General features: G+C 74.3%; 56 protein-coding genes and 2 pseudogenes. 25 read left to right on the forward strand and 33 right to left on the reverse strand.

Annotated features, from left to right (window positions below; genetic code table 11):
- Positions 1-317: 317 nt before the first annotated feature.
- Positions 318-1,706 carry a protoporphyrinogen oxidase gene (gene hemG / locus ACK586_RS13210; RefSeq protein ID WP_409330948.1) on the reverse strand — a complete coding sequence of 463 codons (1,389 nt, stop codon included), beginning with the start codon at positions 1,704-1,706 and terminating at the stop codon, positions 318-320.
- On the reverse strand, positions 1,703-2,773 hold the full coding sequence (gene hemE, locus ACK586_RS13215) for a uroporphyrinogen decarboxylase (RefSeq protein WP_409330949.1): 1,071 nt from the start codon (positions 2,771-2,773) through the stop codon (positions 1,703-1,705). The genes hemG and hemE overlap by 4 nt, the downstream gene beginning before the upstream one ends.
- 83 nt (positions 2,774-2,856) lie before the next feature.
- On the opposite strand from hemE, the gene ACK586_RS13220 reads away from it, so the two are divergent.
- Positions 2,857-3,495 (forward strand): DUF3000 domain-containing protein, encoded by a 639-nt coding sequence (locus tag ACK586_RS13220; RefSeq protein ID WP_409330950.1) that lies wholly within the window; start codon positions 2,857-2,859, stop codon positions 3,493-3,495.
- Positions 3,496-3,577: 82 nt separating this feature from the next.
- Positions 3,578-4,801, forward strand: coding sequence for an HRDC domain-containing protein (locus ACK586_RS13225; protein ID WP_409330951.1), 1,224 nt, complete (start codon positions 3,578-3,580; stop codon positions 4,799-4,801).
- Positions 4,802-4,879: 78 nt separating this feature from the next.
- Here the strand turns inward: ACK586_RS13225 and araA are convergent, their stop codons facing one another.
- From araA to chvE, 7 genes are all read right to left on the reverse strand, one after another.
- On the reverse strand, positions 4,880-6,427 hold the full coding sequence (araA, locus tag ACK586_RS13230) for an L-arabinose isomerase (protein ID WP_409330952.1): 1,548 nt from the start codon (positions 6,425-6,427) through the stop codon (positions 4,880-4,882).
- Between the two features lie 8 nt (positions 6,428-6,435).
- Positions 6,436-7,116 (reverse strand): L-ribulose-5-phosphate 4-epimerase, encoded by a 681-nt coding sequence (locus tag ACK586_RS13235; RefSeq protein ID WP_409330953.1) that lies wholly within the window; start codon positions 7,114-7,116, stop codon positions 6,436-6,438.
- 55 nt (positions 7,117-7,171) lie between these two features.
- Positions 7,172-8,770, reverse strand: a complete 1,599-nt coding sequence (locus tag ACK586_RS13240) for a xylulokinase (RefSeq protein WP_409330954.1) — start codon at positions 8,768-8,770, stop codon at positions 7,172-7,174.
- A 158-nt stretch (positions 8,771-8,928) separates the two neighbouring features.
- On the reverse strand, positions 8,929-9,975 hold the full coding sequence (locus tag ACK586_RS13245) for a LacI family DNA-binding transcriptional regulator (RefSeq protein ID WP_409330955.1): 1,047 nt from the start codon (positions 9,973-9,975) through the stop codon (positions 8,929-8,931).
- A gap of 98 nt (positions 9,976-10,073) precedes the next feature.
- Positions 10,074-11,339, reverse strand: coding sequence for a multiple monosaccharide ABC transporter permease (mmsB, locus tag ACK586_RS13250; protein WP_409330956.1), 1,266 nt, complete (start codon positions 11,337-11,339; stop codon positions 10,074-10,076).
- On the reverse strand, positions 11,336-12,874 hold the full coding sequence (gene mmsA / locus ACK586_RS13255; RefSeq protein ID WP_409330957.1) for a multiple monosaccharide ABC transporter ATP-binding protein: 1,539 nt from the start codon (positions 12,872-12,874) through the stop codon (positions 11,336-11,338). Before mmsA ends, mmsB begins: the two co-directional genes overlap by 4 nt.
- Before the next feature lie 164 nt (positions 12,875-13,038).
- Positions 13,039-14,187: a multiple monosaccharide ABC transporter substrate-binding protein gene (chvE, locus tag ACK586_RS13260; RefSeq protein WP_409330958.1), complete on the reverse strand. Its 1,149-nt coding sequence runs from the start codon at positions 14,185-14,187 to the stop codon at positions 13,039-13,041.
- A 305-nt stretch (positions 14,188-14,492) separates the two neighbouring features.
- Here chvE and ACK586_RS13265 point away from each other — a divergent pair, with 305 nt between their 5' ends.
- Positions 14,493-15,716 carry a thiolase family protein gene (locus ACK586_RS13265; protein WP_409330959.1) on the forward strand — a complete coding sequence of 408 codons (1,224 nt, stop codon included), beginning with the start codon at positions 14,493-14,495 and terminating at the stop codon, positions 15,714-15,716.
- The gene (locus ACK586_RS13270) at positions 15,713-17,800 is read left to right on the forward strand and encodes a 3-hydroxyacyl-CoA dehydrogenase NAD-binding domain-containing protein (RefSeq protein ID WP_409330960.1); all 2,088 of its coding nucleotides are present in this window, start codon (positions 15,713-15,715) and stop codon (positions 17,798-17,800) included. The genes ACK586_RS13265 and ACK586_RS13270 overlap by 4 nt, the downstream gene beginning before the upstream one ends.
- A 192-nt stretch (positions 17,801-17,992) precedes the next feature.
- On the opposite strand, the gene dxs is transcribed toward ACK586_RS13270, so the two are convergent.
- The 5 genes from dxs to ACK586_RS13295 form a co-directional block, all read right to left on the reverse strand.
- Positions 17,993-19,912: a 1-deoxy-D-xylulose-5-phosphate synthase gene (gene dxs, locus ACK586_RS13275; RefSeq protein ID WP_409330961.1), complete on the reverse strand. Its 1,920-nt coding sequence runs from the start codon at positions 19,910-19,912 to the stop codon at positions 17,993-17,995.
- 143 nt (positions 19,913-20,055) lie between these two features.
- Positions 20,056-20,433 (reverse strand): hypothetical protein, encoded by a 378-nt coding sequence (locus ACK586_RS13280; protein ID WP_409330962.1) that lies wholly within the window; start codon positions 20,431-20,433, stop codon positions 20,056-20,058.
- A 55-nt stretch (positions 20,434-20,488) separates the two neighbouring features.
- Entirely contained in the window at positions 20,489-20,716 is a 228-nt protein-coding gene (locus ACK586_RS13285; RefSeq protein WP_409330963.1) for a DUF4177 domain-containing protein, read from the reverse strand.
- Between the two features lie 47 nt (positions 20,717-20,763).
- Positions 20,764-22,044, reverse strand: a complete 1,281-nt coding sequence (locus tag ACK586_RS13290; RefSeq protein WP_409330964.1) for a class I SAM-dependent RNA methyltransferase — start codon at positions 22,042-22,044, stop codon at positions 20,764-20,766.
- Positions 22,045-22,117: 73 nt separating this feature from the next.
- A complete protein-coding gene (locus ACK586_RS13295) occupies positions 22,118-24,157 on the reverse strand; it encodes an APC family permease (protein WP_409330965.1) in 2,040 nt (679 codons plus the stop codon).
- Positions 24,158-24,320: 163 nt separating this feature from the next.
- Between ACK586_RS13295 and ACK586_RS13300 the strand changes: the two genes are divergently transcribed.
- Both ACK586_RS13300 and ACK586_RS13305 read left to right on the forward strand, forming a co-directional pair.
- The gene (locus ACK586_RS13300; protein ID WP_409330966.1) at positions 24,321-24,989 is read left to right on the forward strand and encodes a potassium channel family protein; all 669 of its coding nucleotides are present in this window, start codon (positions 24,321-24,323) and stop codon (positions 24,987-24,989) included.
- Positions 24,989-25,657 carry a potassium channel family protein gene (locus tag ACK586_RS13305; RefSeq protein WP_409330967.1) on the forward strand — a complete coding sequence of 223 codons (669 nt, stop codon included), beginning with the start codon at positions 24,989-24,991 and terminating at the stop codon, positions 25,655-25,657. Before ACK586_RS13300 ends, ACK586_RS13305 begins: the two co-directional genes overlap by 1 nt.
- A 4-nt stretch (positions 25,658-25,661) precedes the next feature.
- On the opposite strand, the gene ACK586_RS13310 is transcribed toward ACK586_RS13305, so the two are convergent.
- Genes ACK586_RS13310 through ACK586_RS13340 form a run of 7 tightly spaced genes read right to left on the reverse strand, consistent with a single transcriptional unit; the run spans position 25,662 to position 30,215 of the window.
- Positions 25,662-26,531, reverse strand: coding sequence for a DUF3159 domain-containing protein (locus tag ACK586_RS13310; protein WP_409330968.1), 870 nt, complete (start codon positions 26,529-26,531; stop codon positions 25,662-25,664).
- Positions 26,528-26,905, reverse strand: a complete 378-nt coding sequence (locus ACK586_RS13315) for an OB-fold nucleic acid binding domain-containing protein (RefSeq protein WP_409330969.1) — start codon at positions 26,903-26,905, stop codon at positions 26,528-26,530. The genes ACK586_RS13310 and ACK586_RS13315 overlap by 4 nt, the downstream gene beginning before the upstream one ends.
- Positions 26,902-27,687, reverse strand: coding sequence for an alpha/beta hydrolase family protein (locus ACK586_RS13320; RefSeq protein ID WP_409330970.1), 786 nt, complete (start codon positions 27,685-27,687; stop codon positions 26,902-26,904). Before ACK586_RS13320 ends, ACK586_RS13315 begins: the two co-directional genes overlap by 4 nt.
- Positions 27,684-28,436, reverse strand: a complete 753-nt coding sequence (locus ACK586_RS13325; RefSeq protein WP_409330971.1) for a DUF3710 domain-containing protein — start codon at positions 28,434-28,436, stop codon at positions 27,684-27,686. Before ACK586_RS13325 ends, ACK586_RS13320 begins: the two co-directional genes overlap by 4 nt.
- A gap of 1 nt (position 28,437) precedes the next feature.
- Positions 28,438-28,932 (reverse strand): dUTP diphosphatase, encoded by a 495-nt coding sequence (gene dut, locus ACK586_RS13330; protein WP_409330972.1) that lies wholly within the window; start codon positions 28,930-28,932, stop codon positions 28,438-28,440.
- Positions 28,933-28,980: 48 nt separating this feature from the next.
- Positions 28,981-29,898 (reverse strand): hypothetical protein, encoded by a 918-nt coding sequence (locus ACK586_RS13335; RefSeq protein WP_409330973.1) that lies wholly within the window; start codon positions 29,896-29,898, stop codon positions 28,981-28,983.
- Between the two features lie 14 nt (positions 29,899-29,912).
- Positions 29,913-30,215: a DUF4193 domain-containing protein gene (locus tag ACK586_RS13340; RefSeq protein ID WP_409330974.1), complete on the reverse strand. Its 303-nt coding sequence runs from the start codon at positions 30,213-30,215 to the stop codon at positions 29,913-29,915.
- Between the two features lie 311 nt (positions 30,216-30,526).
- Between ACK586_RS13340 and ACK586_RS13345 the strand changes: the two genes are divergently transcribed.
- Together ACK586_RS13345 and ACK586_RS13350 are read left to right on the forward strand one after the other, a co-directional pair.
- Positions 30,527-31,573, forward strand: a complete 1,047-nt coding sequence (locus ACK586_RS13345) for a phosphotransferase family protein (protein ID WP_409330975.1) — start codon at positions 30,527-30,529, stop codon at positions 31,571-31,573.
- Positions 31,574-31,617: 44 nt separating this feature from the next.
- Positions 31,618-32,172 carry a LytR C-terminal domain-containing protein gene (locus ACK586_RS13350; protein WP_409330976.1) on the forward strand — a complete coding sequence of 185 codons (555 nt, stop codon included), beginning with the start codon at positions 31,618-31,620 and terminating at the stop codon, positions 32,170-32,172.
- On the opposite strand, the gene ACK586_RS13355 is transcribed toward ACK586_RS13350, so the two are convergent.
- Positions 32,169-32,987 carry an inositol monophosphatase family protein gene (locus tag ACK586_RS13355; protein WP_409330977.1) on the reverse strand — a complete coding sequence of 273 codons (819 nt, stop codon included), beginning with the start codon at positions 32,985-32,987 and terminating at the stop codon, positions 32,169-32,171. The genes ACK586_RS13350 and ACK586_RS13355 overlap by 4 nt on opposite strands.
- Before the next feature lie 35 nt (positions 32,988-33,022).
- Between ACK586_RS13355 and ppgK the strand changes: the two genes are divergently transcribed.
- From ppgK to ACK586_RS13380, 5 genes are all read left to right on the forward strand, one after another.
- On the forward strand, positions 33,023-33,766 hold the full coding sequence (gene ppgK / locus ACK586_RS13360) for a polyphosphate--glucose phosphotransferase (protein ID WP_409330978.1): 744 nt from the start codon (positions 33,023-33,025) through the stop codon (positions 33,764-33,766).
- A gap of 283 nt (positions 33,767-34,049) precedes the next feature.
- Complete coding sequence (locus tag ACK586_RS13365; RefSeq protein WP_409330979.1) at positions 34,050-35,372, forward strand: RNA polymerase sigma factor; 1,323 nt, start codon at positions 34,050-34,052, stop codon at positions 35,370-35,372.
- A 483-nt stretch (positions 35,373-35,855) separates the two neighbouring features.
- Entirely contained in the window at positions 35,856-36,062 is a 207-nt protein-coding gene (locus ACK586_RS13370; protein WP_409330980.1) for a DUF7455 domain-containing protein, read from the forward strand.
- 160 nt (positions 36,063-36,222) lie between these two features.
- On the forward strand, positions 36,223-38,757 hold the full coding sequence (locus ACK586_RS13375; protein ID WP_409330981.1) for a VanW family protein: 2,535 nt from the start codon (positions 36,223-36,225) through the stop codon (positions 38,755-38,757).
- A gap of 75 nt (positions 38,758-38,832) precedes the next feature.
- Positions 38,833-39,891 (forward strand): YihY/virulence factor BrkB family protein, encoded by a 1,059-nt coding sequence (locus tag ACK586_RS13380; protein ID WP_409330982.1) that lies wholly within the window; start codon positions 38,833-38,835, stop codon positions 39,889-39,891.
- 189 nt (positions 39,892-40,080) lie between these two features.
- Here ACK586_RS13380 and ACK586_RS13385 read toward each other — a convergent pair whose 3' ends face one another.
- Positions 40,081-40,308 (reverse strand): DUF3039 domain-containing protein, encoded by a 228-nt coding sequence (locus ACK586_RS13385; protein WP_409330983.1) that lies wholly within the window; start codon positions 40,306-40,308, stop codon positions 40,081-40,083.
- Between the two features lie 76 nt (positions 40,309-40,384).
- Here ACK586_RS13385 and ACK586_RS13390 point away from each other — a divergent pair, with 76 nt between their 5' ends.
- The 6 genes from ACK586_RS13390 to ACK586_RS13415 all read left to right on the forward strand — a co-directional run bounded on the left by ACK586_RS13390 (position 40,385) and on the right by ACK586_RS13415 (position 46,329).
- The gene (locus ACK586_RS13390) at positions 40,385-41,314 is read left to right on the forward strand and encodes a pseudouridine-5'-phosphate glycosidase (RefSeq protein WP_409330984.1); all 930 of its coding nucleotides are present in this window, start codon (positions 40,385-40,387) and stop codon (positions 41,312-41,314) included.
- A gap of 2 nt (positions 41,315-41,316) precedes the next feature.
- On the forward strand, positions 41,317-42,192 hold the full coding sequence (locus tag ACK586_RS13395) for a carbohydrate kinase family protein (protein WP_409330985.1): 876 nt from the start codon (positions 41,317-41,319) through the stop codon (positions 42,190-42,192).
- Between the two features lie 161 nt (positions 42,193-42,353).
- Complete coding sequence (locus ACK586_RS13400) at positions 42,354-43,382, forward strand: iron-siderophore ABC transporter substrate-binding protein (RefSeq protein WP_409330986.1); 1,029 nt, start codon at positions 42,354-42,356, stop codon at positions 43,380-43,382.
- Positions 43,383-43,392: 10 nt separating this feature from the next.
- Positions 43,393-44,436 (forward strand): FecCD family ABC transporter permease, encoded by a 1,044-nt coding sequence (locus tag ACK586_RS13405; protein ID WP_409330987.1) that lies wholly within the window; start codon positions 43,393-43,395, stop codon positions 44,434-44,436.
- Entirely contained in the window at positions 44,433-45,485 is a 1,053-nt protein-coding gene (locus tag ACK586_RS13410) for a FecCD family ABC transporter permease (protein WP_409330988.1), read from the forward strand. Before ACK586_RS13405 ends, ACK586_RS13410 begins: the two co-directional genes overlap by 4 nt.
- A 16-nt stretch (positions 45,486-45,501) precedes the next feature.
- A complete protein-coding gene (locus tag ACK586_RS13415; RefSeq protein ID WP_409330989.1) occupies positions 45,502-46,329 on the forward strand; it encodes an ABC transporter ATP-binding protein in 828 nt (275 codons plus the stop codon).
- A gap of 11 nt (positions 46,330-46,340) precedes the next feature.
- On the opposite strand, the gene ACK586_RS13420 is transcribed toward ACK586_RS13415, so the two are convergent.
- From ACK586_RS13420 to ACK586_RS13440, 5 genes are all read right to left on the reverse strand, one after another.
- Entirely contained in the window at positions 46,341-46,700 is a 360-nt protein-coding gene (locus tag ACK586_RS13420) for a DUF3099 domain-containing protein (RefSeq protein ID WP_409330990.1), read from the reverse strand.
- Between the two features lie 147 nt (positions 46,701-46,847).
- On the reverse strand, positions 46,848-47,432 hold the full coding sequence (locus tag ACK586_RS13425; protein ID WP_409330991.1) for an HhH-GPD-type base excision DNA repair protein: 585 nt from the start codon (positions 47,430-47,432) through the stop codon (positions 46,848-46,850).
- A gap of 166 nt (positions 47,433-47,598) precedes the next feature.
- Complete coding sequence (locus ACK586_RS13430) at positions 47,599-47,838, reverse strand: hypothetical protein (RefSeq protein ID WP_409330992.1); 240 nt, start codon at positions 47,836-47,838, stop codon at positions 47,599-47,601.
- A gap of 217 nt (positions 47,839-48,055) precedes the next feature.
- Entirely contained in the window at positions 48,056-48,487 is a 432-nt protein-coding gene (locus ACK586_RS13435) for a LapA family protein (RefSeq protein ID WP_409330993.1), read from the reverse strand.
- Positions 48,488-48,677: 190 nt separating this feature from the next.
- Complete coding sequence (locus tag ACK586_RS13440) at positions 48,678-49,322, reverse strand: DUF5994 family protein (RefSeq protein ID WP_409330994.1); 645 nt, start codon at positions 49,320-49,322, stop codon at positions 48,678-48,680.
- A 601-nt stretch (positions 49,323-49,923) separates the two neighbouring features.
- On the opposite strand from ACK586_RS13440, the gene ACK586_RS13445 reads away from it, so the two are divergent.
- The 3 genes from ACK586_RS13445 to ACK586_RS13455 are packed head-to-tail and all read left to right on the forward strand — an operon-like array spanning position 49,924 to position 51,600.
- On the forward strand, positions 49,924-50,268 hold the full coding sequence (locus tag ACK586_RS13445) for an STAS domain-containing protein (protein ID WP_409330995.1): 345 nt from the start codon (positions 49,924-49,926) through the stop codon (positions 50,266-50,268).
- The gene (locus ACK586_RS13450) at positions 50,265-51,341 is read left to right on the forward strand and encodes a fatty acid desaturase family protein (protein ID WP_409330996.1); all 1,077 of its coding nucleotides are present in this window, start codon (positions 50,265-50,267) and stop codon (positions 51,339-51,341) included. The genes ACK586_RS13445 and ACK586_RS13450 overlap by 4 nt, the downstream gene beginning before the upstream one ends.
- Before the next feature lie 4 nt (positions 51,342-51,345).
- Positions 51,346-51,600: a hypothetical protein gene (locus ACK586_RS13455; protein ID WP_409331007.1), complete on the forward strand. Its 255-nt coding sequence runs from the start codon at positions 51,346-51,348 to the stop codon at positions 51,598-51,600.
- Between the two features lie 153 nt (positions 51,601-51,753).
- Here the strand turns inward: ACK586_RS13455 and ACK586_RS13460 are convergent, their stop codons facing one another.
- The 5 genes and pseudogenes from ACK586_RS13460 to ACK586_RS13480 all read right to left on the reverse strand — a co-directional run.
- Positions 51,754-51,882: a hypothetical protein gene (locus tag ACK586_RS13460; RefSeq protein WP_409331008.1), complete on the reverse strand. Its 129-nt coding sequence runs from the start codon at positions 51,880-51,882 to the stop codon at positions 51,754-51,756.
- Positions 51,879-52,049 carry a hypothetical protein gene (locus ACK586_RS13465; protein WP_409331009.1) on the reverse strand — a complete coding sequence of 57 codons (171 nt, stop codon included), beginning with the start codon at positions 52,047-52,049 and terminating at the stop codon, positions 51,879-51,881. The genes ACK586_RS13460 and ACK586_RS13465 overlap by 4 nt, the downstream gene beginning before the upstream one ends.
- Before the next feature lie 14 nt (positions 52,050-52,063).
- Positions 52,064-52,465: pseudogene (locus ACK586_RS13470) on the reverse strand (GAF domain-containing protein); the annotation flags it as partial.
- A gap of 6 nt (positions 52,466-52,471) precedes the next feature.
- Positions 52,472-52,966, reverse strand: coding sequence for an ATP-binding protein (locus ACK586_RS13475; protein ID WP_409331006.1), 495 nt, complete (start codon positions 52,964-52,966; stop codon positions 52,472-52,474).
- 1,066 nt (positions 52,967-54,032) lie between these two features.
- Positions 54,033-54,182, reverse strand: a pseudogene (locus ACK586_RS13480) (ANTAR domain-containing protein); the annotation flags it as partial.
- A gap of 266 nt (positions 54,183-54,448) precedes the next feature.
- Here ACK586_RS13480 and ACK586_RS13485 point away from each other — a divergent pair.
- From ACK586_RS13485 to ACK586_RS13495, 3 genes are read left to right on the forward strand one after another with little or no spacing between them, the layout of a single operon-like run.
- The gene (locus tag ACK586_RS13485) at positions 54,449-55,429 is read left to right on the forward strand and encodes an ATP-binding protein (RefSeq protein ID WP_409330997.1); all 981 of its coding nucleotides are present in this window, start codon (positions 54,449-54,451) and stop codon (positions 55,427-55,429) included.
- A 47-nt stretch (positions 55,430-55,476) separates the two neighbouring features.
- On the forward strand, positions 55,477-56,181 hold the full coding sequence (locus tag ACK586_RS13490; protein ID WP_409330998.1) for a GAF and ANTAR domain-containing protein: 705 nt from the start codon (positions 55,477-55,479) through the stop codon (positions 56,179-56,181).
- 57 nt (positions 56,182-56,238) lie between these two features.
- Positions 56,239-56,973, forward strand: coding sequence for a GAF and ANTAR domain-containing protein (locus ACK586_RS13495; protein WP_409330999.1), 735 nt, complete (start codon positions 56,239-56,241; stop codon positions 56,971-56,973).
- The last annotated feature ends 4 nt before the right edge of the window (positions 56,974-56,977 follow it).

A 56,977-nucleotide genomic window follows, 5' to 3' on the forward strand; every position in this document is an offset into this window, starting at 1 on the left:
TGCAGACATCGTCGGACATCCGCCGACCGTCGTCCGCGTCTCCGCCTCACTCCGGTAGACACGCCGCAGCGATCCGCGGCCGTGCAGCTGTAGTACTAGATCGGGCGATGGCGTTGGCCGCCCCAAGTCGGCCGCTCAGAGGCACCCTCCCCCTGCCGGTGCGCAGGTGTGCGGGTGGACGAGCAAGTGCATCACGATGCCGGTCAGAGCCGGACGATGGGGCTGACCCAGCTCTTCGGGGGCCGCGCCGCGGGCGTCTGGCAACCGCGGCGCCGTGCTTGCCGGCGAGAAGCATCAGCAGGCAGGTAGAGGTCCCGCTAGGACAGCAGGTGCTCCACGGCGGCCTCGGCGTCGCGGATGCAGGCAGGGACGCCGACCCCCTCGTAGGCCGCGCCGGCCACCGTCAGCCCCGGCACGGCGGCCACCGCCGACCGGACGGCGGCGACCCGCTCCCGGTGCCCGACGAGGTACTGCGGCAGCCCGCCGCCCCAGCGGACGACCCGCGTGGCGACGGGCTCCGGCCGCGACAGCTGCAACAGGTCGGCGACGTCGGCGACCACCGCGGCGGCCAGGTCGTCGTCGCTGCGCTGCAGGTCCTCCTCCGCGCGGAACCGGCCCACCGACGAGCGCACGAGCAGGTGCCCGCCGGCCCCCGGCGCGAGGTGCGGCCACTTCGCCGAGGAGACGGTGACGCCCTTGACCAGCCGGCCGGTCACCGGCGGCACCAGCAGACCGGAGCCCGCGGCGACCTCCTGCGCGGGGAAGGCCATCGCCACCACGGCCATCGAGGCGTACGGGATGCCCTCGAGCGGCGCGACCGCGCCCGGCGCGACGCCGGCCAGCAGCCGGGCCGCCTTGGGCGCGGGCGCGGTGACCACGACGGCGTCGGCATGGAGCCGCTCCGGCGCCGCGGCCGGGCCGATCGCCAGCTCGAAGCCGCCGGCGGTGCGGGTGAGGCCGTGCGCGGGCGTGTGCAGCCGTACCCGCGCCCCGGAGGCGGCGACCAGCGCCCCGGGCAGCGAGCCGATGCCCTCGTCGAGGGTCACGAACAGCGGCGCGTCGGCGTCGAAGCGGCTGCGGGCACCGGCGTCGCGCGCGGCCGCGGCGGCGGCGAGCACCGAGCCGGCCGCCGGCAGGTGCGCGGCGAGCTGCGGCATGGTCGCGGCCAGGGACAGCTCGTCGGCGCGGCCCGCGTACACCCCGCCGAGCAGCGGCTCGACCAGCCGGTCGACGACCTCGTCGCCCAGCCGCTCGCGCAGCAGGGCGCCCACGGCGACGTCCCCCTCCAGGCGCAGCGGCGGCAGCTCCGCCTCCGCGGCCACCCGTGCGACGCCGTCCGCCGAGAGGACCCCGCCGAGACCCTCGGCCGAGGCGGGGACGCCGAGCACCGTCCCCGCCGGCAGCGGGAAGCGCCCCTCGGGCAGCACGACCGACGCCTGCGTGGTGGCCGGGCGCACCAGCCGGTCGGCCAGGCCGAGGCGCTCGACCAGCCGCACCGCCTCCGGCACCCGGGCGAGCATCGCCTCCGGGCCGGTGTCGTACCAGCGCCCGGCCAGCTCGACCCGGTCCAGCTTGCCCCCGATCCGGCCACCGGCCTCCAGCACGACGACCTCGTCGTCCGGCCGCCGCCGGTGCCACTCGAACGCGGCGGCCAGCCCGGTGATGCCGGCGCCGACGACGACGAGGCGGCGCGGGCCGGCGCTCACCGCGCCGACAGCTCGTGCACCAGCTCCACGACCCGGGTGAGGACGTCGGGGTCGGTGTCGGGCAGCACGCCGTGCCCGAGGTTGAACACGTGACCGCGGGCGGACCGGCCCTGCTCGACCACCCGGCGCACCTCCCGCTCGACCGTGTCGCGGTCGGCGAGCAGCACCGCCGGGTCGAGGTTGCCCTGCACCGAGCGGGTCGGCCCGATCCGGCGCACGGCCTCGTCCAGCGGCACCCGCCAGTCGACGCCGACCACGTCGGCGCCGGCGTCGCCGATCAGCGCGAGCAGCTCACCGGTGCCGACGCCGAAGTGGATCCGCGGCACGTCGCGGACACCCTGCTCGCGGTCGCCCAGGCCGTCGAACACCGCCCGCGAGTGCGGCAGCACCCGCTCGGCGTAGTCGGCCGCCGAGAGCACGCCGGCCCAGGAGTCGAACAGCTGCACCGCCGACGCGCCGGCGTCGATCTGGGTGCGCAGGAAGGTCGCGGCCGAGATCGCCAGCTTGTCCAGCAGCCGGCCCCACGCCTCGGGCTCGGCGTACATGAAGGCCTTGGTCCGGGCGTGCTCCTTGGAGGGACCGCCCTCGATGAGGTACGTGGCCAGGGTGAACGGCGCCCCGGCGAAGCCGATCAGCGGCGTCGGGCCGAGCTCGCCCACCAGCCGGTTGACGGCGGTGGCCAGGAACTCCAGCCGGTCGGGCTCCAGGTCCGGCAGCGCGTCGACGTCGGCCACCGAGCGCACCGGGTCGGCCACGACCGGGCCCACCCCCGGCTTGATCTCGATGTCGACGCCGGCGACGACCAGCGGCAGCACGATGTCGGAGAAGAGGATCGCGGCGTCCACGCCGTGCCGCCGGACCGGCTGCAGGGTGATCTCGGTGACCAGATCGGGGTCCTGGCAGGCCTCGAGCATCTTGGTGCCGGCCCGCAGCGACCGGTACTCCGGCAGCGACCGGCCGGCCTGGCGCATGAACCAGACCGGCGTCCGGCGGACCGGCAGCCCGCGGGCCGCGCGCACCAGGTCGGAGTCGGCAGGACTGGCGGCGGTACCGGCGGGGAGCGTCACGACCAGCGATCCTCCCAGACGGCGCCCGGCGCGTCGGACGCGCAGGGCAGACGTCGGGCGCCGCACGGACCTACCCTGCGAGCGTGGAGCCACGCAGCCTGGCCGCACGTCCCGGGGACGGTGCGGGGACCGGGGACGAGCCGCCGGCGCACTTCCGCGCCGCGCTCGACGCCCTGGCGGGTCTGCGGGGCCGGCCGGAGATCGTCGTCGAGCGGATCCCCGCCCCGCAGCGGCTCGCGCCCTGGGCGCACGCGCTCGGCGCCCGCATCGACGACCCGGAGGCCGCCGACCCCGACGATCCCGAGGAGATCGCCAGCGGCCGGTTCATCGTGCTGCACGACCCCGCCGGCCACGAGGCGTGGGACGGCACCACCCGCTGCGTCGGCTTCCTGTCCGCGGAGACCGACGAGCACCTGGTCGACGACGCCATGTTCTCCGAGGTGGCGTGGAGCTGGCTGACCGACGCCCTGGCCGACGCGGGCGCCACCTTCCACGCCCTCGGCGGCACGGTGACCCGCACGGCGTCGACGCGCTTCGGCGACCTCGCCGGGCCCGAGCACACCGTGGACGTCGAGATCCGCGCGTCCTGGACCGCGGAGGACACCGCCCTCGACCGGCACCTCGCCGCCTGGCTGGAGGTCCTCGGCAACGCCGCCGGCCTGCCGCCGCCGGGAGTGCACCTGCTGGGTCCCAGCGGACCGGCCGGGAGCGGGACTCTCTAACATCGGGAGGCCGGACAGACGACGACGAGGGCGAGAAGGTGACCCAGTCCTGAGCACCGAGCCCCTCGAGACCGGGCCCGCGATGGCCGCCGAGGCAGAGGAGACCGGTCCTCCCTCCGCCCCGCTGCTGGCTCCCCGCGACGGGCTCCCCCCGGTCGTCGACACCTCGACCGCGCTGGTGGAGTACGCCGAGGCGCTGCGCGCCGGCAGCGGTCCGGTGGCCGTCGACGCCGAGCGCGCGTCCGGCTACCGCTACGGGCAACGCGCCTACCTGGTGCAGCTGCGCCGGGCCGGGGCCGGCACCGGGTTGATCGACCCGGTCCCGCTGCCCGACCTCTCGGTCGTCCAGGAGGCCGTCGCCGACGCCGAGTGGGTGCTGCACGCCGCCAACCAGGACCTCCCCTGCCTGGCCGAGATCGGCCTGGTGCCGCGGCGGATCTTCGACACCGAGCTCGCCGCCCGGCTCGCCGGGCTGCCGCGGGTGGGGCTGGCCGCCGTCGTCGAGTCGCTGCTGGGCTACTCGCTGGTCAAGGGGCACTCGGCCGCCGACTGGAGCACCCGCCCGCTGCCGGAGGAGTGGCTGGTCTACGCGGCCCTGGACGTCGAGGTGCTCGTCGAGCTGCGCGACGCCCTGGCCGCGATCCTGGCGGAGCAGGGCAAGACCGAGTGGGCGCGGCAGGAGTTCGAGGCGGTGCTGGCCGCCGGGCCGCCGGCGCCGAAGGCGGATCCCTGGCGGCGGACCTCGGGCGTGCACGGCCTGCGCAGCCGCCGCCAGCTGGGGATGCTGCGCTCGCTGTGGCAGGCCCGCGACGACCTGGCCCGCCGGCGCGACATCGCCCCCGGCCGGGTGCTGCCCGACTCCGCGATGGTCTCCGCCGTGCAGGCCGACCCGCCGAACGAGGGCGCCCTGCTGGAGCTGCCGGTGTTCCGCGGCCGGGCCAACCGCAAGCTGGTGGGCACCTGGTTCGGCGCCCTGGCCCGCGGCCGGGCGCTGCCCGAGGAGGAGCTCCCGCCGCACAGCCGCCCCGGGGAGGGGCCGCCGCCGGTCAACCGGTGGGCCGACCGCGACCCGGCCGCGGCGACCCGGCTGCAGGTCGCCCGCGCCGGGCTGGCCGAGCTCTCGGCCAAGCACGACGTCCCGAGCGAGAACCTGCTCTCCCCCGATCTGGTGCGCCGGCTCGCGTGGAGCCCTCCCGAGCCGCGCGACACCACCGCCGTCGCCGAGGCGCTGCGCGCCGGCGGGGCCCGCGAGTGGCAGATCGAGCTGACCGGCGACCTGCTGACCGACGCCGTCAACCGCGCCTGACCGGCCGAGCCCGGCGGTCAGCCGGGCCCGGCGGTCCGAGCCCCGGCGGTCGGCCGGGCCCGGCCGCCGGGCGCACCGTCAGAGCCGCTGCGCCAGCCGGTGGTAGGCCGCACTCCAGCGCAGCTCCTGGGCCAGGCTGCGGCGGGTGGTCCCGGCGTCGATGAGCACCAGCTCGGTGGCGAAGACCTCGGCGAGGTCGGTGAGCTCGTCGGCACCGAGCTGGGTGGTCAGCACGGTGTGGTGCGGTCCCCCGGCGGTGAGCCACCCCTCGGTGGCGGTGGCGAAGTCCGGCCGCGGCTCCCAGACCGCCCGGGCGACGGGCAGGTTCGGCAGCGGCGCCGACGGGGCGACCACGTCGATCTCGTTGGCCACCCAGCGGAACCGGTCACCGAGATCGCACCAGCCGACGACGACGCCCGCGCCCGGGGCCGCGTCGAACACCAGCCGCGCGGGGTCCTCGCGGCCGCCGATCGACAGCGGGTGCACCTCCACCCGCGGCCGCCCGTCGGCGATGGTCGGGCAGACCTCGAGCATGTGCGCGCCCAGGATCCGCGGGGTGCCGGTGAGGTCGTAGGTGTAGTCCTCCATGAACGACGTCCCGCCGGGCAGGCCCCGCCCGGCCACCTTGAGCGTGTGCAGGAGGACGGCGGTCTTCCAGTCGCCCTCGCCGCCGAACCCGTACCCGTCGGCCATCAGCCGCTGCACGGCCAGACCGGGGAGCTGGCGCAGCCCGCCGAGGTCCTCGAAGTTCGTGGTGAACGCGCCGAACCCACCCTCGGTGAGGAACCGCCGCAGCGCCGCCTCGACGCGGGCCTGGTAGCGGACGGCCTCGTGCTTCGGGCCGCCCGGCCGGGCCTCGGGCTCGAACTCGTAGAGGTCGCCGTACTCGGCGACGAGCGCGTCGACCGCCTGCTCCTCCACGGCCTCGACGACCGCGACGAGGTCGTTGACCCCCCAGGTGTTGACCGAGACGCCGAAGCGGATCTGCGCCTCGACCTTGTCGCCCTCGGTGACGGCGACCTCGCGCATGTTGTCGCCGAACCGGGCCAGCTTCAGGTCCCGCACCGCGGCGGCGGCGGCAGCCGCACGGGCCCACGAGCCGATCCGGGCCCGCACCCGCGGGTCCTCCACGTGGCCGGCCACCGTGGTCCGCGGCATCCGCAGCCGGGTGAGCACGAAGCCGTACTCCCGGTCGCCGTGCGCGGCCTGGTTGAGGTTCATGAAGTCCATGTCGATCGTCGCCCACGGCAGGGCGGCGTCGGCCTGGGTGTGCAGGTGCAGCAGCGGCTTGCGCAGCGCGTCGAGGCCGGCGATCCACATCTTCGCGGGGCTGAACGTGTGCATCCACGTGATGACGCCCAGGCACGCCGGGTCCTCGTTGGCCTGGCCCATCACGCGGCGGATCGCGGCCGGGTCGGTCAGCACCGGCTTCCACACCACGCGGACCGGCACCTCGCCGGCCTGCTCGAGGGCATCGGCGACCCGGCGGGACTGCTCGGCGACCTGCTGCAGCGTCTCCTCGCCGTAGAGGCCCTGGCTGCCGGTGAGGAACCAGACCTCCGAGCCGGCGAACGGGTCCCCGTCGCCGGGAGTGGTGCCGGGGGCGGCGCTGACGTCGGTGCTCACGGTCGTCCTCACTGTCCGTAGACGTTCTGGTAGCGGGTCCAGCAGGCGTCGACGTCCGCCGTCCGCATCGGGATCGGCTCGCCGAGCTGGCGAGCCAGGTGCACGGTGCGCGCGACGTCCTCGGTCATCACCGCGGCCTTGACCGCGGCCCGGGCCGAGGACCCGATCGTGAACACCCCGTGGTTCTGCATGAGGACCGCCGGCGACCGCGAGCCCGACAGCGTCGCCACCACGGCGCGGCCGATGGAGTCGTCTCCGATCAGCGCGAACTGCCCGACCGGGATCGGCCCGCCGAACTCGTCGGCCATCGCCGTGAGCACGCAGGGGATCTCCTCGCCCCGCGCGGCCCACGCCGTGGCGTACGGGCTGTGCGTGTGCACCTGCCCGTTCACCTCGGGCTTGTGCCGGTAGACGTAGGCGTGCGCGTCGGTGTCGCTACTGGGCTTCATGAGCCCGTCGACCGGGTTCCCGTCCAGGTCGCAGACGGTGATGCCCTGCCAGGTCAGCTCGTCGTAGGAGACGCCGCTGCCCTTGATCACGAACAGGTCCTCGCCGGGCACCCGCTCGGACACGTTCCCCGACGTCCAGGTCACCAGCTCGCTGCGCACCAGCTCCCGGTGCAGCACGGCGACGTGCTCGCGCTGGGCGCGGTGGGTCCCCCGCTCGGTGCGGGTGGGGGTGGCGGTCATCTCCGGCTGCTCCTCGGTCGGGTCGTGCGGCGTGAGAGGTGGTCGACGGGGTGGGTCACAGGCTCGTCACGGCGGCCCGCTCCACCGCGAGCCCGGCCACGTACCGCTGCACGAAGGCGTCGAACCCGGCCACGTCGTCGGGATCCGGCTCGGCCGTGCGCAGCTCGGCGCCGGCGAACACCTCGGCGCCGAGGTACTCGGCGAGGCCCTGCCCCGGCGCGCGGCGGAGGGCGAAGGCGGCCAGGACGGCGATCCCCCAGGCGCCGCCCTCGGCGGCGACGTCCCCGACGGACACGGGCGTGTCGATCGCGGCGGCCAGGAAGCGCTGCCCCACGCCCTCGGTGCGGAACAGGCCACCGTGGGCGAACATCCGGTCCAGCCGCACTCCCTCGGTCTTCTGCAGGACGTCCATGCCGATCCGCAGCGTCGCGAGGGCCGCGAACAGGTGCGTGCGCATGAACGTGGCGAGGTCGAACCGGCTGCCCGGGGACCGGACGAACAGCGGCCGCCCCTCCTCGAGGCCGGTGATCGGCTCGCCCGACAGGTAGTTGTAGGCCAGCAGCCCCCCGCCGTCCGGGGCACCGTCGAGCGCGGCGCGGAACAGGACCCCGAAGACCGATGCCGGGTCGGCGTCGGCACCCAGCGCGCGGGCGAACTCGGCGAACAGCCCGGCCCAGGCGTCGATCTCGCTGGCCCCGTTGTTGCAGTGCACCATCGCGACCGGATCGCCGGCCGGGGTGGTGACGAGGTCGATCTCGCGGTGCATGCCGGTGAGGTCCCGCTCGAGCACGACCATGGCGAAGATGCTGGTCCCGGCGGAGACGTTGCCGGTGCGCGGGGCGACGGAGTTGGTGGCGACCATGCCCGTGCCCGCGTCCCCCTCGGGCGGGCACAGCGGGGTGCCCGGGCGCAGCAGCCGCCCGGTCGGGTCCAGCAGCGCGGCGCCCTCGGCGGTGAGCTGGCCGGCCCGCTCGCCGGCGACGGCGATCCGGGGCAGCAGGCCCGCGAGGTCCAGCGCCACCCCGGCCTCGGCGGCCAGCCGGCCGAACCGGTCGAGCATCGGCGCCGACCAGCCGCCGGTGCCCGCGTCGATCGGGAACATGCCGCTGGCGTCACCGATGCCCAGGACCTGCTCGCCGGTGAGCTGCCAGTGGACGTACCCGGCCAGGGTCGTCAGGTGCCCGAGCCGGCCGACGTGCTCCTCGCCGTCGAGGATCGCCTGGTACAGGTGCGCGACGCTCCACCGGTGCGGGATGTTCACGCCGAACTCCGCGCTCAGCCGCTCCGCCGAGGGGCCCGTGTCGGTGTTCCGCCAGGTGCGGAACGGGGTGAGCAGCTGCCCCTCGGCGTCGAATGCCAGGTACCCGTGCATCATCGCCGACACGCCGAGCGCGCCGACTCCCGCGAGCTCCACGCCGGATCGCCGCCGCACGTCCTCCGCCAGCGCCGCGACGCTCTCCTGCACCCCGGCCCAGACTGCCTCGAGCGGGTAGGTCCAGCGCCGGTCGACGAACTGGTTCTCCCAGTCCGAACTGCCCACCGCGAGGGGCGTGTGGTCCGGGCCCACGAGGACCGCCTTGATCCGGGTCGAACCCAGCTCGATGCCGAGGGCCGTGCGGCCCTCGCCGATCGCTGCGGCGGCCTCGGTCGTCATCGTCGGTCCCTCTCTCGGCAGTCCGCGGCGGATCCCGTCCCGGCGGTCCGCCCGGTGTACGGCACCCGGAGCCGCCCGGACCCGGCGGCTCGGCACGGCCGGACGGCGGACCACGGCTGCTCGCGGTGGGTGGATGTTAGCGCTAACAGGAGACCGGCTCACCGGGCGGCCGGTGCACTCCGGCCCCTCGGCGGACCGGTGCTCGAGCGGACCAGGAGCTCGGCGGGGACGGCCTCGGGGTGCGGCTGCTCCCCGCGCAGCCGCGCCAGGACGGTCTCCACGGCCCGGCGTCCCAGTTCGGCGAAGTCCTGCCGGACCGTGGTGAGCGGCGGGGTGAAGTACGGCGCCTCGGGCAGGTCGTCGAAGCCGACGACGCTGATGTCGCCGGGGGCGTCCAGCCCGTCCTCGTGGAAGGCGGCGAGCAGCCCCAGGGCCATCTGGTCGTTGGCGAGGAAGACGGCGGTGATCTCCTCACCACCGCGCACACGAGCGGCCAGGTCGCGTCCCACCGCGTACCCGGACGCGGGCGTCCAGTCGCCGGCGAGGTGCTGCGGGACCGGCGCGCCGGCGGCCCGCAGTTCCGTGTGCCAGCCGATCACGCGGTCGCGGGCCTCCTTGGAGTCCGGCGGACCGGTGACGTGGTGCACGGTCCGGTGCCCGAGGTCGAGCAGGTGACGGGTGGCGAGCCGCGCACCGGCGACCTGGTCGACGCCCACCGCCGGCTCCTCCACGGCGCCGCCGCTCTGCACGGTGACCAGGGGCACCGGGGTGTGCACGTGGTGCAGGGCCTCGGCGGCGGCGTCGTAGGTCGCCTGCGCCAGCACGGCGTCGACCGACTGGCCGACGAGCCGGTCCACCGCCGAGCGCACCGCGTCCGCCGTGGCCTCGTCGAGCACGGACACGCTGAGCGAGTAACCGGCCGCCCGGGCGGCCTGCTCCAGCCCGACGAGGGTCTGGGCGGGCCCGTACTGGTTGATGTTGACGGTGACGAAGCCGAACGTCCGCATCGATCCGGTCACCAGGGCCCGGGCCGCCGTGTTCGGGCGGTACCCCAGCTCCCGGATGACCTGCTCCACCCGCTCGCGGGTGTGCGGGGCGACGTTGGGGTGCCCGTTGACCACGCGGGACACGGTCTGGTGGGAGACCCCTGCCCGCGCGGCGACGTCCGACATGGCCAGCGCCCGGGGTGCGGTGTCCGGCTGCACGGTCCCCCTCCCTCCACGTCGGTGCGACCGGGCGACCGCCCGGCGCGGGTCCTGGCCGGGTGGCTGCACGAACGCACCGCGCAGCCACCCGGCCGGTGTCAGCGGGAGGCCCCGGCCCGCCGCTTGTTGTACACGTCGAACGCGACGGCCAGGAGCAGGACCAGACCCTTGATCACCGACTGGACCGACTGGTCGACCCCCATGAGCTGCATGCCGTTGCTCATGACGGCCATGATCAGGCCGCCCACCATGGCACCGATGACCGTCCCGACACCGCCGGTCACGGCGGCGCCGCCGATGAAGGCCGCGGCGATGGCGTCGAGCTCGAACATCTGGCCGGCGCTGGGCTGCGCACCGTTGGAGCGGGAGGAGAAGACGACGCCGGCGATGGCGGCGAGGAAGCCCATGTTCACGAAGATCCAGAAGTTGACCGCGCGGACCTTCACGCCCGAGAGCGTCGCCGCGGCCAGGTTCCCGCCGATGGCGTACACCTGGCGGCCGAAGACGGTCCGCTTGGTGATGACGCTGTAGGTCAGGATCAGCACCGCCAGGATGATCAGCACGATCGGCAGCCCGCGAGCGTGGGCCAGCTGCCAGGCGAAGGCCATGACCACGGCGCCCACGAGCACGATCTTGAGGGCGAACAGCGGGAAGGACTCGACCGGCTGCTGGTACTTGATCCGGGCGGTGCGGGTGCGCCAGTTGCTCACCGCGTAGCCGACCACGGCGATGGCGCCGATCAGCAGCGTGAACGCGTCGTAGCCGTTGCCGCCGAGCAACCCGTTGAGGAACCCGCTGGCGATCCTCCCGTACTCGCGCGGGAAGGGGGACAGCGAGATGTTGTCCAGCACCTGCAGGGTCAGGCCGCGGAACAGCAGCATGCCGGCGAGGGTCACGATGAACGCCGGGATCCCGACGTAGGCCACCCAGAACCCCTGCCACGCACCGATCAGGAGGCCGACGCCGATCGCGGCGAGGACCCCCACCCACCACGGGAGCCCCTGCCGGATCACCAGGACCGCGGAGACCGACCCGGTCAGCGCGACCACCGAGCCGACCGACAGGTCGATGTGCCCGCCGATGATCACGATGACCATGCCGATCGCGAGGATCAGGATGTAGCTGTACTGCAGGACGATGTTGGTGACGTTGCCCGGCGACAGCGAGGTGCCGTCGGTCAGGATCGCGAAGAGCGCGACGATGACCACGAAGGCGACGTAGATGCCGCTCTGGCGCAGGTTGCTGGTCAGCAGCGTGCGGACGTCGCTGGTGCCGGTGCGCAACGCGACGGCGGGGGCGACGTCCTTGGGCTCGGTCGCCGACGTGGCCTCGGGCTCCGACGACGGGGGCACGGTCCTGGTCATGCCGCGAGCTCCTTCTCCTTGGTCATGAGCTCCATCAGGTTCTCCTGGGTGGCCTGCGCGACCGGGACCTCACCGGTGATCCGGCCCGCCGACAGGGTGTAGATGCGGTCGCAGATGCCGAGCAGCTCGGGCAGCTCGGAGGAGATGACCAGCACCGCCTTCCCGGCGGCGACCAGCCGGTTGATGATCGTGTAGATCTCGTACTTCGCCCCGACGTCGATCCCGCGGGTGGGCTCGTCGAGGATCAGCACCTCGGGATCGGTGTACAGCCACTTGGACAGCACGACCTTCTGCTGGTTGCCGCCCGAGAGCTTGCCGACGACGGCGGTGACGCTCGGCGCCTTGATGTTCATGTCGCGCCGGTAGCCCTCGGCGACCTTCACCTCCTCGTTGCCGTTGACGAAGCCGTTGGTGGCGAGCTTCCCCAGCGCGGCGGCGGAGACGTTGCGGCGGATGTCCTCGATGAGGTTGAGCCCGTAGTGCTTGCGGTCCTCGGTCGCGTACGCGATCCCCGCGTCGATCGCCTCGGCGACGTTGCGCGGACGGACCTCCCGGCCGTGGACGAACATCCGGCCGGTGATGTTGCGGCCGTACGCCCGCCCGAAGACGCTCATCGCCAGCTCGGTGCGCCCGGCTCCCATGAGGCCGGCGATGCCGACGACCTCCCCGGCCCGGACGGTGAAGCCGGCGTTCTCGACGACCTTGCGGTCCTGCGTCGGGTGCCAGACCGTCCAGTCCTCGACCCGGAGCACCTCCTCACCGGGGTGCGACTCGCGCTCGGGGTAGTAGCTCTCCAGGTCGCGGCCGACCATCCCCCGGATGATGCGGTCCTGGGTCACCTCGCCGGCGCTCAGGCTCAGCGTCTCGACCGTCTGCCCGTCCCGGATGACGGTCACGTTGTCGGAGACGGCGGTGATCTCGTTCAGCTTGTGCGAGATCATGATGCAGGTGATGCCGCGGTCGCGGAGCCGGCGGAGCAGGCCCAGCAGGTGCTCGGAGTCGGTGTCGTTCAGCGCCGCGGTGGGCTCGTCGAGGATCAGCAGGCGCACGTCCTTGGACAGCGCCTTGGCGATCTCGACCAGCTGCTGCTTGCCCACGCCGAGCTGGCCGACCGGGGTGACCGGGCTCTCGTCCAGCCCGACCGACCGCAGCAGCTCACCGGCCTCGGCGTTGGCCCGGTTCCAGTCGATGAGACCGCCGCGCCCCCGCCGCTCGTTGCCCAGGAAGATGTTCTCGGCGATCGACAGGTACGGGACCAGGGCGAGCTCCTGGTGGATGATCACGATGCCGACGTGCTCGCTGTCGCGGATGCCGTTGAAGGTCACCGGCTGACCGTCGAAGACGATCTCGCCGTCGTAGCTGCCGGTCGGGTAGACGCCCGAGAGGACCTTCATCAGGGTCGACTTGCCGGCGCCGTTCTCACCGCAGATCGCGTGGATCTCGCCGCGGCGGACCGCCAGGTTGACGTTCTCCAGCGCCTTGACGCCGGGGAAGGTCTTGGTGATGGAGCGCATCTGCAGGATGTGGTCGTCCATGGGACCTCGTCGTCCTGTCGTCGGCGCGTCGGGGGCGCCGCGTGGGGTGGAGCGGATGTGCGCCGGCCTGCGGTGGCGCGTCGGGCTCTCGTTCGAGCGCCGGTGGGGCCGGCCGGGCCCGGCAGCTGCGCGCTACCGGGCCCGGCCGGGTCGTGGGGCGGAGGTCAGTCCGCCTGGCCGCTGGCGACCTCGTCGGCGGTCCAGTAGCCGGTGTCGACCAGCTCCGCCTGGATGTCGTCGGCGAAGACGGTCACGACCGGCAGCAGGTAGGACGGGACGACCTTGACGCCGTTGTCGTACGTCTCGGTGTCGTTGGCCTCCGGCTCGTCACCCTCGGCGAACGCCTGGGCGGCGGCGACGGCCTGCTCGGCCAGCAGACGGGTGTCCTTGAAGATCGTCGAGCTCTGGACGCCGTCCTGGATCAGCTTGACCGAGGCGATCTCGGCGTCCTGACCGGTCACGATCGGCATCGGGTTCGCCGCGTCGGTCGTCGGCCCGTAGCCGGCGTTCTCCAGCGCGGTGATGATGCCGCGGGACAGGCCGTCGTAGGGCGAGAGGACGCCGTCGACCCGGGAGCCGTCGTTGTACGTGGAGGTCAGCAGGTCCTCCATGCGGCGCTGCGCCGTCTCCTGCTGCCAGCGCAGGATCGCCACCTGCTGGATGGAGGTCTGGCCGGACTTGACGACCAGCGTCCCGTCGTCGATCAGCGGCTGCAGGACCGACATGGCGCCGTCGAAGAAGAAGAAGGCGTTGTTGTCGTCCAGCGAGCCGGCGAACAGCTCGATGTTGAACGGACCCGTCGCGGTCCCCGGGGAACCGTCCTCGTTCTGCAGCCCGAGCCCGCGCAGCAGCGCGTTCGCCTGCGCCACGCCGACCTCGAAGTTGTCGAAGGTGACGTAGAAGTCGACGTTCTCGCTGTCGCGGATCAGCCGGTCGTAGGAGATGACCGGGATGTCGTTGGCCGCCGCGTTCTCCAGCTGGCCCGCCAGGGCGGTGCCGTCGATCGCCGCGATGATCAGGATGTCGGCACCCTCGGTGATCATCTGGTCGATCTGCTGGGACTGGGTCGGGATGTCGTCGTTGGCGTACTGCAGGTCGACCTCGTAGCCGGCGGCCTCGAGCTGCTCCTGCACGTTCTCGCCGTCGGCGATCCACCGCTCCGACGTCTGGGTCGGCATCGAGACGCCGATGGTGAGGTCGTCGGTGTCGCCGCTGCCGGCGCCCCCGCTCCCGCCCGCACCTTCGCCGCCGCACGCCGCCAGCGTCAGTGCCAGGGTGGCACCGAGGGCCGTGAAGCCGAGCCTTCTACCCACGTGATCTCCTCCTCGAGATGTCTGCGCGCTCGACCGGGCGCAGGCTCGTCACCGCACGAGCAGAGCAAGTGTGAGCGCTAACACCGGTGTCCCGTCAAGTCCCCGCAGCCATCCGATAGTCACGGTCTCGTAACGCGACCGTCACCACCCGCGCCCGCCCCTCCGATCGGCCCCGGCCGGCGACGCGACACCTCCCCGCACAGGGGGGCGGACACGGCGCCCCGGCTCGACCCGGCGGTTACCGGCGGGTAACTTGAGGGGCGCCTCCCCGGCTCCGGGTGGGCTCCGACTCCTGCGGAGGTCCTGTGACATCGGAAGAGCGGCGGCCACGCTCGCTGCGCGAGGTCGTCTTCGTCGACGGCGTCCGCACCCCCTTCGGCAAGGCCGGCCCGAAGGGCATCTACGCCGAGACCCGCGCCGACGACCTCGTCGTCCGCGTGATCCGCGAGCTCCTGCGACGCAACCCGTCGCTGCCGGCCGGGCGGGTCGACGAGGTGGCCATCGCCGCCACCACGCAGACCGGCGACCAGGGCCTCACCATCGGGCGGACCGCCGCCCTGCTGGCCGGGCTGCCGAAGTCGGTGCCCGGCTACGCCATCGACCGCATGTGCGCCGGCGCCATGACCGCCGTGACCACCACCGCCAGCGGGATCGCGTTCGGCGCCTACGACGTCGCCATCGCCGGCGGCGTCGAGCACATGGGCCGCCACCCCATGGGCGAGGGCGTCGACCCCAACCCGCGGATCGTCAGCGAGAAGCTCGTCGACCCCTCCGCGCTGGTCATGGGGTCCACCGCCGAGAACCTGCACGACCGCTTCCCGCACCTGACCAGGGAGCGCGCCGACGCGTTCGCCCTGGCCAGCCAGCAGAAGTACGCCAAGGCCGTCGCCAACGGCCAGATCGGCCCGGAGCTGGTGCCGATGGCGACCCGCAGCCAGGAGAGCGGCTGGGGCCTCGCGACCGTCGACGAGCCGCCGCGGCCCGGCACCACGCTGGAGCAGCTCGGCGGCCTGAAGACGCCGTTCCGCCCGCACGGGCACGTGACCGCCGGCAACGCCGCGGGTCTCAACGACGGCGCCACCGGCTGCCTGCTCGCCGCCGAGGACGTCGCCGAGGAGCTCGGGCTGCACGTCGGCATGCGGCTGGTCGGCTACGGCTTCGTGGGCGTCGAGCCCGAGGTCATGGGCATCGGCCCGGTCCCCTCGACCGAGCGCGCGCTGGCCCGCACCGGCCTGACCATCGACGACATCGGCCTGTTCGAGCTGAACGAGGCGTTCGCCATCCAGGTGCTCGCCTTCCTCGACCACTTCGGCATCGCCGACGACGACGAGCGGGTCAACCCGTGGGGCGGCGCCATCGCCGTCGGCCACCCGCTGGCCTCCTCCGGCGTCCGGCTCATGACGCAGCTATCCCGCCAGTTCGCCGAGCGCCCCGACGTCCGCTACGGCCTCACCGCGATGTGCGTGGGCCTGGGCATGGGCGCGTCCGTGATCTGGGAGAACCCGAACTGGGAGGGGTTCCAGAAGTGAGCACCGCAGTCTTCGAGAACGAGGTCGTGACCCACGCCCGGGTCCGGTTCCTGACCCACCCGGGCCTGTCCGGGGAGATCGCGCTGATCACCCTGGACAACGGGCACGACCACACCCGGCCCTCGACCTTCGGCCCGGGCGGGCTCGCGTCCCTGGACGCCGCCCTCGACGAGATCGCGGCGCGCACCCCGGCCCCGGCGGCCACCGCCGTCACGGGCAAGCCGTTCATCTTCGCCGTGGGCGCCGACCTCTCCGGCGTCCCGTCGGTGACCTCGGCCGAGCAGGCGCGGGAGATCGCCGAGACCGGCCACCGGGTGTTCCGGCGGCTCAAGGACTCGGCGATCCCGACGTTCGCGTTCGTCAACGGCGTGGCGCTGGGCGGCGGCCTGGAGCTGGCGCTGCACTGCCACTACCGGACGATCAGCGGCGGCGCGGCCGTCGCCTTCCCCGAGGCCTTCCTCGGGCTGGTCCCCGGCTGGGGCGGCACCCAGCTGCTGCCGGACCTCATCGGCATCGACCCGGCCGTGACGATCATCGTCGAGAACGCGCTGGCGCAGAACAAGATGACCCCGGGCCCGAAGGCCGCGAAGCTCGGCATCGCCGACGCGCTGTTCGAGCCGGCCGACTTCCTCGAGCGCTCGCTCGAGTGGGCCGTCGGGGTGCTCGACGGCTCGGTGACGGTCACCCGCCCCGAGGTCGACCGCTCCGGGTGGGACGCCGCGATCGAGCGGGCCCGGGCGATCGTCGCCGGGCGCACCCGGAACGCCTCCCCCGGCGCCGTCCGCTCGGTCGACCTGCTCGACCTGGCGCGCCACGGCGTGGACGCCGAGGCGTTCACCGCCGGGACGGCGGCGGAGGACGACGCGCTCACCGAGCTGCTGATGAGCGACCCGCTGCGGGCCTCGCTCTACTCGTTCGACCTGGTCAACAAGCGCGCGAAGCGGCCGGCCGGTGCGCCGGACAAGGCACTCGCCCGCAAGGTCACCAAGGTCGGCGTCGTCGGCGCCGGGCTGATGGCCTCGCAGCTGGCGATGCTGTTCGTCCGCCAGCTGAAGGTGCCGGTCGTGCTGACCGACATCGACCAGGCGCGCGTGGACAAGGGTGTGTCCTACGTCCACGGCGAGCTCGACAAGCTGGCCGCCCGCGGCCGGCTGAGCCCCGATCGGCTCAACCAGCTCAAGGGCCTGGTCACCGGCTCGCTGTCCAAGGACGTCTTCGCCGACGCCGACCTCGTGATCGAGGCCGTCTTCGAGGAGATGTCGGTCAAGCAGCAGGTGTTCGCCGAGCTCGAGGCGATCGTGTCGCCGGAGTGCGTGCTGGCCACCAACACCTCGGCGCTGTCGGTGACCGAGATGGCCTCGAAGCTGGAGCACCCGGAGCGGGTCGTCGGCCTGCACTTCTTCAACCCGGTCGCCGTCCTCCCACTGCTGGAGGTGGTCCGCGCCGAGCGGACCGACGACGCATCGCTGGCCACCGCCTTCGCCGTCGGGAGGTCGCTGAAGAAGTCCTGCGTGCTCGTCGCGGACGCCCCGGCGTTCGTCGTCAACCGGCTGCTCACCCGGTTCCTGGGCGAGGTCACCGCGTCGGTGGAGCAGGGCACCCCGGTGGCCGTCGCCGACCGCGCGCTGGACCCGCTGGGCCTGCCGATGACGCCGTTCGAGCTGCTCACGCTCGTCGGCCCGGCGGTGGCACTGCACGTCGCGGAGCGCATGCACGAGGCGTTCCCCGACCGGTTCTCCGTCGGCGAGGGCCTGCGGAAGATGGTCGAGCTGGGCAAGACCAGCGTCTACAGCGAGCCGGGCGTCGTCGACCCCGACCTGGCGGGCATCGATGCCGGCGACTCCCCGCTCACCGAGGAGCAGGTGCGCGACCGGGCCGTCGAGGCCCTGGCGCAGGAGATCCGGCTCATGCTGGACGAGGGCGTCGTTCAGGCGGTGCAGGACATCGACCTGTGCATGATCCTCGGCGCGGGCTGGCCGTTCTGGCTGGGCGGCATCTCGGCCTACCTGGACCGGACCGGCGTCTCGGAGAAGGTCACCGGGTCGCGGTTCCTGCCGGAGGGTGTCGCCTCGCTCCCGGCATAGCGCACCGCACGGACCACGACGGCCCGGGCTCCTCAGCGTCGAGGAGCCCGGGCCGTCGTCCGTCGTCGGGCACGCGGGGCACCCGCGGAGCCGCCCGCCCGCGCCCGGTGCCGCGGTACGTCGGTCACCGCCGCCCCGCAGCGCGGCACCCGCGCCGGCACGGCGGCACCGCCGCCGTGCCGGCGGAGGGCGTCACTGCTGGGCGCCGTCCACCGGCTCGGCGACGCGGTCCTCGGAGCGGTCGGCGAGCACGGCGGCCCACTCCACGACCCGCCGCGCCACGTCCTGCTCGGTGAGCCCGGCGTCGGCGAGCACCTGACCGCGGCTGCCGTGGTCGAAGAACTGCTGCGGCAGACCCAGGGTCCGCACCGGGACGTCGCACTGCCGGTCCTGCAGCACCTGGCTGAGCGTCGTCCCCACGCCGCCGGCCCGCCCGCCGTCCTCCACGGTGACGACGAGCCGGTACCCCGCCGCCAGCGTCGCCAGGTCGTCGGAGACCGGCAGCACCCACCGCGGGTCGACGACCGTGACGTCGACCCCGTGGTCGGCGGCGCGCTCGGCCACCGCCAGGCACATCGGCACCATCGAGCCGACGGCGACCAGCAGCACGTCGCGGCGCTCGCCGCGCCGCATCACGTCGACCGGACCGCGACGCTCCAGCGCCGGCAGGTCCGGGGGCAGCACGCCCTTGGGGAAGCGGACGACGGTCGGGCCGTCGGCCACCGCGACCGCCTCGCGCAGCGCCTCGCGCAGGGTCGCCTCGTCCCGCGGCGCCGCGAGCCGCAGGCCGGGCACGACCGACAGGATCGACATGTCCCACATGCCGTTGTGCGAGGCGCCGTCGTCACCGGTGACGCCCGCCCGGTCGAGGACGACGGTGACCGGCTGGCGGTGCAGCGCGACGTCCATGAGCAGCTGGTCGAACGCCCGGTTGAGGAACGTCGAGTAGACGGCGACCACCGGGTGCAGGCCCGCCATCGCCATCCCGGCGGCGGAGGTGAGCGCGTGCTGCTCGGCGATGCCGACGTCGAAGGTCCGCTCGGGGAAGCGCTCGGCGAAGGGCGCAAGCCCGGTCGGGTGCAGCATCGCGGCGGTGACCGCGACGACATCGGGCCGCTCGCCACCGATCCGCACCAGCTCGTCGGCGAAGGCGTCGGTCCAGGCCAGCCCGGTCTTGCGCACGGCCGCGCCGCTGTCGGGGTCGAACACCCCGGTGGCGTGCCAGGCGTCGACCTGGTCGGTCTCGGCCGGCGGGTACCCGTAGCCCTTGGTCGTGACCGCGTGCACGATGACCGGCCCACCGAACGAGCGGGCGCGCCTCAGCGCCGACTCGAGCACCTCGACGTCGTGCCCGTCGACCGGGCCGACGTACTTCAGCCCGAGGTCCTCGAACATCCCCTGCGGCGACAGGACGTCCTTGAGGCCCTTCTTGATGGCGTGCAGCGCGTCGTACAGCGCCGAGCCGAGCACCGGGGCCCGGTGCAGCGCGTGCCGGACCTGGAGCAGCGCCTGCTCGTAGCCCGGGCGCAGCCGCAGGGTGGCCAGCGCGTCGGCGACCCCGCCGATCGTCGGCGAGTAGGAGCGGCCGTTGTCGTTGACCACGATGACCACCGACCGGTCGGGGGCCGCGGCGATGTTGTTCAGCGCCTCCCACGACATGCCGCCGGTGAGCGCGCCGTCCCCGACGACGGCGACGACGGGCCGGGCGTCGCCGCGGACGGCGAAGGCCTTGGCCAGGCCGTCGGCGTAGGACAGGGCTGTGGAGGCGTGGCTGTTCTCCACCCAGTCGTGCTCGCTCTCGGCGCGGCTGGGGTAACCCGACAGCCCGCCGCGCTGGCGCAGCCGCTCGAAACCGTCGACCCGCCCGGTGAGCATCTTGTGCACGTAGGACTGGTGGCCGGTGTCGAAGACGATCGGCTCGCGCGGTGACTCGAACACCCGGTGCAGCGCGATGGTCAGCTCGACCGCGCCGAGGTTGGGGCCGAGGTGGCCACCGGTGCGGGCGACGCTGGTGACCAGGGCGTCGCGGATCTCCGCGGCCAGCGCGGGCAGCTGGTCGGCGGGCAGGCCCCGGAGGTCGGCGGGACCGCGGAGCGAGCTCAGGAGCGACACGGGGTGGCCAGCGTCCTCTCGGTGGGCGGCGGGATGCGGGGCAGCGCGGGCAACACAGCGGCCGCCGGCGCCCACTGTATCCGCGTACGACCCTGACTTCCGGTCGAGCGGGACGGTCGGATGCGGGTCACACCCCCCGCTCGCTACAGCCGCGGTACCCAGCGCTCCCCCCGCAGCGCCGCTGCCACGACCGCCACACCGCGCGCCGCCGCGGCCAGGCGGGCCCCCTCCCGCTCGTAGGCGGTCATCGCCGCCTCCATCGCGTCGGCGGGCAGGTGGTCGGCCAGTTCGACCCGCACGGTCCGCCAGCCCGCGCGCGCCGCCTCGAGCCCCGCGGTCACGTGGTCGGCGGCGAAGCGGGCGAGCAGCACGGGGTACTGCCGCAGCACCTCGTGCGCGCGGTAGTCCGGCGGCACGAGGTCGAACAGCCACGCCACCGCCGTCCGCTCCCAGTCGGGGGCACCCGGCGGCCGCACGTCCGCGGGCCACCCCGGCGGCAGGCGATCACGGGCGGCGTCCACCCCACCATCCTGCCGCATCCGTCGAACGGGTGTTCGACGGGCGGGCGCGGACCGGCTAGGGAACCGGTCGCTTGAGCCAGAACTGCTCGAAGCCCCAGGTGCCGGCACCGCTGGAGTGGTAGCTGACCAGCTCCCACCCCTCGCTGCCGAGGCGGTTGAGGACCGAGCTCGTGTCCCCCGCCTGCCGTTCCAGCGTCCCGCCGGGGAGCTTGACGCTCACCCCTGCCCGCTGCGACTGCGCGTCGTTGGCCGTGATGACCGAGGCGTACTCCCAGGTGGTCACCCCTCGACCGTAGTCGTCGGCGCCCTCCGGCCCGGCACCGCCCGCGGTCAGGCGGCCGGTTCCAGCAGGGCCACGCACTCCACGTGGTGGGTCATCGGGAAGGCGTCGAAGGCCCGGACCGCGCTCAGCGCCCATCCCGCGCCGGCGAAGGCCGCGACGTCCCGGGCCAGCGCGGCCGGGTCGCACGCCACGTAGACGACGGCCCGGGCGCCGGACCCGGCCAGCACCCGGCAGACGGCCGGTCCGGCACCGGCCCGCGGCGGGTCGAGCACCACCACCGACGGGGCGCCGCCGAGCTCGCGCAGCAGGTCCGCGAGCCCCGGGGCGTCCACCTCGCCCTGCCAGACCTCCGCCTGGGGCGAGCCGGCGAGGTTGGCCTCCGCGGCCGCGCAGGCGCCCTCGTCGGCCTCCACGCACACGACCCGGCCACCCGCGCCCACCGCGGGCGCCAGCGCCCCGCCGAACAGCCCGGCACCGGCGTACAGGTCCAGGACGGTCTCGCCCGGCTGCACGCGGGCGAACCCGGAGACGGCGTCCACCAGCGCGTCCGCGGCACCGGGGTGCACCTGCCAGAAGCCGGTGCCCTCGACCTCCCAGTCCCGGCCGCCGGCCGAGCGGGCGGCGCGCGCCACGGGCTCCGCGGGCAGGTCTCCCCCGGGCCGCAGCACCCGGGACGACGTCGGCACGCCGCGCCGGTCCAGCCGGGTCGTCGTCACCGCGCCGGTCGCGTCGACGGCCACGTCCACCGCGCCGGCACCGGGCCAGCGGCGGTGCAGCACCGCCGCCGCGGCGGACTCGATCGTGATCGGGCAGTCGTCGAGCAGCACCAGGTCGTGCGAGCGGTGCCGGCGCAGCCCGGCCGCCCCGGCGCGGTCGACGGCGAACCGTGCCCGGGAGCGCCACCGCAGCGGCCCGCCCGGCAGCTCCTCCACCTGCAGCCCGGTGACGAGCGGGTCTGCGCCGAGACCGGCCAGCCGGCCCAGCTGCTCCCGGACGACGTCGGCCTTGAGCCGGTGCTGCTCGGCGAAGGCGACGTGCTGCCAGTCGCACCCGCCGCAGCGGCCCGGGCCGCTGTACGGGCACGGCCGCGGCACCCGGTGCGGCGAGGCCTCGAGCACCTCGACGGCGTCGGCCCGGCAGAAGCCGGGTTGCCGGTCCTCGGTGACCTCGGCGACCACCCGCTCCCCCGGCAGCGCGTGCCGGACGAACACCACGCGTCCCTCGTGCCGGGCCACGCAGTGCCCGCCGTGCGCGACCGGACCGACCTCGACCTCGAGCCGTCGCCCGGCCCACCCGAGTCCCCGGTCCCGCTCCGGCCGGCGCGTCACCCGACCGGCCCCCTGCAGGGGCCCGCCGCGAGCGCGCGAGCGGTGGGGGGAACGGGGTCCTCCACGGGGTCCTTCACCCATAGGGCGTGACGTCGGCGTCGTCGGTGATGCCCCGGCGCAGGTCCCCGGGCGCGGGGCCGCCGCGGCGGCCGTCGTCGTGGTCGCGCCCGACCGAGCTCTCCAGCTGCCAGGGCACGGTCGTGATCATCACGCCCGGCTGGAACTGCAGGCGGGCACGCAGCCGCAGCGCGCTCTGGTTGTGCAGCAGGTTCTCCCACCAGTGACCGACCACGTACTGCGGCACGAACACCACCACCAGCTCGCGCGGGCTCCTGCGCCGGATCGCCTTCACGTAGTCGACCACCGGCCGGGTGATCTCCCGGTACGGCGACTCCAGCACGGTGAGCGGCACCGGGATGTCGTAGCGCTCCCAGTCCGACTGCAGCCCGCGCAGCTCGGCGTCGTCGACGTTGACGGTGAGCGCCGTCAGGACGTCCGGGCGGGTGGCGCGCGCGAAGGCCAGCGCGCGCAGCGTCGGCTTGTGCACCTTGGACACGAGCACGATGGCGTGCACCTTGCTCGGCAGCATGCGCGCGTCGGTGTCGGGCACCAGCTGCTCGGACACGTTCGAGTAATGCCGGTTGATCGCCCGCATCAGCAGGAACAGCACCGGCATCACGAGCAGCACCAGCCAGGCGCCCCGGGTGAACTTGGTGACGATGATGATCAGCAGCACGATGCTGGTGAGCGACCCACCCACGGCGTTGATCGTCTGCGAGCGGCGGATGCGCCGGCGGACGGCCTGGTCGGTCTCGGCGCGCAGCTCGCGGTTCCAGTGCCGGACCATGCCCCACTGGCCGATGCTGAAGCTGGTGAAGACGCCGACGATGTACATCTGGATCAGCCGGTTGACGTCGGCGTCGAACGCCCAGATCAGCAGGATCGCGGCGCCGGCCAGCAGCAGGATGCCGTTGCTGTAGGCCAGCTTGTCGCCGCGGGTGTGCAGCTGCCGCGGCATGAACCGGTCCTGGGCGAGCACGTTGCCCAGCAGCGGGAAGCCGTTGAAGGCGGTGTTGGCGGCGAGCACGAGGATCAGCGCCGTCGCGGCCTGCACGTAGAAGAAGCCGACGGAGGTGTCCCCGCCGAAGACGGCCGCCGCGAGCTGCGCGATGACCGTCCGCTGCGGCTCGGTCTCGCAGTTCGTGAAGCCCTCGAGGTCGCAGGGGTGCTCGGCGTACCGGACGTCGGCCAGCAGCGCCAGCGCGGTCACCCCGGCGAACATCGTGGCGGCGATGCCACCCATGAGCGCCAGCGTGGTGGCCGCGTTCCTGCCCTTGGGCGGGCGGAAGGCGGGGACGCCGTTGGCGATGGCCTCCACGCCGGTCAACGCGGTGCAGCCCGAGGCGAAGGCGCGCAACGCGAAGAAGACCAGCGCCAGGCCGGCGAGGTTCTCGTAGCCGGGCTCGGGGGTGATGCTCCAGCCCGCGCTCTCGGCCACCACCGGGTCGTCGGTGAAGAAGTACCGGATCAGGCCCGTGACGATCATGACCATGATCCCGGTGATGAACAGGTACGTCGGGACGGCGAACGTCTTGCCCGACTCCCGCAGGCCGCGCAGGTTCGCCGCCGCCAGGATCGCGACCAGCCCGAGCGCGATCGCCATCCGGTGCTCGTTCAGCGCCGGGAAGGCGGAGATGATGTTGTCCGTGCCGGCCGACACCGACACCGCCACGGTGAGCACGTAGTCGACGAGCAGCGCGCTGGCCACGGTCAGGCCGGCGAAGCGCCCGTGGTTCTTGATCGCGACCTCGTAGTCGCCGCCGCCGGAGGGGTAGGCACGCACCACCTGGCGGTAGGACAGGACGACGGTCACCAGCAGGATCACGACGCCCACGGCCAGCCACGGGGCCAGGAAGAGGAACGCCGTCCCCGCGAGGGTCAGGACGATCAGCACCTCCTGGGTGGCGTAGGCCACCGAGGACAGCGGGTCGCTGGCGAAGATCGGCAGGGCCAGGTGCTTGGGCAGCAGCGACTCGCCGGCGCGATCGCTGCGGATCGGGCGCCCCAGGACGAGCCGTTTCGGGAGTTGTCCGAGGTCGGACAGCGATGGCACGGCGGCGATGGTACGGACGGCGAGGCCCCCTGCGTCCGGGCACCGCCCGTGAGAGGGAGGACACCGCCGCGGGGAGCTCCCGCGCCCCGCACGGGTGTAGCTTCGCGCGGTGCGGGCGGCGGGCCGCGCGCACCGCAGGACACCCCCGATCGAGGAGCGACACGTGCACGTGGTCGTCATGGGCTGCGGCCGCGTCGGCTCGGCCATCGCGCGCCGGCTGGAGGAGGTCGGCCACAGCGTCGCGGTGATCGACCAGGACCCCGAGGCGTTCCGCCGGCTGGGCCCGGAGTTCACCGGCCGGCAGGTCACCGGGCTCGGCTTCGACCGGCAGACGCTCCTGGACGCCGGCATCGACTCCGCCGGCGCCTTCGCGGCGGTCAGCAGCGGCGACAACTCCAACATCATCAGCGCCCGCGTGGCCCGCGAGACCTTCGGCGTCCAGCACGTCGTCGCGCGCATCTACGACTCCAAGCGCGCCGAGGTCTTCGAGCGGATGGGCATCCCCAGCGTGGCGACCGTCCCGTGGACGGTGAACCGCCTGCTGCGCGAGCTGCTCTCGGTCAAGGTCAACGAGCTGTGGCGCGAGCCCACCGGCCAGGTGCTGATGCTGCGGGTGACGGTGACCGACTCCTGGGTGGGCCGCAAGCTCGTCGAGCTGGAGAAGGCCACCGGGGCGCGGGCGGCCTGGCTGGTCCGCTTCGGCCAGGCCCAGCTGGCCACGCACACCACCGTCCTGCAGGACGGCGACCAGCTGGTGCTGGCCGCGACCGACGCGATCACGGCCCGGGTGCACGAGGTCGTCGAGCGGGGCCCCGAGGGAGGCGAGCACTGATGCGCGTCGCGATCGTCGGCGCCGGTGCGGTCGGCCGCTCCATCGCCGGGGAGCTGCTGAGCAACGGCCACACCGTGATGCTCATCGAGAAGGACCCGAGGAAGGTGCGCACCCGCGCGGTGCCCGGCGCCGAGTGGGTGCAGGCCGACGCCTGCGAGGTCTCCTCGCTGGAGGAGGCCCAGCTGGCCACCTGCGACGTCGTCGTGGCCGCCACAGGCGACGACAAGGCCAACCTCGTGGTGTCGCTGCTGGCCAAGACCGAGTTCGCGGTCAACCGCGTGGTGGCCCGCGTGAAGGACCCGCGCAACGAGTGGCTCTACACCGAGGCCTGGGGCGTCGACGTCGCCGTCTCCACCCCGCGGGTGCTCGCGGCGCTGGTCGAGGAGGCCGTCACCGTCGGCGACGTCGTCCGGCTGATGACCTTCCGCAAGGGCGCGGCGAACCTGGTGGAGATCACCCTGGCCGAGGACACCCCGTGGGTGGGCAGGCCGCTGGGCGACGTCCCGCTGCCGCGGGAGACGGTGCTCACCGCCGTGCTGCGCGGGGACCGGGTGATCACCCCGTCACCGGACGAGCCGCTGGAGGCCGGCGACGAACTGCTGTTCGTCGCCCACGCCGACGTCGAGGAGCAGTTGCAGCAGGTCCTGTCCGCCGCCCGCCCGGTGTGAGCCGTCAGGCGGCTGCCTGCGGCGGGGCGGACGGCGGCGCGGGCGCGCGGTGGTGGTGCAGGCGGGCCACGACCCACAGGGTGACGGCGAGCTCGACGACCGTCACCGGGATGCCCAGCAGCAGGGAGACGACGCCGAGCACGGTGGCGTCGCCGTCCTCGCTCTGGAAGTACAGCGGGCCGGTGATCGCGGCCCGGGCCAGGAAGACCACGCCCCACATCACGGTCAGCCAGCCGTAGGCGCGCACCAGGCGGCGGTCGTCGCGCCAGTGGCGCTCGGCCTCCGGGTCCGCGGCCCGCGCGCCGGTGCCGGGGTCGCGCTCGGCCGGGCGCAGCACCGCCGACGCGCGGTGCAGCCGGCCGCGCAGGCCCGGCGGGTGCGCCGTGTGCCTGGCCATGGCACCCAGGTGGCTGGGCGCGAGGAACTCCGCGATCACGCCGACCAGCGGCCAGCGGACCAGCACCGACCCGAGCAGCACGACCCCGATGGCCACGTTGCGGATGATCCCGATGACGTAGAAGTCGCGGGCCTGGCCGGAGTACGCGGCGATGGCCACGGCGATGCCGACGGCGAACAGGCCGCTGGAGGCCTGCTGGACGCTCTCCCGGCGGACCAGCCGCAGCAGGAAGACGAGGACGGCGGTCCCCAGCGCGCTCCAGATGCCGATGCGCAGCCCGCCCAGGGAGTTCGCGACGATGAACGCGATCGTCGGCAGGCTGGCGTCGAGCATGCCCCGCCAGCCGCCCAGCTGGTCGAGCACGAGGTGGCGGTCGAACACGCCGGCGCGCGTCGCCGCGACGGCCTCGGCCGGCCCGGCCTGCTCCTCCCCCGTCGCCCCTGCGTCGGGGCGGTCGTTCCCGGCCGTAGCCGTCACCCGACGCCCAGCTCGTACCAGGGGTTGTAGATGACCTCGCGGCCCTCGAAGGAGCCGAACCGGCCCCGGGCGGTGAGCGTGCGGCCGGGCTCGATGCCGGCGATGCGCCGGCGGCCGAGCCAGACCAGCGTCACCGAGCCCGAGCCGTCGAACAGCTCGGCCTCGAGCGTGGGCACGGTCTCGCGCGGGGTGTAGACGACGGACCTCAGCCGGCCCGTCACGGTGACCACGGCGCCCTTGCGGCAGGCGCTGACGGCCTCGCAGCCGGTGTTGGCCACCTCCTCGCGCAGCAGTTCCGCGTCGCGGGTGTGGTCGTCGGCCGTGAGCCGTTGCAGGGTCCGGGTGAACCAGCCGGCCGGCCGGGTCTCTGTCACGGCACCAGGGTAGACGCGGCCGGGCCGCCCGTGCGGCGGGTCCGCAGCCACTCCCGGACGGCGGCCCACCCCGGTCCGGCCGGGTCGATCAGCGCCATGTGGTCACCGGGGAGCAGGTGCACCGCGGCCCGGTCCCCCGCCGCCGTCGCCGCCGCCGCGTAGCGCTCGCTGTGCTCCGGCGGGACGACGTCGTCGTCCGTGCCGTGCACGCAGAGCACGTCGGCACCGGTCGGCACCAGCCGCACCGGGTCGGCCACCGCCAGGACCTCCGCGGTCGGCGGGCCGCCGAGGAACTCGCGCACGGCGCCGCGGCCCAGGGCCTGCTCGTGCGCCCGGGCCAGGTCCAGCACGCCGGCCTGCAGCACCGCGGCGGTGACCCGCACCCGCGGCCCGGCACCGGGCGCGCCGGGCGGGAGCAGCGCGCGGCCGGCGGCCCAGGCGGCCAGGTGCCCACCGGCGGAGTGGCCGATCACCGTGACGTCGGCCAGGTCGAGCCGTCCGGCCTCCGCCAGCCCGGGCAGGTGGCCCAGGGCGGCGGCGACGTCCTCGAGCGTGCGCGGCCAGCCCCCGCCCGCGCCGACCCGCCGGTACTCGACGGCCACGGCGGCGAACCCCGCCGCCGCGAGGTCGGCGGCCAGGGGCCGGGCCAGCTCGACGCCGTGGGCGGCCCGCCAGAAGCCGCCGTGCAGCACCACGGCCACCGGCGCGGGGGCGGAGCCGGCCGGCAGCGTCAGCTCGAGGAACTGGTCCGGGTGCGGCCCGTAGGCCTCCGCGGCGCTCACGCCTGCGGCGTCGGCGGGGTGGGCGGCGGCTGGGTCGACGGCGCGGGCGGCGCCGCCGGCCGGTCGCCCTGCTGCCGGGCGGCCTGCTGCGCGGCCACCTGGGCGGCGGCCTGCGGGGGCAGGGTGAGCGGGAGCTGCTCGCGCACCGGCATGGGGTCGGTCCCGCGGACGACGACGATCCGGCGGAACACGTCCTCCAGCGGCGCCGCCGCCGTGGCGTCCTCCGCGGCCGGGCCGCTGATCATCCCGCGCAGGAACCAGCGCGGTCCGTCGACGCCCAGGAAGCGCGTGGCCCGGCGGACCGGCGCGGGAGCCGGCTGGCCCGCGGGCACCTGGGGGGTCAGGCGCACGTGCCCGGTGAGCTCGGGACCGAACGGCCCGTCGACCTCGCGGAGGCTGCCGCCCTGACCGGAGGCGCTGCGGGCGAGGTCGGCGCGGACGTCGTCCCAGATGCCACCGGCCCGCGGAGCGGCGAAGGCCGAGACCTGCAGCAGGGAGTCGCCGTAGCGGAGGGTGGCCCCGATGACCTTCTGCTGCTGGTTGACGTCGACCCGCAGCTCCGTGCCCGCGACGGCGGGCAACCGGAGCGAGCCCAGGTCGACGCGGGCGACGCCGTCGGAGGGCGCGTCGGCCTCGTCGTAGGGGCCGGAGGTCTCCTCGACGTCGCGCACCCGCACCTGGGGCTCGGGCGGGACACCCTTCTCGCGCAGGCTCCGGTCGATGCGGTTGCGCCGTCGTCCGAACGGCATCTCAGGCCTCCGTGTCGTCGTCGGGCAGGCCCACGCCGGTGGAACCGTGCCCGCCGGCCCCCCGGTCGGTGCCGGGCAGCTCGTCGACCGGCACGAACCGGGCGCGGACGACGGGCTGCACCACCAGCTGCGCCACCCGGTCGCCACGGCGCAGGGTGAGCGGCGTGGTCGGGTCCAGGTTCACCAGGTTCACCTTGATCTCCCCCCGGTAGCCGGCGTCGATGGTGCCCGGCGCGTTGACCAGGCTCAGGCCCAGCCGGTGGGCCAGGCCCGAGCGGGGGTGCACGAACCCGGCGTACCCCTCCGGGATGGCCACGGCCACACCGGTGCCGACGAGCGCGCGCTGCAGCGGGGCCAGCTCGACGTCCTCGGTCACCGACAGGTCGGCTCCGGCGTCACCGGGCAGCGCGTAACGGGGCACGGCTGCCGCGGGCCCGGCCAGCCGCACCGGTACCTCCACGTCGGCGGGACCGGGCGGGGAGGCGGGAGGCAGCACGACCGCGATCCTAGGAGGCGGGAGCTTCCCGTCCTCCCCGCGAGGGGCCTACGCGCGGGACCGCCCGGCTCCGCCGCCCCGGAGGTCGGCGCGGACCCGCCGGGCCAGCGCCTCGGTCGCCCGTCGGTTGCCGCGCGCACCCAGCGCGGCACCGGCCAGCAACGGCGCCGCGACGGGCACGCTGCGGACCATCCGCCGCCCCATCCGGCGGCGCAGCGCCCGGAACCCGGCGCTGCCCAGGACCGCCCCGAGGCCCGTGCCGCCGGCGCGGTCGACGGCGTGCTGGGCCGACCAGGCCGCCAGGTAGGCCGTCGCCCGCTCGCGCGCGTCGCCGGCCGGCGCCCTGCCGTGGAGCTCGTGCAGCTCACCGATCAGCACCACCTCCACGGCGGCGGTCAGGACGGTCTCCGCGGCCAGTTCCAGCGGCAGCGCCACCATCGACGGCGGAGCGAACCAGTGGGCCGCCGACAGCCCGCCGGTGGCGGCGCCGACCGCGGCGGTCAGCCGGCCGGCGCGCTGCACCAGCGCGTCGCCGATCTCCTCGACGTCCGCGCCCGGGTGCGCCGCCCGCAGCCGGGCGGCGTCCCGGATCGGCAGCCGTGGGGCGGCGGCGGCGAGCAGGTCGCCCAGCACGGCCCCGGGCGCCCAGGGCGCGGCCTCGTCCTCGCCTGCCGCCCCGGAGCCGGTCCGGCGCCCGCGGGCCGAGCCCACGGCGGCGGCCACGGCGGCCGCCACGTCGCGCAGCGTGGCCCCGGTGGCCCGGGCGCCGCCCTGGCCGGCGCCGTCCTGCGTCGCGCGGTCCTCCCGGCCGCCGGGCCGCTGGTCGCCCAGCAGTCCGGCGACCGCGTCGGCGAGCAGGCGCGCCGCGCGGGCGGCGCCGCTCCCGGCGGCCGGCTCGCCCGGCACGGGGAGCGGTCGCGGCGGCGGCACGTCCCGCGCGGGGCCGGTGCGGTGGTGCTCGGTCACGGACCGACGGCCGCCTAGGCGGCGCAGTCCCGGCAGTACAGCTGGTCGCCCTTTGAGGCGGCCAGGCGGCTGCGGTGCTGGACCAGGAAGCAGCGCGAGCAGGTGAACTCGTCCTCCTGCTTGGGCAGCACGCGGACGGTGAGCTCCTCGTTGCTCAGGTCGGCGCCCGGGAGCTCCAGGTTCTCGTTGAAGTCGGTCTCGTCCACGTCGACGGACGAGGACTGCGCCTCCGCGCGCCGCGCCTTGAGCTCCTCGAGCGAGTCCTCGCCGAGCTCGTCCGCCTCGTTGCGGCGCGGGGCGTCGTAGTCGGTGGCCATGGGATGTGCCCCTCCTCCGGGGTCCTGTCGGGCTGTCGCCCGCCTCGTCGACGGCAGCGCTCGTGGCGCGGCCGCCCTGGCCGGTCGCGCGAGCGACCGGGTGGTCGGTCCTCTCGTCCGGCCTGTCCGGCCGGACGTCGGGTGCGTCCGTCGCCGGGCCACCCGTGTACCTGCGACGGACGCGGCGCACGGAGGACCGGCAGGCCCCCCAACGCCGCTCGGCCCCTGTTTGTGCCCGGCTGTCGCCGACCGACACCTGGGCGCCGGATCGGGCCCGGGGGCCGCGGAGCGCCAGAGGTTACCCTGCGGCGGTGTCGACCACCGTGGGTGCTGATCCAGCCGTCGTCGGGCCCTACCTCGCCACCGCGCTGGGCGACCGGCGCTGGGAACGGGTGACGGTCGATCTGATCGCCGCGGGCATGTCCAACCTCACGTACACGGTGACGCCCGAGGGCGGCACGGCGGAGGACGCCGTCATCCTGCGCCGACCGCCGACGGGCGCGGTGCTCGCCACCGCGCACGACATGCAGCGCGAGCACCGGGTCATCTCGGCGCTGGGCCCGACCGCCGTCCCGGTGCCGCGGACGCTGCACCTGTGCACCGACGAGTCCGTGCTGGGCGCGCCGTTCTACGTCATGGAGAAGGTGACCGGGGTGCACGTCGTCGACGCGCTGCCGCCGGGGTACGCCGACCAGCCGGCCCAGCGGCGCGCCATCGGCGAGGGCCTGGTCGACGTGCTGGCCGACCTGCACGCCGTCGACCCCGCCGCGGTCGGGCTCGCCGACTTCGGCCGGCCCGAGGGCTTCACCGCCCGCCAGGTGCGGCGCTGGACCAAGCAGTGGGACGCCACCCGCGACCGGGACCGCCCCGGGATGGACGCCCTGGCCGCGCGGCTCGCGGAGACGGTGCCGGCCACCCCGCGGTCGGGCATCGTGCACGGCGACTACCGGCTGGACAACTGCCTGCTCGACCCGGGTGCGCCCGGGCGGATCCGCGCCGTCCTGGACTGGGAGATGTCCACCCTCGGCGATCCGCTCACCGACATCGGCATGCTCTTCATCTACTGGCCCGAGGCCGGTGAGGAGCCCGCGGCGGTGCAGAGCGCGGTGACCGCCCTGCCCGGCTTCCCCACCCGGCGGGAGATCGCCGAGCGGTACGCGCAGCGCAGCGGCACGCAGCTGGACGACCTGTCGTGGTACGTCGGCTTCGCGTTCTTCAAGTTCGCCGCGATCGTGGCCGGCATCGTCGCCCGCACGGCAGCCGGCGCCATGGCCGGCAAGGACACCAGCGGCTTCGCCGACCGCATCGACGGCTGCGTGGAGCGGGGACGCGCCGCGCTGGACGACGGTGCGATCTAGCCGGCGCGCCCACGCCTAGACTCCGGCCCCGTGGGACGGGAACAGTGAGCACGACGACCGACCGCCCGGCGGTCCGGCCGCGCAGCGGTCGCCGTCCGATTCCCCCGCTGATCTTCCTGCTCGTCCTCGCCATCGCCGCGCTGGGCGTCTGGTGGAAGGTCTTCGGCGACGCCGCCGCCGAGGAGGAGCGCCAGGCCGACGCCTGCGCCGCGGCCTCGTCCGCCCCGCCGCAGCTGGACCCCAGCACGGTACGCCTGCGCGTCTTCAACGCCACGGACACCGCCGGGCTGGCCCAGCAGGTCGCCGCGGACCTCCAGGGCCGCGGGTTCGTCGTCGAGGAGATCGCGAACGACCCGACCGAGCGCGAGGTCACCGGCGTCGGCGAGCTCCGCCACGGCCCCCGCGGCAGCGACGCCGCGGCCTACGTGCGCGTGTACCTGCCCGGGTCCGGCGACTGGGTCGACACCCGCGCCACGGACCTCGTCGACGTCGTCATCGGTCCCGACTTCGCCGGGCTGCCCAGCCCCGAGGAGGTGGCCGCCGTCCTCGCCCCGGCCTCGGAGGCCGCGGCGGAGTGCGACTCGGACGTCCCCGCCTAACGGCCCTCGTGCAGCCGGGCCACCAGGTCGACGAACGGACCGGCCACCGACGGCGCCACCGCGATCGCCATCGGGTCGGCGAAGGCGCGCCCCGGCAGCCCGGTGACGACGGCTCCCGCCTCGGCGGCCACCAGCGCGCCGGCGGCGTGGTCCCACGGCTTGAGCCCCAGCTCGTAGTAGGCGTCGGCGCGCCCGGCGGCGACGGTGCACAGGTCCAGCGCGGAGGAGCCGTGCCGGCGGATGTCGCGCACCCGCGGCAGCAGCTCGGCCACGACCGCCCCCTGGGCGCGGCGCTGCTCGACGCGGTACCCGAAGCCGGTCAGCACCAGGGTCTGCTCCAGCGACGACGGGCCGCTGCAGGTGAGCCGCACCGGGTCGGGCCGCACCGGGGACGACTCGTGGGCGCCGCCGCCGGCCGTCGCGGTGAACACCTCGCCGGTGAGCACGTTGTGGACCACCCCCGCCACCACCCGGCCCTCGACCTCGGCCGCGATGGACACCGCGAAGGCCGGCAGGCCGTAGAGCAGGTTCACCGTCCCGTCGACCGGGTCGACGACCCACCGCACGCCGGTGCCGCCCGTCCGCTCGCCCCCCTCCTCCCCGAGCAGCCCGTCGCCCGGGCGGGCACCGAGCAGCCGGCCGGTGATGAGCTCCTCGGCGGCCCGGTCGACGGCGGTCACGACGTCGGTGGGGCTGGACTTCGTGTCGACCTGCGCTCCGGCCCCGTCGCGCTCGCGGGCGATGAGCTCGGCAGCCTCCCGGGCGGTCGCCACGGCGAGGTCGAGCAGGACGGCGGGCGACGGGTGCGCGGTCACGCGGCGATCCTCCCTGTCCTGCATAGTCTGACGCCGTGCAGGGGTTCGGCGTGGACATCGGCGGCAGCGGCATCAAGGGGGGCGTGGTCGACCTCGACCGCGGCGAGCTCGTGGGCGAGCGGACGCGCATCCCCACGCCGCAGCCGTCCCTGCCGGACCCGGTGTGCGACGCGGTCGCCGGGATCGTCACCGGCGCCGGCTGGACCGAGCGGATCGGCGTGACGTTCCCCGGTGTCCTCAAGAAGGGCGTCGCGCACACCGCGGCCAACGTGGACAAGAGCTGGCTGGGTACCGACCTGGCCGCGGGGGTCGAGGACCGGATCCCCGGCACGGTGCAGACCCTCAACGACGCCGACGCCGCCGGTCTCGCCGAGATGCGCTACGGAGCCGGTCGCGGGCACGACGGCGTGGTGCTGATGCTCACCTTCGGCACCGGCATCGGCAGCGCGCTGTTCACCGACGGCGTCCTGGTACCCAACACCGAGTTCGGGCACATCCAGGTCGACGGCGAGGACGGCGAGGCCCGCGCCTCGGCCTCGGCGCGGGAGCGGGAGGAGCTCAGCTACCCGGACTGGGCCCGCCGGGTGGACCGCTACCTCGACGTCCTCGAGGCGGGTGTCTGGCCGGACCTGATCATCGTCGGCGGCGGGGTGAGCAAGAAGGCCGACAAGTGGGTGCCGTTGCTGTCCACCCGGACGCCGGTCGTGCCGGCACAGCTGCTGAACGACGCCGGCATCGTCGGTGCAGCGCTCGCCGCCGCGGAGCACATCGGCCGCTGATGGGCCGCGGAGCTCACCCGGACCGGTGAGCCGGCCGGACGGTGCCACGCCCCTCCGGGCGAACCCGGGACGGCGAAGGCGGTGGAACCACGCCGCGGCGTCGTTACAATGGAAGAGCCCCGCCCCGTCGCTCCCAGCCGAGAGGCATCCCCCAGCCGCGCGCAGGTCAAACGCCGCGCAGGGCCCCGGGGTCCCACCTCCTGCTCGCCGACGCGTCGAGGCCGCTACCCGGAGGCCGCTCGGCTCCCCGGGGAACGGGACCCAGAACGGGAAGGAACCCTGAGTGCCCGCCGAAACGCCAGCACCGGACACCGCCGCCGCGAGCACTGCCAGTCGCTCCAGGACGGCCGCCGGCAAGGTCGCCCCCGCGGCCCGCAGCAAGAAGGCCCCGGCGAAGACCGGCACCACCACCGGCCGCACCAAGCCCAGCATCGCCCCGTCGCCCGCCGGGGCCGAGGGCGGCGCCGTGCTGACCGCTGTCGCGACCGACGCCACCGCGGTGGCCGTCGTCGAGGGCGGGGAGGGTCTCAAGATCGACGAGACGGTCGTGGCCGGCCCCGACGGGGTGGCCGTCGCCGAGGCCGAGCCGGCCGCCGAGGAGACCGCCGAGGGCGGCGACTTCGAGTGGGACGACGAGGAGGAGTCCGAGGCGCTGCGCCAGGCGCGCAAGGACGCCGAGATGACCGCCTCGGCGGACTCGGTCCGTGCCTACCTCAAGCAGATCGGCAAGGTCGCGCTGCTCAACGCCGAGGAGGAGGTCGACCTCGCCAAGCGCATCGAGGCCGGGCTCTACGCCGCCGAGCGGCTGCGCCAGGTCGAGGAGGAGGGCCAGAAGCTCTCCCCGCAGATGCGCCGCGACCTCAACTGGATCGTCCGGGACGGCGAGCGCGCCAAGAACCACCTGCTGGAGGCCAACCTCCGCCTCGTGGTCTCCCTGGCCAAGCGCTACACCGGCCGCGGCATGGCGTTCCTGGACCTCATCCAGGAGGGCAACCTCGGGCTGATCCGTGCGGTCGAGAAGTTCGACTACACCAAGGGTTACAAGTTCTCGACCTACGCGACGTGGTGGATCCGCCAGGCCATCACCCGCGCCATGGCCGACCAGGCCCGCACCATCCGCATCCCGGTGCACATGGTCGAGGTCATCAACAAGCTCGGCCGCATCCAGCGCGAGCTGCTCCAGGACCTCGGCCGCGAGCCGACCCCGGAGGAGCTGGCCAAGGAGATGGACATCACCCCGGACAAGGTGCTGGAGATCCAGCAGTACGCCCGGGAGCCGATCAGCCTCGACCAGACCATCGGCGACGAGGGCGACAGCCAGCTCGGTGACTTCATCGAGGACTCCGAGGCCGTGGTCGCCGTCGACGCCGTGAGCTTCACGCTCATGCAGGACCAGCTGACGAGCGTGCTGCAGACGCTGTCGGAGCGGGAGGCCGGCGTCGTGCGCCTGCGCTTCGGCCTGACCGACGGCCAGCCCCGCACCCTCGACGAGATCGGCCAGGTCTACGGCGTCACCCGCGAGCGCATCCGCCAGATCGAGTCCAAGACCATGTCCAAGCTGCGGCACCCCAGCCGCTCGCAGGTGCTGCGGGACTACCTGGACTGAGGAAGGACCCCGTCGCCCCCCACCGCTCGCACGCTCGCGGCGGGCCCCTGCGACGGGGCCGTGCGAACGGCCCCGGCTCCCTCACGGAGCCGGGGCCGTTCGCCTGTGCCGCGGACGTGTGGTGCCGGTGTCGCGGATGTGACCCGTGTGTCGGTGAGGTCACGATCTCACCCTCAGGTGCCGGGTGGGCCGTGTACGACCACACCTGTCGGGTATCCGGCGTAGCGTTGGGGGCGCAGAGAACAGCAGCGGACCCACTGCCGGAGCAACCCGGCGCACGGAGACCACGACCGACGACCGACGACAGATCAGCACCACCCAAGATGAGTCCCTGCTGGACCCACCGGCACCACCGGTCACGGGGTCCCCGTCACGACGGCGGGTCCCGCGGCCGACCCGCCGGCCCGGGAACACGGGAGGCCATCCTGGCGCTGTGCAGGAGGCCGATCCGCAGCCGCGGGTCCGTGCGGTAGAGAGCGAGTGATGACCCAGATGACCCAGACGCTGACGACGACCACGCCCACCGACGACCTCGTCGTCCCCTTCCACTGCGACCGCTGTGGAGCGCTGGCCAAGGTGCGGGTCGTCCTTCCCAGTGGCAGTGACCTCGTGTTCTGCGGGCACCACGCTCGTGAGTACGAGGGCAAGCTGCGCGACATCGCCGCCGACTTCATCGAGACCGGCGAGTAGCGCCCGACCTCACCCGAAAGAGGCGCTATCGTCGCGTACAGCGATGAAGCCCTCACCCGACGCCGCCGCCGGTGTCCCCCGTTCGCCTGATGCGGACGAGGGCCCGGCGGCTCCGTCGTTCCCGGGTAGCACCGGTCGACGGCCACCCGAGGAACACCCCATGCCGCAGCAGCACCCGTCCGCCGACGAGACCGCCCGGCGGGCGGAACCCGTCCCCGCCACGCCCGAGGCGCCGACCGACGGGCCCGCCGACGACCAGGCGGCAGGCCCGGAGGACGCCGGGGACACCGCCCCGTCGGTCCCGGCGGGCGCCGTCCCCGACGAGATCGAGCGGACCGGGACCGGTACCCCCGAGGGGACCGCCCCGGCCGGCGATCCCGCCGACGGCCCGACCACCGGAGGCGAGCTCTCCGACGAGACCCGGCCCGTCCCCCGTGACCGCGGCCCCGTCCCCGGTGACCGGACGCCCCCACCCCCGGCTCCGGCCTCCGTGGACGAGTCCGCGGCACGGCCGGAGCAGGCTGCGCAGGCCTCCCCGACGCCGGAGCCCGAGACCTGGGACCAGACGGCGGACATCCGCTTCGCGCCCGGCCAGGCCCCCGGGCAGGTCGCCGCCTCGGCACCCCGGCCGACGACGGCCGACGACGCCGCGGCCGGGCCCCCGGACGCCGACGCCTCCGCGACCCACCACGCGACGGCACCGGTCGAGCCCCTCCCGGCTTCCTCCCCCGACGCCACGGGGGTCCTCGGCCCGCCCCTCGACTCGACCGCCACGCTCCCGGCGGCGGCCTCCGGACCCGTGGCCGGCGGACCCGGGAGCCCTTCCGCTCCGGGCGGCGGCGGACCCGCGGCCGGCGGCGGCGACGACGGCACCTCGGGGCCCCGCCGGTCGTGGTGGCGGCGCCCCGCGGTGCTGGCGCCGGCCGCCGCGGTGGCCGTCCTGGGCGGCGTCTACGTGGTGGACGTGCTCGTCGCCGGCGACGACGTCCCCCGCAACACCGTGGTGGCCGGGGTGGACATCGGCGGGCTCTCCCCCGAGGCGGCGGCCCGCGAGCTGGCGCAGGTGCAGGAGCGCATCTCCGCCGAGCACACCCTGCAGGCCGGGGAGGTGACCGCGCCCTTCCTGCCCGCCGATGCCGGTGTCGCGCTGGACGTCGACGCGACCGTCGACGCCGCCTCCGGGCAGCCGCTCAACCCCTGGACCCGGCTCACCAGCTTCTTCTCCGACCGCGAGATCGACCCCGTCCTCACCGGCGAGGAGGCCGTCGTCGCCCGCGTCGACGCCCTCGCCAACGAGGTGGACCTCGTGCCGGTCGACGCCGGCATCGCCATCGACGGCACCACCGCGACCGTCACCGAGCCCGTGGCCGGCAGCGCGCTGGACCGCGAGGGGGCCGTCGAGGCCATCACCGCCGCGCTGGCGACCGGCGACCCCGCCGATCCGATCGAGCTGCCGGTCGAGGAGGTGCCCTTCGCGGTTCCGGCCGAGGAGGCCCAGCGGGTCCTCGACGAGGTCGTCACCCCGGGCCTGGCCGCCCCGGTCACCGTGAACAGCTCCGACGGCAGCGCCTCGGTCGAGGTGTCCGTCGAGGCCATCGCCACCTCGCTCACCTTCACGCCCGAGGAGGACGGCCGGCTCGCCGTCGCCATCGACCCCGGCCGGCTGGCCGACGCGATGGGCGAGGACCTCACCGCCTTCGGCGAGCCCGCCCAGGACGCCCGGTTCGAGGTCACCGGGGGAACCGTGCAGATCGTCCCCTCGGTCGACGGCACGGGCATCGCCCCCTCGGCGCTGGCCACCGCACTGGTCGACGTCCTCCCCTCCGCCGCACCGCGGGAGGTGACCGCCGAGCTCGGGCCGGTGCCCGCCGACCTCACCACCGAGGAGGCCCAGGCGCTGGGCATCCGCGAGGAGATCAGCAGCTTCACGACCTCGACGCCGAACAGCGCCAGCGGCACCAACATCCGGGTGGTCGCCGAGGAGGTCGACGGCGCGCTGGTGCTCCCGGGGGAGACCTTCAGCCTGAACACCTACACCGGCCCGCGCGGGACGGCGCAGGGCTACGTGCCGGCCAACGTCATCAGCGGCGGGCAGCTGTCGACCGCAGTCGGCGGCGGGATCAGCCAGTTCGCCACCACGATGTTCAACGCGGTGTTCTTCGCCGGGCTCGAGGACGTCTACCACAAGCCGCACACCTTCTACATCAGCCGCTACCCCGCCGGCCGGGAAGCGACGGTCTACGAGGGCCAGATCGACCTGCAGTGGCGCAACGACACCGACACCGGCGTCTTCGTCGACACGCGGTGGGTGCCGTCCGCGGGCGGGGGCGGGTCGATCACGGTCACCTTCTACGGCACGAAGCGCTACGAGATCGAGGCCGTCGAGGGGCCCCGCACCAACTACCGCGCCCCCCGGTCGCTGGAGAAGCCCGACGACGGGTCCTGCATCTCCCAGACCGGCGTCCAGGGCTTCGACGTGACGGTGACCCGCATCTTCCGCGACCTGCAGACCGGCGCGGAGATCCGGCGGGAGACCTTCAGCACCTCCTACGCGGCCGAGGACAACATCCGCTGCGTGCCGGTGGCCCAGGAGCCCGACCCGGCCACACCGGATCCGGGCGCGCCGCCCGCGACCGGACCGTCGCCGGCGCCGGGCCCGGCCGGCCGGCGGCCGGTCGGGCGCCGGGCGGGCTGACCGGAGCCGGGACCGGCCGGTCGCAACACACCTCGCGGGCACCCCGGCCGCAGGTCGGGCGTGCACACTGGGCGGATGAGCGCCGTGCTGCCCGGGGGCTCCCCGGCACGCGCCGGCGAGCCCTCCGAGCCCCCTGCCGAGGAGACCCGGTCCGGCAGCACCGCCTCGGGGACCGGCCGCGGCCGCTCACCCGCCCGGTGGACGGCGCCGTTCCGCGTGCCGGCGGACGTGCTGGGCCGGACGGTCGCCAAAGCGTGGCAGGACCGGATCCTCGGCCTGTCGGGCGAGGCCGCGTTCTGGCAGGTGCTCGCCATCCCGCCGCTGCTCATCGCCCTGCTGGGGTCGCTGGGCTACCTCGGCGACTGGATCGGCGGCGGCGCCGTCGCCCGCATCGAGGAGCAGCTGGTCGACGCCTCGGCCAACGTGCTGACCGCCGACGTCGTCGACGACCTCGTGCGGCCGACGCTGGCCGACATCCTCGGGTCGGGGCGGCTGGACGTCGTCAGCCTCGGCTTCCTCATCACCCTGTGGGCGGGCTCGTCGGCGACCGCGACGTTCATGAACACGATCGTCATCGCCTACGGCCAGCGCGACGTCCGCGGACCGATCGCCACCCGGCTCATGGCGCTGTGGCTGTTCGTCGTGGGCCTGCTGCTGGCCGTGCTCACCCTGCCGCTGCTCGTGCTGGGGCCCGGGCTGCTCGTCGACCTCTTCCCCGCCGACTGGCGGGGGACGGCGGCCGTCCTGGTGAACGCCGTCTACGGCCCGGTCGTGCTCATCGGCCTGGTGCTGGGGCTGACGACCTTCTACCACGTCATCCTGCCCCGCCGGCTGCCCTGGCGACGGCACCTGCTGGGCACACTGCTGGCCACGACGTTCTTCTTCGTGGCGGCCACGCTGCTGCGGGTCTACGTCACCAACATCCTGGTGACCGCCCTCCCCTACGGAGCACTCGCGACCCCCATCGCGGTCCTGCTGTTCTGCTTCCTCTTCGGCATGGCCCTGCTCCTCGGCGCCGAGCTCAACGCCACCGTGCAGGAGCGCTGGCCCGCGCCGCTGCAGCGCCACCGCAAGCGCCGGCAGCAGCGGCGCGCCGTCAAGATCGACCGCGCGCGCCGCCTCGACGGCATATGACATCGCGGTCCTCCGGACCGCAGACCACATCGCGGTCCATCGGACCGCACCGCGGCCAGGTGCCGTGCCCCTGCTGCACTGAGCCGCTGACGCCCCGTCCGGTGGGGACCCTGCGGGCAAGCCACCGGCCGCGACCCCTCGCGGGGCGGCTCGCGTTCCGGCGCCTCGCGGGGCGGCTGCGGTCAGCGCCTACTTGCGGAGCTGCTCGTAGATCTCCTTGCAGGCGGGGCAGACCGGGCTGCCCGGCTTGGGGCTCTTGGTCACCGGGAAGACCTCACCGCACAGCGCCTCGACCATGGTGCCCATGACCGCGCTCTCGGCGATCTTGTTCTTCTTCACGTAGTGGAAGACCTCGTTGGCGCTGCCGGTGTCACCCTCGCGGACGTCGGGCTTCTCGAGGAGGTCGGTGCTGCTCACGTGCTGCTCCCTGCGTCGGGGACGGGGGGACCGGGCGGGTTCCGGTGGCTCGGGCGTCGCCGTCCATGATGACAGGGTGACCGCACCACTCCCCTCCCCTCCGCTGCAGGTGTCCTCCGAGGTCGCCGACGCGCTCGCCTCCGGCGCCCCCGTCGTCGCGCTGGAGAGCACCCTGCTGGCGCACGGCCTGCCCCGTCCCGACAACCGGGCCGCGGCCGACGAGGTGGAGTCCGCCGTCCGCGCCGGCGGTGCGGTGCCTGCGACGATCGCGGTCCTGGACGGCGTCCCGCACGTGGGACTCACCGCAGGGCAGGTCGACCGCGTGTGCGCCGACCCCGGCCTGGCCAAGCTCGGCGTCCGCGACCTCCCCGTGGCCGCCGCGCTCGGCCTCTCCGGCGCGACCACGGTCTCCAGCACCGCCCTGCTGGCCGAGCGCGCCGGCATCGGGCTGTTCGCCACCGGCGGCCTCGGCGGCGTGCACCGCCAGTCGGTCGACACCTTCGACGAGTCCGCCGACCTCACCGCCCTGTCCCGCACCTCGCTGGCCGTGGTGTGCGCGGGCGTGAAGTCCATCCTCGACGTCCCGGCGACCCTCGAGCGGCTGGAGAGCCTCTCGGTCACCGTGGTCGGCTACCGCACCCGCACCTTCCCCGGCTTCTACGTGGCCGACTCCGGCGCGGAGCTGGACTGGTCGGTCGAGGACCCGGCGCAGGCCGCCGCCGTGCTCGACGCCCGGCGCCGGCTGGCCCCCGGCGCGGTCGTCGTCGCCAACCCCCTGCCGGTCGACGAGCAGCTCGACCCGGAGCTGCACGACCGCGTCATCGCCGACGCCCTCGCCGCGGCCGAGGCCGCGGGCGTGCGCGGCAAGGGCGTCACCCCGTTCGTCCTGGACCACCTGCACCGCGTCAGCGGCGGCGCCACCCTCGAGGTCAACGTGCGCCTGGTGCTGCGCAACGCCGAGCTCGCCGGCCGCATCGCCGCGGCGCTGGCCGCGCTGCCGGCCTGACCGTGCGCCCGGTCGTCGTGGTCGGCGACGTCGCCACGGACGTCGTCGCCGTCCTCTCCGGGGAGCCCGCGCCCGGGTCCGACCGGCCGGCGGCGATCCGCACCCGCGGCGGCGGCGCCGGAGCCAACGTCGCGGTGCACCTGGGCCGGCGGGGCGTCCCGGTCACCTTCGCCGGCTGCGTCGGCGCCGACCCGGCCGGCGCCGCGCTGGTCGCCGAGCTCGCCGCGGCCGGGGTGGACGTCGCGGTGCGAACCGTGGCCGGCGGCGTCACCGGCACGATCGTCAGCCTGGTGGAGCCCGGCGGGCAGCGCAGCATGCTCGCCGACCGCGGGGCGAACCTCGAGCTGAGCCCGGCCGACGTCCCCTCCCCGGCGCCCTCGGGGCACCTGCACCTGTCCGGCTACACGCTGCTGGACCCGCGGCCCCGCGCCGCCGGGCTGGCCGCGCTGGCCGCGGCCGCAGCGGCGGGGGCCACGACCTCGCTGGACCCCGCCTCCACCGGGCCGCTGGCCGCCTACGGGGTCGACCGGTGGCTGGCCGACACGGCGGGCGTGACGCTGCTGCTGCCCAACGCCGAGGAGGCCCGGCTGCTCACCGGCTGCGCCGACGCCGCCGACGCCGCGCGCGCCCTGGCCGAGCGGCACGCCGCCGTCGCCGTCACCCTGGGCGCCGAGGGGGCGCTGTGGTGCGCCGGGGACGCGCTGGTGCACCGGCCGGCTCCCCCGACCGCGGTGGTCGACACCACCGGAGCCGGTGACGCCTTCACCGCCGGCCTGCTCGCGACCTGGCTCGCCGACGGGGGCGCCGACCCGGCCGGCCTGCTCGACCGGGGCATGGCCGCCGCTGCCGAGGTCGTCCGGCGGCCGGGAGCCCGCTGACCGGCCGCTCGACCGTGATGCGATCGTGACCGGAACTGAGGCTAGGGTCGCCTAAGTTTGGTGAGCCTCACCTCTGTCGACCGACGGAGGGCGCCCCTCCAGCGGGCCGCGAGGGCTGACCGACCGGCGCGCTCCGCGCCCACCCCGACCGGAAGGACCCCATGCGCCGCGCTCCGCGCCTCGCCGCGCTCACCACCGCCACCGTGATGCTTGGCGGCCTCGCCGCCTGCGGGAACGACTCGTCCGACGACGCCTCCGGCGGCGGTGGGGACACCATCACGATCGAGCACGCCTTCGGCACCACGACGATCGAGGGCACCCCGGAGCGCGTGGCCACGGTCCAGTGGGCCAACCACGAGGTGCCCCTGGCCCTCGGCGTCGTCCCCGTCGGTATGGCCGCGGCCAACTTCGGCGACGACGACGGCGACGGGCTGCTGCCCTGGGTCGCCGAGCGGCTCGAGGAGCTCGACGCCGAGACGCCGGTGCTGTTCGACGAGACCGACGGCATCGACTTCGAGGCCGTCGCCGACACCGAGCCCGACGTCATCCTGGCCGGCTACTCCGGCCTCACCCAGGAGGACTACGACACCCTCAGCGAGATCGCGCCGGTCGTCGCCTTCCCCGAGGCGCCGTGGGCGACCCCGTGGCGGGAGATGATCGAGATCAACGCCGCCGGCATGGGCATGGCCGAGGAGGGCGAGCAGCTCGTCGCCGACCTGGAGGCGGAGATCGCCGGCACGGTGGGGCAGTACCCGCAGCTCGACGGCCGCTCCACGATGTTCCTCACCCACGTGGACACCACCGACCTGAGCGAGGTCAGCTACTACACGCCGTTCGACACCCGCAGCGCCTTCTTCGAGGACCTGGGCCTGACCACCCCGGCCAGCGTCGCGGCCGCCTCGACCGATTCCGAGCAGTTCTCCGGCACGATCAGCGCCGAGCGGATCGACACGCTCGACGACGTCGAGATCATCGTGACCTACGGCGACCAGGAGCTGGTCGACGCGCTCAGCGGCGACCCGCTGCTGTCGCAGATGCCGGCCGTGGCGAACGGCGCGATCGTGCTGCTGCCCGACACCCCGCTGGGCACCGCCGCGAACCCGACCCCGCTGGCGATCTCCTGGGTGCTGGAGGACTACGTGGCCCTGCTGGCCGAGGCCGCCGACAAGGCCGGGGCCCCGGCCGCGTGATCACTGCTCCGTGACCGCGGTCCACCCCGTCCCGACCCCGGACGTCGTCCCGCTGCGACGTCCGGGGTCGGTCCGGTTCCTCTGGCTGCTCGTCGTCCTGGCGGTGCTGGCCCTGCTGGTGGTCGCCTCGGTGGCCATCGGCTCCCGGGGCGTCGGCTGGTCCGACATCCTCGCCGCGCTCGGCGGGTCCTCGGAGACGATCGAGGAGGCGGCGGTCACCAAGCGCATCCCCCGCACCGTGCTGGCCGTGCTGGTCGGTGGGGCGCTGGGGCTGGCCGGTGCGGTCATGCAGGGCGTCACCCGCAACCCGCTGGCCGACCCGGGGGTGCTCGGCATCAACATGGGCGCCTCGCTCGCCGTCGTGGCGGGCTTCGCGTTCTTCGGGTTGTTCTCGGCCACGAGCATCATCTGGACGGCCGTCTTCGGCGCCGCCGTCGCGGCCGTGTTCGTCTACGCGGTCGGTTCGCTGGGCCGCGGCGGGCCGACGCCGCTCAAGCTCGCGCTGGCCGGCGCGGCCACGTCCGCAGCGCTGACGTCGTTCGTCACCGCCATCGCGCTGCCCCGGGGCGACATCGCCGCCAGCGTCCAGTCGTGGCAGGTGGGCGGGGTCGGCGGGGCCACCTTCCCGAACATCACCCCGGTCCTGCCGTTCCTCGCGGCCGGCCTGGCCATCAGCCTGCTCTCGGCGCGCAGCCTCAACTCGCTGGCGCTCGGCGACGAGCTCGCCGCCGGCCTCGGTGAACGGGTCGCCCTCGCCCGCGGCCTCGCGGCGTTCGGGTCGGTGCTGCTGGTCGGCGCCGCCACGGCGGTGGCCGGCCCCATCTGGTTCGTCGGGCTCGTCGTCCCGCACCTGTGCCGGCTCCTCGTCGGGGTCGACCACCGGTGGCTGCTGCCGTTCTCCGCGCTGGCCGGCGCCTGCCTGCTCGTCGCCTCCGACGTGCTCGGCCGGATCGTCGCCCGGCCGAGCGAGCTCGACGTCGGCATCATCACCGCGCTCGTGGGCGCGCCCTTCTTCATCGCCGTCGTCCGCCGGCAGAAGGTGCGCGAGCTGTGACCGCCGTCGTCGCCCCGCCGGACGCCACCGTGCGCGCGGTCACCCGCGACCGGGTCCGCCGCTCCGCCCGCCGCCGGCTGGTGATCTCCGTGCTGTCGGGGCTCGTCGGGGCGACGTTCGTCCTGACGCTCATGGTCGGGCGGACGTTCTACCCGATCGACGACGTCGTCCGCGTGGTCCTCGGCGAGCAGGTGCCGGGGGCCGGCTTCACGGTCGGGCGGCTGCGGTTGCCCCGCGGGGTCCTGGCCGTCGTCGCCGGCCTCGCCTTCGGCCTGGCGGGCGTCACGTTCCAGACGATGCTGCGCAACCCGCTGGCCAGCCCCGACGTGATCGGCATCAGCTCCGGGGCCAGCGCGGCGGCGGTCATCGGCATCGTCGTGCTGTCGCTGGACGGTGCGACCGTCTCCGTGCTGGCCGTTGCCGCGGCGCTGGGCGTGGCGCTGGTGATCTACGGGCTGGCGTACCGGGGCGGGGTGGCCGGCACCCGGCTGATCCTCATCGGCATCGGCATGGGCGCCATGCTGAACAGCGTCATCCAGTACGTGCTGTCCACGGCCGGGCAGTGGGACTACCAGGAGGCGCTGCGCTGGCTGACCGGCAGCCTCAACGGGACCACGTGGGCGGCGGTGCTGCCGGCGCTGGTCGCGCTCGTGGTGCTGGGCCCCCTCCTGCTCACGCAGACGAGGAACCTGTCGGCGCTGCAGCTCGGCGACGACACCGCCGCCGCGCTCGGCGTGCGGGTGGAGCGGACCCGGCTGGTCGCCATCGTGTGCGCCGTCGGGCTGGTCGCCTTCGCCACGGCCGCCTGCGGGCCGATCGCCTTCGTGTCGTTCCTCGCCGGGCCGATCGCCGCGCGCGTCGTCGGGCCGAACGGCTCGCTGCTGGTGCCCGCGGCGCTGGTCGGGGCGCTGCTGGTGCTCGTGGCCGACCTCGTGGGGCAGTTCGCGCTCGGCACGCGCTACCCGGTCGGCGTCGTCACCGGCGTCCTCGGCGCGCCGTACCTGATCTACCTGATCGTCCGCACCAACCGGGCCGGAGGCTCACTGTGACCGAACGGGCGACTCCGTGACCGCCACCCACGCGCTCACCGCCGAGGAGCTCACCCTCGCCTACGGCGACCGCACGGTGATCGAGGACCTCGACCTCGCCGTACCGGCCGGCCGCATCACCGGGATCGTGGGCGCCAACGCCTGCGGCAAGTCGACGCTGCTGCGGTCGATGTCGCGGCTGCTGTCGCCGCGGGCCGGGCAGGTCCTGCTCGACGGCAAGGCCGTGCACCGCACGCCGGCCAGGCAGCTGGCCCGCACGCTCGGCCTGCTTCCGCAGTCGCCGATCGCCCCGGAGGGCATCACCGTCGCCGACCTCGTCGGCCGCGGCCGGCACCCGCACCAGCGGGTGTTCTCCCGGTGGAGCAGGGAGGACGACGCCGCGGTGGCCGCCGCCCTCGAGGCGACGCAGACGGTCGCGCTCGCCGACCGCGCCGTCGACGAGCTGTCCGGCGGCCAGCGGCAGCGGGTCTGGATCGCGATGGCGCTGGCCCAGCAGACCGACCTGCTGCTGCTCGACGAGCCGACGACGTTCCTCGACGTCGCGCACCAGGTCGAGGTGCTCGACCTGCTCACTGACCTCAACCGCACCCGGGGCACGACGATCGTCATGGTGCTGCACGACCTGAACCTCGCGGCCCGCTACGCCGATCACCTGGTCGCGATGGTGGCGGGGCGCATCCACGCCGTCGGCACGCCGGGCGAGGTGCTCACCGAGGAGTGCGTCCGCGCGGTTTTCGGCCTCGACAGCCGGGTGATCGCCGACCCGACGTCCGGGGCGCCGCTGATGCTGCCGCTGGGCCGCCACCACGTCGGCACGCCCGCGGAGGTGTTCCCCCGCGGCTGAGCCGCCGCGGGTCAGTGCTCGATGACCCGGCCGGGTTCGAGGGCCCGCCGGGTGGCGGCCGGGTCGTCGAGGATCCGGTCCGGCGCCGGCGGGCGGTAGCGGTGGGGGTCGGTCTTCTTCTTCGGCGGCCGGTCGTTGGCCATGACGACGGCGATCCAGGGCAGCAACGTCCCCAGCACCGCGAAGGTGATCGCCAGCCACAGCACCTGGTAGAACGCCGCGGCGAGGACGACGCTCACCAGGCGCACGGCCATGGTGATGACGTACCGGCGCTTCCGGGCGGCGTGCTGGTCGGCGAGGCTCGGCGCCGCCTCGGTGATCAGGACCGGCTCTGCCCGCCGGAGTCGTGCGAACTGCTCGCTGGAGGCCACGAGTGCCCTTCCCTGAAACCGGCCGGGGGTGGTGGCGAGGAGTCGGCGAGCATGTCCGTCGGCCCCGGAGCCCCGGCTCCTGGGCCCATCGTGCCACCGGATCGCGCACGATGCAGGTGCCTGCCGAGGGCTCTCCGCAGGGTCCGGTCAGGAGCCGGCGGCGGCCTTCGTGGCCTGCTTCTTCTCCTGCTTGGTGCGGCGCACCTCGGCCAGCGACCCGGGGCCGGTGACGTCGGCGACCGAGCGGCGCGCACCCTCCTCGCCGTACTCACCGGCGGCCTCGCGCCAGCCCGGCGGGGTGACCCCGTGCTGCTTGCCGAGCAGCGCGACGAGGATCTTCGCCTTCTGGGCGCCGAACCCCGGCAGCTCCCCCACCCGCTTGAGCAGCGCCCTGCCGTCCGGGACGTCGGCCCACAGCGCCTCGGCCCGCCCGTCGTAGCGCTCGACCAGCAGCCGGCACACCGCCTGGGCGCGGGCGGCCATCGACCCCGGGTAGCGGTGCACCGCGGGCGGGCCCTGGAACCAGGCGGCCACCTGCTCGGGATCGGCGTCGGCGAGCTGCGCCGCCGACAGCGTGTCCACGCCCATCCGGTCGGCGAGCAGCCGTGGGCCGGCGAACGCCCGCTCCATCGGGAACTGCTGGTCCAGGAGCATGGCAAGCACGACGGCGAGCGAGTCACGGCTCAGAAGCTCGTCGGCGGCGGCGTCCTGGGCGATGCACAACTGAGGCACGCCGGCAGTGTGCCGCAGGGAGCGAGGTGCCGACGCCGCGGCATGTCGCAGTTCACTCCTCGATCTGTCGGCGGATCAGCCGATGTCACCGGCCGGGGCGGAGCCCTCCGCCCCCTCATCCGAGCCTCCCCGGTAGCGGCCGGGGCCGCTTGGTGGCTCCCGGTTGTCAGCGGCCCCAGCCCATCGCGCTCGGGTTGGTCTCCTCGCCGAGCGACCACCACGCGAGCTGCCCGGGGGCCAGGGTCAGATGGGCGAACTCGGTCTGGCCCGGGAGACGCGCCCTGAGCGTCACGAACTGGTTGCTCGCCCGGGCTGTCTCTATCTCCCCGGCGCGACTGGTCAGATCGACGGAGTCTTCCAGCTCCCAGACGAGATCCGTCCCGGCCATCCGCAGAATCTTCGGCATCTCTCAGCCAATCAGTCGCAGAACTCACAGCACCAGCCGGGCATCATGCCCGCCACCGCGGGGATCGGACAGCTCAATCTCGAGCGGTTCGCCCCCGCCCCGAGAACCATCAGAGACGTATGGCGCGGTCATCCGGCATCCTGAGTGCGAGAAGACACACGACCCGGCCCCACGCGCGTGGTACAGCACGGCACGCCAGGGCCTCCGGCCTGGGCCCTCAGCGGCGTTTGCGGACCGAGTGTCGCAACTGCAGGATGCGTGCGCTGCCGAGGATGAGGGTGAGCAGGATTCCGCCGACCGCGGCGATGAGCAGCATGAGTGCAAGTGAGGTACTGCCGGTCAGCCCGAGGAACGTCACCTGCACGGTGTGGGTGTTCTGGATCATGAAAATGATCAGGGCAACGGTGATCAGCGCGGCGGCGCAGACCCCGACCCAGACCCGGCCGGTGCGCGTGCCGCGTACTCGTTGGCGTGGCTGGGAGGAGGGAGGAGCGGGGTTTCCCTGCCCGGCCGACGCCTCACTCGGGGGAACCGGCGCCGCGTCGACGGGCACCGCGTCGGGGCTGGGGGCCGGGGTGGAGTTGGTGTCGGGATGGAGAAGGGACATGGTCCGCTCCGCAATGGTGCTGTCAGCCGGTTCGGTGGGCACCAGGGGGGAACGTCACTCGTGCCGGACAGGATGAACGCTACGCGCTTCCGGACTCGGCGACGGGACTTTCGGGCCCCGGATGGGAAGGGCAGTCGTGCGGGTCCTGGCGGACCTGTGTCGCGGACCTGTGTCCTCCACGCGCGGTCGTCCCTGCGGGCACGGTCGCGGGTCGACGGTCGGGAGGCCGGATTCAGTTGAGTGGGTGGCCGCCCTCGGAGTCCCACACTGCCGTCTCGACATCCCTCGCTGCCGCCGCCGCCCCCGTTGCGGCAGCCTGGTCGACGGCCAGCCGGTCGACGGCCGGCTGCGCGGGTGGGACCGGCGCCGCAGCCGGGCGCAGTGCGGCGAGCACCGCGGTGGGTGTTTGCCGGTTGGCGCGGTCGGAAGCGGCGGTGAAGGCTTGCCGGGCGGCTGCCGCCGCCGTATCCGGTGGAACGACGAGCAGGTCGAGTCGGCCGCGGGTGGTGTCGCCGGTCAGGTCCAGCAGCTGCGGATCGATGCTGCGGAACCACCCGAGGCGTACGGTCCGGCCGTCCGCCGCCAACCGGCGGGGGGCGGCCTCCCAGGAGTCGGGGTTGTAGGCCACCCGGGTCACGCGGATTCCCCGGCGGTGCAGCTCCTGCACCAGACCCGGCAGTTCACCGCTCAAGCTGCGGGTCCGCGGCCACCATGCCCCGTCCAACGTGGTCCGTTCGGCGGGTGGGTCGATGAGCGCGAGCCGGACCAGGCCGGCGTCGCCGGCGGAGGGGGCCGGGTCGCCGCCCGTCCTCGAGCCCCTGCTCCCGGCGTCCACCGTCGGGTGCCCGGGCAGGCGCGTGCGCCGGATGGTCGTCATGACCGGTCGGCTCGAAGCGGATGGATCGTCTGGATCATGATGGGGCCCACCAGGGACCGCCGATCTCCCTCCGCCAGCGAAGGGGCTGGACGCCGAGCTGGCGTCACCGCTGACCCTACGCGCATTCCGACCTGAAGCGGCATCAGCTCGCGGGCCGGACCCGGAGTCGCCGACGTCGCGGTCGGGGTGTCAGCCGGCCCCGGTGGAGGTCACGTCGATCTCGACGCTGCGGGCGCCGGGGTGCCGGGCGACATCGCCCAGCGCGTCGCGCAGGACCGCGAGCAGATCCTCCACGACAGCCGGCGGCAGGGTGTCCTCCAGCAGTCCGGAGAAACGCAGCCCGGAGCCGGTCGGGGCCGAGCGCGGGTCGATCGGCGCGGCCGGTCCCGGAGCCGTACGCTGAGGAAGTCCGCGGATGCGGACCTGCCCCGGACCCGGCAGTGGCATGCACCACCGCTCGGGAGCGAGGCGCCGCATGACCGGACGATCACGGCACGGCATGCATGTAGTCAAGGTCGGCGCGGCTCCGGTCGCGGGTCCGGTGACTGCGGACCCCCCTCGTCGCGGAAAGCGCGCCTCCGTCAGCCTCCACCTGTCGACCGTGGTGCTGGCCGTCGCAGGCAGGCTGACTGCTGATACCGCCGGCCGGCTGCGGATGTTCCTGTCGATGTTCACCGTCGACGGTGGCCCCCAGGAACTGGTGCTCGACCTCTTGGATGTCTCCGCCGTCGACGGCGACGGGATGGCGCCGATCCTCGAGGCCGCCGAGGCGCTGAACCTGCGGGCGGCGTCCCTGCGGCTGACGTCCGCGTCCCCGGAAGTCGCCCAGTTCCTCGACACGCGCGGCTACCGCACGCTCGTTCCCGATCGACCGTCGCTCGTCCCGGGTGGGAGCGGAGCCCGCCCCGGCGACGACGACCCAGGCCTGTGGCCAGGCCTGCGATGACCACCCACGTCATGCCGCAACGGGCCGGCGGCACGCGGACGGGCTACGCCGAACTGTCGGCGCGGATCCGTGGCGCCGGTCTGATGGAACGGCGCAGCGGCTACTACCTGGCGAAGTTCACCCTCACCTGGGCCGCCTTCGGGGCGGGGTGGGCGGCGTTCGTTCTCATCGGCGCGACCTGGTGGCAGCTGATCACCGCCGCCGTCCTCGGTGCGCTGTCCACGCAGATCGCCTTCCTCGGGCACGACGTCGGGCACAAGCAGGTGGCCGGCTCGACGCGCGTGCGCTACCTGCTGGGTCTGCTGCACGGCAACCTCGCCGTGGGCCTGAGCATCGGGTGGTGGCTCGACAAGCACAACCGGCACCACGCGCATCCCAACCACACCGACCTCGACCCGGACGTGGCCCCCGCCGCCTTCCTGATCTTCTTCCCCGAGCAGGGAGCCGGCCGCCGAGGGGTGTTCGGCTGGGCCACTCGCCATCAGGCAATGCTGTTCTTCCCGCTGCTGATGCTGGAAGGCCTCAACCTGCATGTCTCCAGCGTCCAGGCGCTGCGCAGCCGCGCCGTGCGCGGTCGACGGCTGGAGGCCCTGATCCTGGCGGTACACATGACCGCCTTCGTCGTCGCCCCGTTCCTCGTGCTGAACGCGTGGCAGGCAGTCGCGTTCCTGGCCGTTCACCAGGCGGTCTTCGGCGTCTACATGGGCTGCTCGTTCGCGCCGAGCCACAAGGGGATGCCCACGCTGACCCCTGCCGCTGAGCGGGACTACCTCCGCCGCCAGGTGCTCACATCGCGCAACGTCCGCGGCGGGCGGTGGGTGGACCTGCTGCTGGGCGGGCTGAACTACCAGATCGAGCACCACCTGTTCCCGAGCATGCCGCGGCCAAATCTCCGCCGGGCCCGGCCGGTGGTCGCCGCCTTCTGCGCGGAGCGCGGGATCCGCTACTGCGAAACGGGGCTCCTCGCGTCGTACCGCCTGGTGCTCGGTCACCTGCACGGGGTCGCAGCCGACACGGGCCGTACCCCCGGATCGGAGGTCGCCCCGTTGGCGGGCGCACCGCTGAGCGGCTGAGCGCATGGACGTCACCACGGTCAACGACCGTCACCTGTACCGGGCCACGGTGGTGGTCAGGGATCCGCACGAACCGAGGGGCCGGGTGGAGATGCCCGACCGGATCGTCCGATTCGGTCCCGCGGGCTGGCTGACGGTCGTCCACCCTTCTTCGGACGGCGAGGTGCTGACGCTGTACCCGATCACGCAGGTGCTGGAGGTCTCGCGGCTGCGGGAAGTCGGGACGGCGACACCCGGACATGAGGCTCGCAGCCAGTAGCGATCTCCTGGTCCTCGCGCGCCTCGGCGTCCGCGTTCCGCCGCCCCTGCGCCACTATCCGGTCGATGCCCTCGGCCAGGCGTCGTTCTCGCGCCATCACGGCCTCCACACGGTCACCCGAGCAACCCCCAGCCACTGCCTGGGCAACCTCGCTCACCGATCGTCCTGCTGCGCATCCATCTCCACCACTCCGTCGAGCACGTCGCGCGCGAGCTCGCCGAGCGGCCGCCCCTCCCGGTACGCCCGGGCACGGAACTGAAGCAGCGCCTGCGCCAGGCTCACGCCCGCGCGGACGGAGACGACGCCGTGGCCTGGTGGACCTCGGCCCGATCGTCCAGGACCGCGAGCCTGTTGCCCGAACCGTGGTCGTCGGCCTGCAGGTGCAGCAGGAGCAGCGTGGCGGCATCGGCGAAGGACAGCGCCTCGGCGAGCTGCGCCGTCGGAAGCATCCCCGGGTCTCGCGGTACAGGTCGAGCACCCCGAGCCGGATGCCGCCCACCTGGAGGGGTAAGGCGAAGACCGCGCGCAGCCCGGCGGCCCGGGCTGCCGGCCCGAACTCCGGCCAACGCAGCGACTCCGCCTCGGCCAGATCGGGGACGAGTACCGGTCGCCCGGTCGTCGAGGCGTCCACGCACGGCTCCGCCCCGAACGTGAACTGCAGCTCCTCCAACTGCTGGGCCCCGCCGTCGCTCGCGGCCACGGTGCCCGCCGGCCCCTCGTCGGTCATCAACGCCAGCCCCACCCCGCTCACGGGCACCGCGCGGAGACAAAGCCCCACCAAGATCCCGGCCGAGTCAGCGGCGCCGCGGGAGTCCGCGAGGACGGCAGAGAGGATCTCCGCCACCCTCGTCGACGCCGTGACCATCGGTTCTCACGAGCCCGGAGGCCGGACGTCCCCGTCGCGACTGCGCAGCGTGACCGTGGTACCGCCCGGCTGAGAGTCCAGCGACATGTCGGTCAGCGCCCGCATCATGCCGAGCCCGCGCCCCCGGTGCGGGCCGGCCAGACCCTCGCGCCACACCCCGAAGTCCCGGACGAGGACGCTCACCCACCCGTCGTCGACCTCGGTGAGGACGTCGAAGAAGGGCTCGCTCGGGTGCTGGGCGTGCTCGATCGCGTTGCTGGCGGCCTCGCAGGCGGAAAGTAGCAGGTCATAGCACTGATCGCCGGACAGCGACGTCCCCTGCAGGAAGGCGTGCAACGCCCGCCGCAGCACGGGGAGCGAACTCGCGGTGGAGGGAAGGCGCCATTCGCGGCACCGGTCGGGGGCCGCCGGCGCGCCGGCCAGAAGAGAACCGTCCGTGCCAGGGGCCCGGGGCACGGTCCCGTTCTCGCTGCCGGTCCGCTCAGCCGAGGCGCTACCCATCGGGGCCGAGGTCACGTCCGCCTCCCCGCTACGGCGCAGGGCGGGAGTTGCCCGCTGAGCCGATCACCCGAGCAGATGGCCCGGTCGGGTGGGCGTAGGAGCGTCGAACGGCCGCGCACGGCCGGGTCCACTGCATGGCACACGTCGAGGAAGACACCGCGGCCTGCTTCAGCGCGCCGCATGATCAGCAACAACTCGCGGGCGAGGCGCTGCTCCCCCGCCAATGCCACGGCCCGGGCGGAAGGGCTTCCCCGACGTCCTCGGCGACCGCGCGCACGACACTCAGGCGTCCCACGCGCATGAGCAGAGAAGATCGTGGACACGCCCGGCCCTCCAGAATGGTGGTCGCCGGGTCCGGGGCGGCCAGACGAGCGGCATCTCCCGCTCTTACCTGCTCACAGTAGCCCCCTCAGCCCGCACCGAAACCCGATCGGCAGTTCCACCCGGCGCCGGCCGCTGTCGTGCCGCTCACCTCGGCAGGAGTAGATCGGCGCAGGGCGCGCGCCCTTGTCCGTTCCGGGCACCGGCGAGTTGCTCGGCGCGTGCAGAGCTCCGACGAGCGGGCCGGCGACGAGCACGAGGCCAGCGAGCACGCGAGCGCCCGACCCGAACCGGAGCACGTCGCGCACCAGCAGGCCTTCGAGGCGAACCGGCGCACTGTGCGGCGCCGTTCCGGCTCGCCGAGCACGAGCGTCAGGAAGTGGAGCGGTGGAGGCAGCCCTCGGCTCGGGAGTGCCGCCGAGCCGACGCCGGAAGAAACCGGCAGGACAACGGTGGCTCCGGGGCCGCCGGGTCGTCACCTCGCCCGGAGGCGTGACCTCGTCCGCCTCACATCCTCACTGTCAGGCGACGGGACGGAACGTGCCGTGTGCAACTCGCCGGGGGACCGGTGCTCCTGGAGGCTGACGGCCGTCCTGCCGTGACAGGCGGCCCCGCTGGCCGGTTGCAGAACCAGCGGAGCCTGACCGATGACTGCCTCCGGAGACAGCGATGGGCTGCTGGCCAGTAGGCGCCGGATCGCCTCGGATTGCGAGAGCGGCGGGCGGGGCCTTGTGATTCGGAATGTTCAGTCGACCGTGCCCGTACGGATCACGTCCTCGGCGACGAGGCGGAGCTTGACGTTCCGGTCACTACTGGCCCGGCGCAGCAGGTCGAACGCCTCCTCTTCGCCGATCCTGCGCAGCGCCATGAGGATGCCGATGGCCATCCCGATCCTGCGGTTGGTGGCGCTTTGGGGAGGATGCGCAAGGCGTACGGTTTGGACTTAGGAGCGGCATCGACGCTTCGGGGTGGCCCCGGACCCGGCGACCTGATCGGTCCTCCCGGGGAGAAGCTTGTGTGCACCTCTCGGCCCGTCGTCCCTCACCGCTCACCGTCCCCGCCAGCGCGACACGAGGCACGGGCTTCGAGCGCACGCCGTGACGCCCTTCCCGCACCGGTCCGGCACGGCGCCGAGCGGGGCAGCACCGGGGCGGAGCCATCGTGATCACGCGGCAGCAGATCCGATCGGTCATGGCGGACGGGGCCCGGCTGGTCGACCCGGTCGGGCAGCCGGTGGGCCGCATCGTGGACGTACAGCTGGACTGGCGGACGAGTCAGCCGGCTTGGGTGACCGTCGACTGCCCGCTGTGCAGCGCGGTCGGGGTCATCGTCCCGCTCGTCCGGGCGCGCCTGCTGGACGGATGCGTCCAGGTGTCCTACACGGCGGCCGACGTCTGCGGTGGCCCGCGGGGAGACGGATCCGGCGGCCGCCTGGACGAGCGGCGGGAGGATGAGCTCCGCCGGTACTACGCCGTCCTGGACGACGCCGCCCCGGCGTGGCCGGACGAGCCTCCCGCCCGGAGCGGAACCGCGATGCATGCAGCGACGTGGCCAGGACTGCCGATGGTGGGGGCTCCCAACGGCCATCGGCGGACCAATGGCGTCCCCACCCCCTCTCACCCTGCCGACGCCGGCCCCGGCATCCTGCCGTCGGTCGCGGGGCTCGACGTGCGCACCGGGGACGGCGGCCCTGCCGCGTATCCGTCGACGCTCTCCAGGCCGTGGCTGCCGGTGGCCACCTCCTCGGCGGGACCGCCCTGGTGGCAGCGCCGGCAGTGGCGCTGGCCGTCGCTGCCCGCGTCCGCTCGGGCGATGCGGGTGGAGCTCCGCCCCGTCCTGGACCTGACCGACCTTCCCGACGATGAAGTGGACGACCTGGTCCTGGCCGCCGGGGAGGCCGCCACCAACGCCGTCGAACACGCCCGCTTGCCCGCCCTGCCCTTCTTCGACGTCTCCACCGAGGTCGGTGAGCGCTGGGCCCGCATCATGATCCAGGACCACGGCCGCTGGCGTACACCGTCGGCCGGCGGCGATCGCGGCCGCGGTCTGGCGATGATCGGCGTCCTGGCCGACGCCACGCTCACCGTCGGGCCGCGGGGCACGACGGTGGTCCTGTGCAACCGCCCCGGGGCCGCCGAATGACCGGAACGCGCCATCGTCGGCCGGCCGGGCAACGCGAGGAGGTGGGTGTGGCGTCCAGACGGGTGGCCGAGGTCCTCCGCGCGGCCTGGGCCGACTGCCCCGACGGGAACGGCCTGCCGGGCAGCCTTGCCGCGGCCTGCACCCGCGCGCTGCCGGTCAGCGGGGTGGGTCTGGCGCTGATGACCGACGAGGGCCCGGCTGGGACGATCGCCGCGACCGACGGCGTGGCGGTCGAGCTGGAGCGGCTGCAGTTCACGCTCGGCGAGGGGCCGTGCGTGGACGCCTCGAAGACAGGGCGGCCGGTGCTGCAGCCGGATCTGGCACGAACGGCGCCGCCACGCTGGCCGGCCTTCGCCGGCGGTGCGCTTCAGGCGGGCATCCGCGCCGTCTTCGCCTTTCCTCTCCGGGTCGGGGCCATCCGGCTGGGCGTGCTGGACCTCTACCGGGACGCAGCCGGCCCGCTGTCGCCCGGCGAGTTGACCGAGGCGTTGTCGTTCGCCGATGCCGCGACTCTGGTGCTGCTGCACGCGCAGGCCGGCTCGCCCGGGCAAGGCGCGGTCCCGGTGCTCGACGACCGGGCCGAGGTGCACCAGGCGACAGGCGTGGTCTCCGTCCAGGCCGGGGTCGGCCTGGCCGATGCCCTGGTCCTGCTCCGGGCGCGCGCGTTCAGCGAGGACCGGTCCCTCGCCGATCTGGCCCGAGACGTCCTCGCCGGGGCGGTCGACTTCAGCAAGGCCGACGACGATGGTTGACAGCACGACGCGGTGGCCGAGAGACGGCGAACCGGGTCGACCGGGGCGGGAGGGATCATGGCGCGGGAACAACGTCTCGCCGAGGTCTTCGTAGAGCTCGCGGACACGCTGGTCGAGGAGTTCGACGTCGTGGACTTCCTGCAGATGCTCACCGAGCGCTGCGTGGAACTGGTCGACACCGACGCCGCCGGCCTGATGCTCGACGACCAGCGCGGCGATCTGCAGGTGATCGCCTACGCGACCGAGTCCGCCCGGCTGCTCGAGCTGTTCGAGCTGCAGAAGGCCGAAGGCCCCTGCGTGGACTGCTTCGCCACCGGTCAGGTCATCGCGAACGTGGACCTGACCGCCTCCAGGGGCCGGTGGCCGGTGTTCACCGAGGCGGCCCTGGCCAGCGGGTTCACCTACAGCCACGCGTTGCCGCTCCGGTTGCGGCGTCAGGTGCTGGGTGCGCTGAACCTGTTCAGCGTCGAGCCGAAGGCGCTGACCGACGATCATCTCGCCGTCGCCCAGGGCATGGCCGACGTCGCCGCCATCGGCTTGCTGCACGAGCGGGCGCTGCGCGATCAGGTCCTGCTGGCCGAGCAACTGCAGACAGCGTTGCAGAGCCGGATCCTGATCGAGCAGGCGAAGGGCGTGCTGTCGGCACGCGCCGGCATCGGTGTGAGCGAGGCGTTCAGCCGCATGCGGACCCACGCCCGGCGGACGGGGGAACAGCTCACGGTCGTCGCCGAAGCCGTGGTGGCCGGCACGCTGGAGTACCGGGACCTCCAGCCGGTACCGGGCACATCGTGAAGCC

The sequence above is a fragment of the Trujillonella humicola genome, assembly GCF_046233715.1.
Taxonomy (GTDB): domain Bacteria; phylum Actinomycetota; class Actinomycetes; order Mycobacteriales; family Geodermatophilaceae; genus Trujillonella; species Trujillonella humicola.

Coding starts and splice junctions, on each gene's coding strand:
- ACK586_RS13225 (WP_409330951.1), top strand. CDS start 3,578: ATGGCCGCCGAGGCAGAGGAGACCGGTCCTCCCTCCGCCCCGCTGCTG.
- ACK586_RS13235 (WP_409330953.1), bottom strand. CDS start 7,116: ATGACCGCCACCCCCACCCGCACCGAGCGGGGGACCCACCGCGCCCAG.
- ACK586_RS13240 (WP_409330954.1), bottom strand. CDS start 8,770: ATGACGACCGAGGCCGCCGCAGCGATCGGCGAGGGCCGCACGGCCCTC.
- mmsB (WP_409330956.1), bottom strand. CDS start 11,339: ATGACCAGGACCGTGCCCCCGTCGTCGGAGCCCGAGGCCACGTCGGCG.
- mmsA (WP_409330957.1), bottom strand. CDS start 12,874: ATGGACGACCACATCCTGCAGATGCGCTCCATCACCAAGACCTTCCCC.
- ACK586_RS13305 (WP_409330967.1), top strand. CDS start 24,989: ATGCGCGTCGCGATCGTCGGCGCCGGTGCGGTCGGCCGCTCCATCGCC.
- ACK586_RS13325 (WP_409330971.1), bottom strand. CDS start 28,436: ATGCCGTTCGGACGACGGCGCAACCGCATCGACCGGAGCCTGCGCGAG.
- ACK586_RS13340 (WP_409330974.1), bottom strand. CDS start 30,215: ATGGCCACCGACTACGACGCCCCGCGCCGCAACGAGGCGGACGAGCTC.
- ACK586_RS13370 (WP_409330980.1), top strand. CDS start 35,856: ATGACCCAGATGACCCAGACGCTGACGACGACCACGCCCACCGACGAC.
- ACK586_RS13375 (WP_409330981.1), top strand. CDS start 36,223: ATGCCGCAGCAGCACCCGTCCGCCGACGAGACCGCCCGGCGGGCGGAA.
- ACK586_RS13380 (WP_409330982.1), top strand. CDS start 38,833: ATGAGCGCCGTGCTGCCCGGGGGCTCCCCGGCACGCGCCGGCGAGCCC.
- ACK586_RS13400 (WP_409330986.1), top strand. CDS start 42,354: ATGCGCCGCGCTCCGCGCCTCGCCGCGCTCACCACCGCCACCGTGATG.
- ACK586_RS13430 (WP_409330992.1), bottom strand. CDS start 47,838: ATGCCGAAGATTCTGCGGATGGCCGGGACGGATCTCGTCTGGGAGCTG.
- ACK586_RS13440 (WP_409330994.1), bottom strand. CDS start 49,322: ATGACGACCATCCGGCGCACGCGCCTGCCCGGGCACCCGACGGTGGAC.
- ACK586_RS13450 (WP_409330996.1), top strand. CDS start 50,265: ATGACCACCCACGTCATGCCGCAACGGGCCGGCGGCACGCGGACGGGC.
- ACK586_RS13455 (WP_409331007.1), top strand. CDS start 51,346: ATGGACGTCACCACGGTCAACGACCGTCACCTGTACCGGGCCACGGTG.
- ACK586_RS13465 (WP_409331009.1), bottom strand. CDS start 52,049: ATGCTTCCGACGGCGCAGCTCGCCGAGGCGCTGTCCTTCGCCGATGCC.
- ACK586_RS13475 (WP_409331006.1), bottom strand. CDS start 52,966: ATGGGTAGCGCCTCGGCTGAGCGGACCGGCAGCGAGAACGGGACCGTG.
- ACK586_RS13495 (WP_409330999.1), top strand. CDS start 56,239: ATGGCGCGGGAACAACGTCTCGCCGAGGTCTTCGTAGAGCTCGCGGAC.